We start from the raw sequence: 55,185 nt of genomic DNA, 5'->3' as shown, positions 1-55,185 counted from the left end.
GGTCAGGCCGTGCTCGCCGAGCATGATGCGCACCAGGTCGAGGTGGAACGTTTCGCCAGAGTGGCTCGCCGCCGCCAGCGCCAGTCGTTCCCCCGCGAGGTCCAGGCCGGCCCGCAGCATCGCGGACGCCTGCATCGGCTTGTTCGAGGACCGCGGGAAGACGGGTGCGGCCGGATCTCCCCAGGCCCGCTCCACCGAGCCGTCGGCCGCCAGCACCACCAGCGAACCCCGGTGGACCCCCTCGACGAATCCCGAGCGGACGACCTCGGCGAGGACCGGCGACCGGCCCGAGGACAGATCCCCGGACGGAGCCGTGGACAGGGCGATGGACATGACGGTCGGCCTTCCGGGGCGGGCGACCCGCCCCGGAGGGATCGCCTCAGATCAGCAGGTCGTCTACTTGCGCTTCCCCTTCACGGTACCTGCGGGCGATCTCCGCGCTGCAGTCGTCGGCGGTCCGCTGCAGCTGCTGACGCCGCCGGGAGACCTGCTGCTCGTAGCCCGCGAGCCGCCCCATGGCCGTGTGCAGTTCCTCGTCCGTACGGGCCGCCAGGTCCGACAGCTCGACCTCCGAGAGCATCTCGGCCGCCAGCCGCCGGTACTCCTCGCTGCGCGGCGTCGACAGCGTCACGTGCCGGGCCGAGGTCCGCAGCCGCGAGGGCGCGTCCGCGAGGATCTCCGAGAGCCGGTCGAGGACCGGCGTCTCGGGATCCGCACGCCGGGCCAGTTCGGCCCGCAGGATGTCGATCCGGCCCTGCAGCATCCTGCGGACGTAGCTGAGGTCGGCCTCGTCGCCCTGCGCGTCGCGGCGCAGCGCGCGCAACTCGGTCAGCCGCAGGGCGGTGATGTCGGGTGTGGGCCGTTCCGGCAGGGCGGTCTCGGCCGTCCGCTGCACAGGTGGTCGTACGGCCGCGCCGATCCGGGTCAGCCGTACGGGACCGGACGGCGTCTGCCCGGCGCCAGATGCACTCATGTGATTCCCCTCGACCGGTGCGCATCGCACCGCCTGAAAGGCATCGTGCCACTCTGCACGTGCACGTGCAGGCGCTCTGCACCCGTTCGGCCCCAGACGAGTCGGTCGGTAGGTTGGTCCGTATGCGTGCAGTGGTACAGAGGGTCGACGGCGCGAAGGTCGTCGTCGCAGGGGAAACGGTCGGCGAGATCGTCGGCGAGGGTCTGTGTGTGCTGGTGGGGGTCACCCACGACGACACCCCGGAGAAGGCCGCCCAGCTGGCCCGGAAACTGTGGTCCGTCCGGATCCTGGAGGCGGAGAGATCCTGTTCGGACGTGAATGCCCCCTTGTTGGTGATTTCTCAGTTCACCCTCTACGGGGACGCCCGCAAGGGCCGCCGTCCGACCTGGAACGCGGCCGCGCCCGGCCCCGTCGCCGAACCCCTCGTCGACGAGGTGGTGGCGCAGCTGCGCGGCCTCGGCGCCCGAGTGGAGACGGGCCGGTTCGGAGCGGACATGCGGGTCTCGCTCACGAACCACGGCCCGTTCACGGTGATCGTGGAGGTCTGACGCCGGGGGCCTGTCGTGGCCGCCCCCGTGCGCCGTCCTGCCGTACGGGGCGCCTTACGGCTCGACGACCGTCTCCTGCGCCGCCGCCGTGTCCCCGGCGAGCAGCTTCGCGTCCACGGGAACGTTGCGCTTCACCATCGCCAGCGCGATCGGACCCAGTTCGTGGTGGCGGGCCGAGGTCGTGATGAAGCCCAGCTGACGGCCGTCCGCCCCGTCGGAGGCGAGCCGGAGCGGCGTGCCGTGACCGGGCAGGTGGACCTCGCTGCCGTCCAGGTGCAGGAAGACGAGCCGGCGCGGCGGCTTCCCCAGGTTCTGGACCCGGGCCACGGTCTCCTGACCGCGGTAGCAGCCCTTCTGGAGGTGCACGGCGCTGCCGATCCAGCCCAGCTCGTGCGGGATGGTCCGGTGGTCGGTCTCGAAGCCGAGCCGCGGCCGGTGCTCCTCGATCCGCAGCGCCTCGTACGCGAGGATGCCGGCGGCCGGCCCGTGCGCGGCGGCGAAGGACTCCAGGTCGCCGCGGGGCAGGAACACCTCGCGGCCGTGCGCGGTCTCCCGTACGACCGGGCCCTGCGGGACCTCGGCGATCGAGCCGGCCGGCAGGTGGACGACGGCGAAGTCGTCCGTGCGGTCGGCGACCTCGACCCGGTAGAAGAACTTCATCGACTCCAGGTAGGCGAGGAGGTCCTCCCTCGTGCCCGGCTCGACGTGCGCCCAGACCGTCTCGCCGTCGTCGACGAGGTAGAGCGCGTGCTCGATGTGGCCGTTGGCGGAGAGGATCAGCGCCTCGGTGGCCTGGCCGGCCGGGAGGGAGCTCACGTGCTGGGTGAGCAGCAGGTGCAGCCAGCTCAGCCGGTCGTCGCCGGAGACGGTGATCACACCGTGGTGGGAGAGGTCGACGAGGCCCTTGCCGTCGGCGAGCGCGCGCTGCTCGCGGAACAGGTCGCCGTAGTGCGCCGCGACGCCTTCGTCCCGGCCCTCGGCAGGGACGGCGCCGGGCAGGGACAGCAGGGGGCTGGGTGGAGTAGGTCGCTGCATGGCGTCCAGCCTACGACTCGGCCGCGGCCGCCTTGCGGGTGCAGCTCTCGCACCGGCCGAAGATCGCGAAGTGCTTCATGTCGGTCTCGAAGCCGAAGGTCTCGCGGAGCTTGCCGGTGAAGTCGGCCGCGATCTCCACGTCGGCCTCGATCACCTCGGTGCAGTCCCGGCAGACCAGGTGCAGATGGTGGTGGCGGTCGGCGAGGTGGTACGTCGGCGCGCCGTGACCCAGGTGGGCGTGGCTGACCAGGCCCAGCTCCTCCAGGAGCTCCAGCGTCCGGTAGACGGTGGAGATGTTCACACCGGAGGCGGTCTTGCGGACCTCCCCCAGGATGTCGTCCGGCGTCGCGTGCTCCAGCGCGTCCACCGCCTCCAGGACAAGCTGGCGCTGGGGCGTCAGCCGGTAGCCGCGCTGCCGCAGGTCGCTCTTCCAGTCGGTGCTCACCACGCCCCCCAGTGTAGGAGGGCGCGGCGCGGTACCGGGGGCTCCGTGGCCTACTTGAAGAAGGCGATGCCGTCGTCGGGCAGGTCACCGAGGCCGCGGGCCATCTCGGCGACCTCCTCGGGGCTGACGACCTTCTTCAGGTGGGCGGACATGTACGGCCGCAGCGGGACCTCGGGGGTGGCCTTCTCGCCCACCCACATCAGGTCGCCCTTGACGTAGCCGTAGAGCCGCTTGCCACCGCTGTACGGGCCGGACGCGGCCGTACGGGCCACGGCGTCCGTCACGAGGTCGATCTGCGGCTTCTGGTCGGCGAGCTCGCCGTACCAGATCTCCACGATGCCCTGGTCACGGACCATGACGACCTCGACCTTGCGGTCCTTGTCGATCCGCCAGTAGCCGCTCTCGCTCTCCAGCGGACGGACCTGCTTGCCGTCGTTGTCGAGGACCCAGGAGTGCGAGACGTACTCGATGAAGTCACGGCCGTCGTGGCTGAAGGTCACGGACTGGCCGAAGTTGCACTTCTCGGCACCGGGGAAGTCGGAGACACCCGCTCCTTCCCACGTGCCGAGGAGGAACGCGAGGGGGAGGAGGTCCGGGTTGAGGTCGGACGGAATCTCGATCATGAGCAGCTCAGGCGATCTCTTGAGGGGGTTAGCGCTGGCCCTGGTACAGCTTCTTCACGGCCAGACCGGTGAAGGCGAGCACACCGACGCAGACCAGGACCAGAAGGGTTTCGAAGAAGAAGATCACAGGTGCTCCTCGAATGAGCGTGAAGGCAGGACGGGCCGGACACCAGCTTAGTGGGCTGGTGTCCGGCGCCGCGTGTGAGGTGGGTCCGGTTGCGGTGACGCCGTCCGTCAGCCCAGCAGCTGGTTCTGGAGGGCGACCGTCTGCTGGAACGGCACGGTGAGCGCCCCGCCCTTGCGGGACTGGGTGATCAGGGCGAGGGTGTCGCCGGCCTGGATGTGCACCCACCGGGTCTGCTCGGGACCGTACGGCTTCGTCTCCTCGAAGCCGTACAGCACGTTGAACGGCACGCGGATGTCGAGGGTCGAGTCGTCGATCACCGCGGCCCCGACACCGTTCGGGTGGTGGCCGTCCGACGAACCCGCGTCCAGCGCGTTGTCCTTGAAGTCCTCCGCGAAGGCCACCGACGTGAACCGCACCAGGTGGATGCGGGTCGTCGTGCCGTCGGGCGTGGTCCAGCCCCGGGCGGCGATGTGCCGCAGGGCGGATTCGTCGAGGGCCTGCTTCAGGGCGACGCCGGCGTCCTTGTCGTACTGCGACAGGTACTCGTCCACGCTCACCCAGCCGCCGTTCAGCTTCGGGTCGACCGTGGCGCCCGCCGGGGCCGGGAGGAGGAGCTTGCGCAGGTCCGCGTAGTGGACCTCGCCCTCGTTGCCGTCGGTGTACGGACGGGGGACGTCCTGCGGCAGAGCCGGGAGGCTGAGCTTCGGGTACGCCCACCGGCCGTCGTTCTCGGTCGCCAGACCGGGCACGTCGGTGCGCTCCATCGAGGTGATCCCGAGCGCCGTGCCCGCCCCGAGCCCGCCGCACACGACGACGGCGGCCGTCCAGCGGGCCACGGCCCACAGCACCCGCTTCGAGGGCCGGCGGGCGGCGGGTGCCGCGGGGGCCTCCGTGGCCTCGGGGGTGGCAGCGGTCTCGGGAGCCCTCTCCGTCTCCGCAGCCGCCGGAGCCTCGGGAGTCGCAGCGGTCTCCGGGGCCTCAGCGGTCTCCGACACCACCGCCTCCTCGGCCTGGGCCGGGATCTTCGTGTCCGTCTGCTCGGTCATACGTACTCCCCCGGGGACTCGATGTGGTCCAGCTGCTTCTTCACCAGCGCGGCCACCGCGGACTTGTCGAACGGCTTGGCGCCCTCGGCGGTGACGGTGACGTAGACATCGGAGTCGTAGGCGGCGCAGAGCATCCCGTCCAGCTGGTCGGCCTGCTCCTTCTTGCTCAGCCCCTTCTCCTGCGGGAAGAGGTGGCACATGGACGTCGCCTGCGCGTCGATCTTCGGGCCCTTCGGGAACTTCAGCAGCCCGGCGATCTCCTTGCGGAGCTCGAACATGTCCCGGATACGGCTCTTGTCCTTCATCCGCGTGAGGTGCACGTACACCACGAGGTCCTCGTCGGACGAGACATAGGTGCGCACCGCGACGCCCTGGACGCCGAGGCGGTCGACCCGCTTCTCGTAGTCGCGACGCTTCTTGCCCGAGAGCCCCTTGCCCTCCTGCTTCATGAGGGCGGTGGCCTCCCTCGCGCCCAGCTCGCCGTCGTTCCCGTACGTCTCGACGTCGGGGCCGAGTTCGTAGCCGGACGGCACCGGCAGCAGGAGCTTGCTCAGCGGCGTCGACGCCCTGCCCCGCTCGAACCCCGCGGCCGGGTCCTTGTCCGCCGCCGAGGACTCCGTCTTCTCCCACACCACCGTCTCCGCCGCGCGGTCCGCGCCGGAGACGGTCACACCCGTGTAGGTGAGGCCGCCGCCGATGGCGCCGAGGACGAGGACGGCGGGCAGTGCCACGGTCAGCAGCGCGCGAGCGCGCCCCTTCTTCCCCGGCGCATCAGCGGCGGGCGCCTCGGGCACGGTGGCGGTGGCGGGCACCGCGCGGTCCGCCGCGTCGGCCCCGTCGGTCACATCGGTCACGTCGTTCCGGTCCTCGTTCACAGGCGCCCCAGCTGTCGTTCGGCCACCGAGGCGATGTCCTTCTTGGAGATCTTCTTGGTGTCGATCATGAAGATCTCCACGGCGACGTCCCCGCGGTGCAGGTAGGCCCTGGCCTCGTAGAGGTCCAGGTAGCCCGCCTCCTTGTGCACGGGGAAGACGTAGAAGCGGCCGTTCGCGGAGCTCTTGAGGGCGTCGCCCTCGTTGCCGGCGAATTCGTCGTCGCCCATGTACGACATCTGGTCCTCTGAGTGATCCTTCGCACCGAGGAAGTCGCTGGGCCGGAACTGCACCAGCCGGATCTCGGTCACCCGGAACTCGCCCGTCTGCCACGACGTGGTCGCGACACGGCGGATCCCGTTCCCCAGCTCGTGACCGAGTGCCGGACCGGGCCTGTCGAACTCCCTGGCGTACTCGGGCACCGTCAGCCAGCCGTCGTCGTCCGCGAAGTCCGTCTTCTTCGCTCCCGCCGGCCTGGGCAGCAGCAGCTTGCGCAGATCGCCTTCCGTCTTGGCCCCGCGGTCCTCGGAGACCGGCAGCGGCTCGATCGTGCTGCCCTTCGGCAGCGGCTTCGGGTAGGCGAGGTCCGCCTGGTTCAGCGCGGGAAGCGGGGTCGGCTCCCGCTCGGCCTGGACGCCGTAGCCCACCGCCGTGCCGCCGACGATGCCGAGGACGGCGGCGACGGCGATCAGCGCGACGGTGCGCCCGGCCCGGCGGCCACGCGACGGCAGGACGGCGGTCTCGGCCTCCGGCACGGCGGCCTCCGGCGCGACCGGTGCGGCAGCCTCCGGCGTGTGCGGCGCGGCCTGCTGCCCTGGTGCGGAACGCTCCGGCGCGGCGGCGCTCTCGGCGTGTTCCGGTGTTTCTGTGGCTTCCAAAGGGGTCCCCCCACGAGACCTGAATCGCAGATTCCGTAACCTGCGCATCCCCCTGACTCGCGAGTGACGCATGAGGTTGCAGGGGACCGCATTACAGTTCGGTATATGGCGAAGAAGCTCGTGATCAAGGTGACCGCCGGGGCCGACGCCCCCGAACGCTGCTCGCAGGCCTTCACGGTGGCCGCGGTGGCCGTCGCCAGCGGGGTCGAGGTCTCGCTGTGGCTGACGGGCGAGGCGTCGTGGTTCGCGCTCCCCGGCCGCGCGGCCGAGTTCGAACTGCCGCACGCGGCGCCGCTGCCGGACCTCATCGACTCGATCCTGGCGGCCGGGCGCCTGACGCTCTGCACGCAGTGCGCGGCGCGGCGCGAGATCACGGAGGGGGACGTCCTGAAGGGCGTCCGCATCGCCGGCGCGCAGGTCTTCGTCCAGGAGGCCATGGCCGACGGCACGCAGGCGCTCGTCTACTGATCCCGGGGTCGGCCGCGTCCCCCGACCGATCGGCCCGGGTCGGGGCCCGGCCGGGTCCGGGCCGCGACCTGGCGCGTCAGGTCTCGCGGCGCTTCTTGCCGTCGAGCTCGTCCCACCACTCGTCCGACTTCGGGTCGCCGGAGGGGTCGTCCCACCAGCGGTCCTCGGGTCCCCGCCGGTTCGCGATCATCGCGGCGAGCGGCGGGATCACCATGGCGACCACGCACATCCCGATGGCGACCGGCATGGAGAACAGGCGCACGACGGCCCAGGCGCCCACGAAAAGCACCAGGCAGGCACCCATCATCCAGAAGTAGACGTGCCGACGGCGTGCGTACACACCTTCAGGGTACGACCGCGGGCATGCCTGAGGGCCGTGCCTCTCGTCCTGGTTCAGGCGTCCAACCCCCCAGGAGGCACGGCCCTCAGGCCGTTCGGGCAACGCGGATCAGACCGCGATGGCGACCTCCGCGAGGCCACCCTGCTGCGCCACGACCTGACGGTCGGCGGTGCCGCCGGGGACCAGGGCACGGACGGTCCAGGTGCCCTCGGCCGCGTAGAAACGGAACTGGCCGGTGGCGGAGGTCGGGACCTCGGCCGTGAACTCGCCGGTCGAGTCCAGGAGGCGGACGTAACCGGTGACGGGCTCGCCGTCCTTGGTCACGAAGCCCTGGATGGTGGTCTCACCGGGCTTGATCGTCGAGGCGTCGGGGCCGCCGGGCTGCGCTCCACACATGATGTTCTGTCCTTACGGTCGAGGGGTCCGGAGAAGGGGGTCCGGGGCCTTACTTGTTGGCGCCGAGCTCGATCGGCACGCCGACGAGGGAGCCGTACTCGGTCCACGAGCCGTCGTAGTTCTTGACGTTCTCGACGCCCAGGAGCTCGTGCAGCACGAACCAGGTCAGCGCGGAGCGCTCACCGATGCGGCAGTAGGCGATGGTGTCCTTCGCCAGGTCGACCTGCTCGTCCTCGTAGAGGGCCTTGAGCTCGTCGTCCGACTTGAAGGTGCCGTCGTCGTTGGCGTTCTTCGACCACGGGATGTTGCGGGCGCTCGGCACGTGGCCGGGGCGCTGCGACTGCTCCTGCGGGAGGTGCGCCGGGGCGAGCAGCTTGCCGGAGAACTCGTCGGGCGAGCGGACGTCGACGAGGTTCTGGCTGCCGATCGCGGCCACGACGTCGTCGCGGAACGCGCGGATCGCGGTGTTCTGGGCCTTGGCCTTGTACTCGGTGGCCGGGCGGGCCGGCACCTCGGCGACCAGGTCGCGGGAGTCGAGCTCCCACTTCTTGCGGCCGCCGTCGAGGAGCTTCACGTTCTCGTGGCCGTAGAGCTTGAAGTACCAGTACGCGTAGGAGGCGAACCAGTTGTTGTTGCCCCCGTAGAGGACCACGAGCGTGTCGTTCGCGATGCCCTTGGCCGACAGGAGCTTCTCGAAGCCCTCCTGGTCGACGAAGTCGCGGCGGACCGGGTCCTGGAGGTCCTTGGTCCAGTCGATCCGGATGGCGTTCTTGATGTGGTTCTTCTCGTACGCCGAGGTGTCCTCGTCGACCTCGACGATGGCGACCTTCGGGTCGTCGAGGTTGGCCTCGACCCAGTCGGCGTCTACCAGGACGTCGCTGCGGCTCATGCTGTTCTCCTCCGGGGCAGTCTTCGGCGGTGTGGTGCGGTGTGGCGCAGGATGGTGCGGGTACGCGTCATCACGTGCGTACGGGCTACACGGGTGACCCCGACGGTGCGTCAAAGGGTCTGAGGAATACGGGATTCGGACGTCCCGCTCAGACGGAGCGACAGAGCATGGCGGCGACGCGGCACAGGTCTACTGCCCGCCGCTTCGTGAGATCCGCCTGTCGCTTCATGCCCTCGATCGTAGGGACGGACAGGCGGCTGTGTCACCGGTGTGTCGTATTTTGAGACGCGATCGTCCGAGGAATGGGACACGTGTCCCCGGAAAGCAGCGACGGACGCCCCGCGAGCGGGGCGTCCGTCCAGTGTTTCTACGGTTCGGACGGGGGCGTCTCACCATGTGGCACGCCGCCGTCTGCGGGCCGTCTCAGCCGGCGAGGACCACGTCCTTGCCGGTGACGGCGATGGCCACGCCGTCCTCGCGCGCCTCGACGCTCTCCAGCTTCATGCCCGCGGGCAGGCCGCCGATCTCCCGGTCGAAGTCGGTGCGCTGCCGGATCGCGTCCTCGATGCCGGGGATGCCTTCGAGCGGCACCTTGTCGGCCCGCACCCGGATCGTGTCCCCGTCGACCAGCGTCACCGTCGACACGACGCTGCGGGTGACCGTGCGGCCCAGGATCCGGACGCCCCCGGTGACCTTCAGCTTGCCGTTGCCGCCGTAGGCCACGACGACGTCGCGGTCGGCCGCGGCGGCCAGGTCCGCGTAGGAGATCAGCGCGGTGCCGGTGGCGGAGCCCGCCCGGGCGCTGGTGTAGTCGCCGTTCAGCGTCACGTCGCGGAGCGCGGCGGTCATCCGGCCGATCCGGATCTTCTTGCCGCCGGCCGTGGCCTCGACGCCGGTGAGCGTGACGTCGACCTCGTCGAAGCGCTTGTCCATGATCTGCGTCAGGAAGGGGAAGCCCTTGATGTCGACCTCCGTCGAGCCGGCCCGGGCGGGGCCGAGCCGGACGCGGTCGGCGGCCTCCGACTCCGCGTAGGACACGGCGAGGCGGTCCACACCGACGAGGATCCCGCCCAGTACGACGGCCATGATCAGCAATACGCGCAGTGCTCGCATGGCCTGTACGTCCCCCTCGAAGCTTCGCAAACGGATCCGGCCCCCCGACACGAAGATCGACGTGTCGGGGGGCCGGTTGGTTCCCTGGGGGCTCAGAACAGGGCGCGGCCGAGCAGGTGGACGGCCGGTGCGGCCAGCGCCAGCGGCAGTGCGACGCCCGCCGTCATGTGCACGAAGCGGGACGGGTAGTCGTAGCTGGCGACCCGCAGGCCGGCCAGCGCGCACACGCCGGCGCCGAGGCCCAGCAGGGCGCCGGAGACGGCGTCCGGGCCGACGGCCCCGCCGGCGGCGATCCCGGCGCCCGCCGCTGCGAGGAGCGCCGCCACGACGGAGGCCGGGCCCGGCAGGGGCAGCGCACGGGCGAGGACGGCTGCGGCGACCGCGAGCCCGCCGACGACCACGGCGTCCGGGGCGGAACCGAGGTGTCCGGTGGCCACGATCGTCAGGGCGGCCGAGGTGACGGTGGCCATCAGGCCGTACATCCGCTCGTCCGGGTCGGCGTGGCTGCGCAGCTGGAGGACGAGGGTGAGCAGCACCCAGACGCCGAGAGTGCCGAGGATCGCGGCGGGCGCGTGCTCCCGGCCGGCGGCCAGCAGGACGACGTCGGCGACCAGCCCGCCGGCGAAGGCGAGGGCGATGCCCTGCCGGGCCGGCCACATGCCGTTGAGCCGGAACCAGCCGGCGGCGGTGACCGCCTGGAGCAGCACCACCGGCACGAGGAGCGCGTAGGACCCGACGGCCGCGCCGGCGGCGAGCAGGCCGCCCAGGACCGCGGTGAGGGCGGCCGGCTGCATCCCCGGCGCGAGGATCGGGGAACGCCCCTCGGCGCGGGCGCGCTGGGCATCGGTGATCCGGGCGTTGCCGGTGGTGGTGGGCGCGGAGTAGGCGGGCCCGCCGGCAGCCGCGAGCGGGGCGTCGGGCGCCGCCGGCGTCTCGGCCGGGAGTGGCACGGCCTGGGTGCCGTAGGCGGTCGCGGCGGGCCCGTACGGGTCGGCGGGCGGCTGGGGCGCCCCGTGCTGCGGCGCGAAGCGGGCCGTCCGGTCCGACGGGTAAGCCGGGTGGACCGGCTGCTGGGCCTGGGCCTCGTGCGGCGCCGGGTGGGCCGGCTGCTGCGGCGCCGGGTACGGCCGGACCACGGGCTGGTACTGCGTGTCCCAGGTCTGGCCCTCCCACGTCTGCGTGACGTCGGGGTCCTGGTACCCGTACCGCGGCTCCTGGTGCTGCTGTCCCGTGGCGTACGGATCGTACGGATGCTGCTGATCGCTGCTCATGCTGTGCGGTTCACCCTCCTGCGAACGGCGGGAGCACCTCGACCGTGCCGCCCTCGGCAAGGCGTACGGTCTCATGGCCGCGGGTCCCGACGGGGTCACCGTCGACGAGGAACGAACACCGCTGGAGTACCCGGACGAGCTCGCCCGGGTGCCTCTCGCGGGCCGCCTCCAGCGCCTGCGCCAGGTTCTCGGCGGTGTACGGCTCCTCGGCGACACCGGCGGCGGCCTTGGCCGCGGCCCAGTAGCGGATGGTCCCCGCTGCCATAGCGGCGCTCCCTTCGTTCGTGTGCGCGCCGCTCCCCATGATGGGCTATCCGTCCACGAGCCAGCCGCCGAGGCGGCCCAGCAGCTCGTCGTCCGCCGCGTTCTCCGCGTGGCCCATCCCCCGTTCCAGCCAGAGCTCGGCCTCACCCGCCGCCGCCAGCATGCGCGGATGGTCGACGGGGAAGTACGGGTCCCGGTCGCCGTGCACGATCAGCAGCGGGGTGGGGGCGATCAGCGGGACGGCCTCGACGGGCGACAGCGGCACCGGGTCCCACGGGCGGCGGTCGATCCGCGTGCCGAGCCCGTAGCGGCCGACGAGCCGGCCCACCGGCCGGGTGATCACCCAGTGGACCCGCCGCATCGACGGCGTCCCCCGGTAGTACCAACGGGCGGGGGCGCTCACGGCCGCGACCGCATCGGTGTGCGCTCCCGTGAGCCCCCGTTCGAGCGCCGCGTGCCTCAGCACCACCGAACCGCCCATCGAGAAGCCCAGCGTCACGACGCGCGCGTGCCCCAGCTCCCGGGCCCAGCGCACCGCCGCCGAGAGATCGAGGACCTCGCGGTCGCCGACCGTGGAGACCCCGGCCGACCTGCCGTGGCCCCGAAAGGAGAAGGTCACGACCGCCGCCCGCCCGGCGAGGGCCCGCGCGGCCCGGCGCACGGAGGGCCGATCGGCCGAGCCCGTGAACCCGTGCGCGACGACGACGGCCGTATCGGTGACACTCGTCGTACACGGTTCGTAAACCGCCTCGATACGGACACCGTCATCAGTGAGCAACATTGCACGTCGAGGACCGGAAGTGATCGAGGAAACATCCACCATGTGAAATCGACCCTCTGCCTCGGAACTCATGTGAGCTATTCTGCTTGCCAGAGGATCCGGGCAACGCAGCCCCCGGGTCCTTTTGTGTTTCCCGACCGTTGTTACGGCCAGATGAACAAAGGCTCTCAGGGCGCGAGAGCCGCAGCAGTACCAGCCGTGATCAAGTGCCGCAGACGCCCCTCACGCCCGGCGTGGGGGGATCCCCTCTCGCAGGGACGAGGAGGACCCGACGTTATGGGCGAGCGAACGAAGCACGACCGACCGACGACGACCCAGGCAGGTGGGGCGCGATGAGTTCACTTCTGCTCCTGACGAACGCGCTGCAGCCCTCGACCGAGGTGCTCCCCGCACTCGGCCTCCTGCTGCACAACGTGCGCGTGGCCCCGGCCGAGGGGCCCGCACTGGTGGACACCCCCGGTGCCGACGTCATCCTCATCGACGGCCGCCGCGACCTCCCGCAGGTCCGCAGCCTCTGTCAGCTGCTCCGCTCCACCGGCCCCGGCTGCCCCCTGATCCTCGTCGTCACGGAGGGCGGCCTCGCGGCCGTCACCGCCGACTGGGGCATCGACGACGTGCTGCTCGACACCGCGGGCCCGGCCGAGGTCGAGGCCCGGCTGCGGCTGGCGATGGGCCGCCAGCAGATCGTCTCCGACGACTCCCCGATGGAGATCCGCAACGGGGACCTGTCGGTGGACGAGGCGACCTACAGCGCCAAGCTCAAGGGCCGGGTCCTGGACCTGACCTTCAAGGAGTTCGAGCTCCTGAAGTACCTCGCCCAGCACCCCGGCCGGGTCTTCACCCGCGCGCAGCTCCTCCAGGAGGTCTGGGGCTACGACTACTTCGGCGGCACCCGAACGGTCGACGTCCACGTACGGAGGCTGCGGGCCAAGCTCGGACCCGAGCACGAGTCCCTGATCGGCACCGTCCGCAACGTCGGCTACCGCTTCGTCACCCCCGAGAAGGTGGAGCGCGCCGCGGAGGAGGCCCGGGCCAAGGAAGAGGCCCGCGTCAAGGAGCCCACGCGGGACGTCACTCCGACGGAGGACAGGGTCGACGTGGTGGAAGCCACAGTGCGACCTGCCGGTAGGTAGGTCACCCCGCGTAGACTGCCGCGCGTGGCCAAGGTGACGCGGGATGACGTAGCGAGACTTGCGGGTACTTCGACCGCCGTCGTGAGTTACGTCATCAACAACGGACCCCGGCCGGTCGCCCCGGCCACGCGCGAGCGTGTCCTCGCCGCCATCAAGGAGCTGGGCTACCGCCCGGACCGGGTGGCCCAGGCGATGGCCTCGCGGCGCACCGACCTCATAGGCATGATCGTCCCGGACGCGCGGCAGCCGTTCTTCGCCGAGATGGCGCACGCGGTCGAACAGGCCGCCGCCGAGCGCGGGAAGATGGTCCTCGTCGGGAACTCGGACTACCGCGACGAACGCGAGATCCACTACCTCCGCGCCTTCCTCGGGATGCGGGTCTCCGGGCTGATCCTCGTCAGCCAGGGCATGAGCGAGCGCGCCGCGAGCGAGATCGAGGCATGGGACGCCCGCGTGGTGCTGCTGCACGAGCGGCCCGAGGCGCTCGACGACGTCGCCGTCGTCACCGACGACATCGGCGGCGCGCAGCTCGCCACCCGGCACCTCCTGGAGCACGGCCACCCGTACGTGGCCTGTCTCGGCGGCGTCCCCAACACCCCGGCCGTCGGCGACCCGGTCGCCGACCACGTCGAGGGCTGGCGGCGCGCGATGGTGGAGTCCGGGCGCTCGGTCGAGGGCCGGCTCTTCGAGGCCCCGTACAACCGCTACGACGCCTACCGGATCGCGCTGGACATCCTCTCCGGCCCGAACCGGCCGCCGGCCATCTTCTGCTCCACCGACGACCAGGCCTTCGGCGTGCTGCGGGCCGCCCGCGAGCTGCGGATCGACGTGCCGGGCGAACTGGCCGTGGCCGGCTTCGACGACGTGAAGGAAGCGGCGCTGACGGACCCGCCGCTGACGACCATCTCGTCCGACCGCCCGGCGATGGCCCGGGCGGCGGTCGATCTGGTCCTGGACGACTCGCTGCGGGTGGCGGGATCGCGGCGCGAGCGGGTCAAGCAGTTCCCCTCGGCCCTGATCCTCCGCCGCAGCTGCGGCTGCGCGTAGGCCCCGTCCGGGCGATGCCCCTCCGCTGCCGCGGAGGGGGCGATCACGGCGGGCCCCGTCCCGCCGCAGGTCTTTATTTCGGGCATACAGGGTTCTGCCGGGCTTCTCAGGGCCTCCTCAGGAAGCTCTCATGAACGGCCCGCAGAGTCATTGCCATGACGGACTACCCTCACCAGCCGCAGCAGCAGCCGTACTACCCGCCGCAGCCCCCGAGGCACCCGTACGACCCGGCGGAGCCCCTCAGCACCGAGCCGGGCACGACGATCTGGCCCGCCGGCGGGTACGTCCCGCCGCCGGCCGCCCCCACCGCCCCCGGCCCCGCGCACGCCGCTCCCGAGCCGCGCCGCCGCGCCAAGCGGGGTGTCGGACTGCTCGTGGCCGTGGCGATCGCCGCGGCCGCTGTCGGTGGCGGCACCGCCACCCTGGTCCAGCAGCTCACCGCCGACGGCACCGCGAACGCGTCCGGCGGCGTCAACGGCACGAACGTCTCCGCGAGCAGCCGGGGCACCGTCGCCGGGGTCGCCGCGGCCGTCTCGCCCTCCATCGTGGAGATCTCCGCGAGTTCGACATCCGGCAAGTCCACCGGATCCGGCGTGATCATCACCGGCGACGGCGAGATCGTCACCAACAACCACGTCATCTCCGGCGCCGACTCGATCAAGGTCCAGCTGTCGGACGGCACCTCCTACGACGCCGCGGTCGTCGGCACCGACCCCGACAAGGACCTGGCGCTGATCAAGCTCCGGGGCGCGTCCGGACTCAAGGCGGCCACCCTCGGCGACTCCGGCAAGGTGAAGGTCGGCGACGAGGTCGTGGCGATCGGCTCCCCCGAGGGCCTGACCGGCACCGTCACCAGCGGCATCGTCTCCGCCCTCGACCGCGACGTCACCGTCGCCAAGGACGACGGCCAGGACCGGCAGCAGCCGCAGTACGACCCCCGGCAGGGCTGGCCCTTCGAGTTCGGCGGCCAGGAGTTCAACGGCGACACCGGCTCGTCGAAGACCACCTACAAGGCGCTCCAGACCGACGCCTCGCTCAACCCGGGGAATTCCGGCGGCGCGCTGATCAATTTGAACGGGGAGATCATCGGAATCAATTCGGCGATGTATTCGCCGAGCTCCTCGAACGGTTCTTCGGCCGGCAGCATCGGCCTCGGATTCGCCATCCCCGTCGACACCGTCAAGGCCGATCTGGAACAGCTGCGCTCGGGCGGCGCCAACTGAACGGCGACCCGCACGACCCCACCGGGCGGAGCGATCCGTACGGCCCGAGCGACCCGTGGGACGCTGGGGCCATGACTGAAGGCGAGCGCATCCTCATCGTCGACGACGAGCCCGCGGTCCGGGAGGCGCTGCGCCGCAGCCTGGCGTTCGAGGGCTACGGGACCGAGGTCGCCGTCGACGGCCTGGACGCCCTCGCCACGCTGGAGTCGTACGCCCCGGACCTCGTCGTCCTCGATGTGCAGATGCCCCGGATGGACGGCCTGACCGCGGCCCGCCGCATCCGGTCGTCCGGCTCGACCGTGCCGATCCTGATGCTGACCGCCCGCGACACCGTCGGCGACCGGGTGACCGGCCTCGACGCGGGCGCGGACGACTACCTGGTGAAACCCTTCGAGCTGGACGAGCTGTTCGCCCGGATCAGGGCCCTGCTGCGCCGCAGCTCGTACGCGGCGGCGACCGGCGAGACGCCCGCGGGCGACGTGCTGGCCTTCGGCGACCTGCGGATGGACCTGGCGACCCGCGAGGTGACCCGGGCCGGGCGCCCCGTCGAGCTGACGCGGACGGAGTTCACCCTCCTGGAGATGTTCCTGGCCCACCCTCGGCAGGTCCTGACGCGGGAGCAGATCCTGAAGGCGGTCTGGGGCTTCGACTTCGAACCCAGCTCGAACTCGCTGGACGTCTACGTGATGTACCTGCGCCGCAAGACCGAGGCGGGCGGCGAGCCGCGCCTGGTGCACACGGTGCGGGGCGTGGGGTACGTGCTGCGCGGCGGAGGCCCGGAATGAGGAGTCCGCTCGCCTGGTTCCGGTCGAGACCCCTGCGGTCGAGGCTGGCGCTGCTGACGGCGACGGCGGTGGCCGTGGCCGTGGCGGCGGTCTCCCTGGCGTGCTGGCTCGTGACGCGGGCGCAGCTGGAGGGAGAACTGGACGCGGCGCTGCGCCGCACGCAGTTCACCGACCAGCAGGCCCGTGAACTGCTCAACTCCTGCGGCCCGAAGGCGGGGAAGCCGCCGGGGTACCCGCCGTACGGCTCGGACACGCGGCAGATCGTGTCCGCAGACGGCGTGGTGTGCTCGCTCGGCACCTCCAAGATCCCGGCGACCCCCGAGGACATCGCGGTGGTGGAGCGGCAGGAGCCCTACGCGCTGCACACGACGACGGCCGAGGACGGCTCGCAGATGCGGGTGTACACCTACCCCGTGAGCGACCGGACGGTGGCCGTCTCGGTCGCCCGTCCGCTCTCCGAGATCGACAACTCGATGTCCACGCTCGGCTGGGTCCTGCTGCTGGTCTCCGGCATCGGCGTCGTCGGCGCGGGCGCGGCCGGCCTGTGGGTCGCGCGGGCCGGGCTGAAGCCGGTGGACCGGCTGACCGGGGCCGTCGAGCACGTGGCGGCCACCGAGGACCTGACCGTGCGCATCCCGGTCGAGGGCGAGGACGAGATCGCCCGGCTGTCCCGCTCCTTCAACGCGATGACGGCGGCGCTGGCGTCCTCGCGGGACCGCCAGGCGCAGCTGATCGCGGACGCGGGCCACGAGCTTCGCACCCCGCTGACCTCGCTGCGCACCAACATCGAGCTCCTGGCGCGCAGCGAGCAGACGGGCCGCGCGCTGCCGCCCGACGACCGTCGTGCCCTGATGGCCTCGGTGAAGGCGCAGATGACGGAGCTGGCCGCGCTGATCGGCGACCTCCAGGAGCTGGCCCGCCCGGACGCGGCGGCGCCCGGGCCGCTGGAGGTGGTGCCGCTGCACGGCATCCTGCGCTCGGCCCTGACCCGGGCGCGGCTGCGGGGGCCGGAGCTCACGTTCGTCGTCGACCTCGCGCCCTGGTACGTCCGGGCCGAGCCGGCCGCGCTGGAGCGGGCCCTGGTGAACGTCCTGGACAACGCGGTGAAGTTCTCGCCGCCACGGGGCACGGTCGAGGTGACCCTGATGCGCGGCGAACTGACGGTCCGCGACCACGGGCCGGGAGTCCCCCCGGAGGAGCTCCCGCACGTCTTCGACCGCTTCTGGCGCTCCCCCTCGGCCCGCAGCCTGCCGGGTTCGGGCCTGGGTCTGTCGATCGTGGCCCGCACGGTCCAGCAGGCGGGCGGTTCGGCGGAGCTCAGGGCGGCCGAGGGCGGCGGCACGGTCGCGGTGCTCCGGCTGCCCGGCGCACCGACCCCGCCGCCGGAGGGCCGGTCCTTCGCGGAGGACTGAGCCGGTACGGCGGTGCGGCCGGTACGGCCCCGCGGCCGTACCGGCTGCGCCGTGCCGGGTCGGTGGTGCCGGGTCGGTGGTGCCGGGTCAGTTGTGCCGGATGAGGGACTCCACCAGCCCCGGGCGGGTGTTCGGGAAGTCCATCGGGACGATGCCGAGCCCCTTCCAGCCGGCGCCCTCCGCGCCGTCGACGAAGCCGTGGACCTGCGGGTTGAGACGGTCGGAGTTCCAGCGGGGCGGGAGCAGGGCGGCCGTGGAGACGTAGTTGACGTACAGCTTGCCGGGCTGTGCGGCCGCCTTGCGGAAGTGGGCCTGGATCTTGGGGTACTTGGCGAACGGCTCGGCCATGTAGTCGTCCTGGATGTCGAAGAGCGCGCCGTCGCCGTACCGGACGCCGGGCAGCCCGCCGTTGTCGGCGAGCAGGACGACCCGGCCGCGGGACTCGCCCAGGGTGGGCAGGCCGGCCCCGATCCGGAACAGGGAGCGCCAGCCGCGGTTGTCCAGGTAGTCGTCGAAGACGGCGCGGAAGGTGGCGTCGGAGTCCTCGGAGTACTCCTGCTTGACCCGCATGAGGACGGTCTCGGAGGGGTGGGCGGCGAGGAAGTCGCGGCAGGCGATCAGGACGTCGCCGAACATCAGGTTCTGGTAGTACGCGGCGTGGTGGATGGCGAACGAGCCGCCGGTGACCCGGCAGCGGACGTCCAGGAAGCGGATGCCGCTGTTCAGCTGGTCGGCGATGGAGGTGTTCTGGCAGGCGACCCACGGCCCGCCGTATCGGGCCCCGGAGTCGTGGGTGCCGGGGATGGTGAGCTTCTGGAGCGGGGTGGGGTCGCCGTGGCCGGCCATCCAGTCCTGCGTCGTGAGCACCCGGGTGCGCGCGTGCGCGGGCGGGGCTCCGATGAGAACGGTGGCGGTGGTCGCCGCGGCTCCCGCGAGAAAGCTTCGTCGGTCCATGGCACGGGATTATGTCGGGGACGCGTCAAGAATCCCAGAGTGTGGGACGCGCGGATGGGCCGGCCGCCGCCGGGCCCGGACACGCGGGAGGGGGCGGTGCCCGCCGCAGCGGGCACCGCCCCCTCCCGGAGGGCCCGAAGGCTTACTGCACGACCGTGATCCGGTCCGACGCCGGCACCGCCAGCGGGGACGTCGGCGAGGAGTGGGCCGCCAGGTAGGCGTTGAACAGGTCCAGGTCGGACGCGCCGACCAGCTTGTTCGTGCCCGCCGCGAGGGCCGGGAAGCCGTCGCCGCCGCCCGCCAGGAACTCGTTCATGGCGACGCGGTAGGTCTTCGCCGGGTCGATCGCCTCACCGTTCAGCTTGACCGAGCCGTCGACGACGCGGTCCGCGCCCGTCTTGGTCATGTCCAGCGTGTAGGTGAGCCCCTTCGAGACCTGAAGGATCTTGATCGAGGTCGCGTTGGAACCGCTGACCTGCTGCTTCAGCGCGGCCAGCAGGTTCGCGCCGGACAGGTCGACGACGTTCATCATGTTGGTGAACGGCTGCACGGTGAACGACTCGCCGTAGGTCACGACGCCGTCGCCCTCGGCGCCGGAGGCCTTGTGGACCAGGTCCGAGCGGATGCCGCCCGGGTTCATCAAGGCCAGCTGCGCGCCGCCCTTGTCCGCCGGGGCCAGGCCCTCCAGCTGCGCGTCGGCGATCACGTCGCCGAGCGGCTTCTCGTAGGCCGTCGAGCCGCGGCCGTTGATGTCGGCGGCGATGTAGCCCTGCGGCCGGTTCGCGATCGGGGCGGCCAGCGTGCGCCAGTCCTCGATCAGCTTCGTCATGTCGGCGGCCTTCGGGACGTCACGCGTCACGACGTGGTTGGCCGAGTCGACCGACGCGCGGACGATGTCCCGGGTGCGGCGGTCGTAGGTGAGCGTGGTGTCCGTGTACAGCTTGCCGTACGAGGACGCCGAGGTGACCAGACGCGGCTTGCCGGCCGGGTCCGGGATGGTGCACACGTACGCCTGGTGCGTGTGGCCCGTGACCAGCGCGTCGACCTGCGGGTTCACGTTCTTGGCGATCTCGGTGATCGGGCCGGAGACGCCGTCGCCCGGGCCGGGGCTGTCGCAGTCGTAGTTGTACGAGGAGGAGGCCGGGGCCCCGCCCTCGTGGACCAGGGCGACGATGGACTTGACGCCCTGCCGCTCCAGGACCTTCGTGTACTTGTTGATCGTCTCGACCTCGTCACCGAACTTCAGGCCCTTGACGCCCTCGGCGGTGACGATGTTCGGGGTGCCCTCCAGGGTCACGCCGATGAAGCCGATCCGGACGCCGTTCTTCTCCCAGATGAAGTACGGGTCGAGCAGCGGCTTGCCCGTCTTCTCCTTCGTCACGTTCGCGGCGAGGTACGGGAAGTCGGCGCCCTTGAACTTCTCGCCCGGCACGAAGCAGCCGGCCGTCGGGTGACAGCCGCCGTCCTGCATGCGGGCGAGCTCCTTGGCGCCCTCGTCGAACTCGTGGTTGCCGACCGAGGTGACGTCGAGGTCCAGCTTGTTCAGCGCGTTGATCGTCGGCTCGTCGTGGAAGAGCCCGGAGAGCAGCGGGGAGGCACCGATCAGGTCACCGGCCGCGGCCGTGACGGAGTAACGGTTCCCCTCGCGCGCCTGGCGCAGGTGGGTGGCCAGGTACTCGACGCCGCCCGCGTCGATCTTCTCGGTGGTGCCGTCCTCCTTGACCCGCGTGACCTGGCCGGAGGAACCGGCCGGCGCCTCCAGGTTGCCGTGCAGGTCGTTGAAGGAGAGGAGCTGGACGTCGACCGTCCGGCCCCAGCCGTGCCCGCCGTGGCCCTGCGCCGACTGCTGCGCCGCACCGGCCGGCATCGCGGCGACGAGCGCGCCGACGGTGGCAAGTCCCGCACCGGCGACGAGGATCCGCCGCCCCGCCCTGTTCTTCCTCGGTGTCGCTGACATCTTTCCCCTTGTCCCCATACGACTACCTGCTCTGCCCGCGCAGCCTAGAGTCAACGCGCGTAGCGCAACAGGGGGTAACGGGTTACAAGAGGGTTGCCGTCGCCTTTCCCGCGGCTCGGCGCACCGCCGCCGTAGGCTCGTACCCATGACTTCTGACGCGGCCCCGGCCCTCGAACCCGGACGCCAGATCCACACCCTCGACGAGCTCTCCCCCGAGCAGGTCCAGGACGTCCTCGACCTGCTGGCGTCCGCCGACCGCGCCGACGGCATGCACGCCGTGTCCGAGCAGGGCCGGCTGTACCTGCGCCACGGACGGCGCGAGGGCATCCGCCACTTCCTCCTCACCGTCGGCCACCAGCTCTACGGATACGCCCAGCTGGAGGACACCGACCCGGTGGAGGCGCCGGCCGCCGAGCTGGTCGTGCACCCCTCGCACCGCGGCCGCGGGCACGGGCGGGCGCTCGGCTCGGCCCTGCTCGCCGCCTCGGGCAAGCGGCTGCGGGTGTGGGCGCACGGCGGGAAGTCGGCGGCCCGGCATCTCGCGCAGGTCCTCGGCCTCACCCTGTTCCGGGAACTGCGTCAGCTGCGGCGGCCGTTGGCCCCGCTCGACATCCCGGAGCCGGTGCTGCCCGAGGGCGTCACCGTCCGCACCTTCGTCCCCGGGCAGGACGACGCCGCCTGGCTCGCCGTCAACGCGGCGGCCTTCGCCCACCACCCCGAGCAGGGCTCGCTGACCCAGCGCGATCTGGACGACCGCATGGCCGAGCCGTGGTTCGACCCGAAGGGCTTCTTCCTCGCGGAGAAGGAGGGGCGCCTGATCGGCTTCCACTGGACGAAGGTGCACGCCGAGGAGCAGCTCGGCGAGGTCTACGTGGTCGGCATCCTGCCGGACGCCCAGGGCGGCGGCCTCGGCAAGGCGCTCACCGCGATCGGGCTGCGGCACCTGGCGGCGCAGACGCTGCCGACGGCGATGCTGTACGTGGACGCGGACAACACCGCGGCCGTGACGGTGTACGAGCGGCTGGGGTTCACCACGCACGAGGTGGACCTGATGTACCGCACGGAGTCCTGACACCCCGGCCGCGGACCCGCGCGCGAAGTCCTTCCGAGCAGGGGGCGGTTGACACCGCCCCCTCTCTTCCACCACCCTTTCACTACTTGATTAGTGAAAGGGTGGTGGAAGGAAGTGCTCGAGTACCGGATCGACCGGCGCAGCGGAGTCGCCACCTACCTCCAGATCGTCCAGCAGACGAAACAGGCCCTGCGCATGGGCCTGCTGGAACCCGGCGACAGGCTGCCCACCGCACGCGAGGTCGTCGAGGCGACGGCCATCAACCCGAACACGGTCCTCAAGGCCTACCGCGAACTCGAACGCGAAGGTCTCGTCGAAGCCCGCCGCGGACTGGGCACCTTCGTCCGCACCACGCTCGGGGCCACCCCGGCGGACTCGCCCCTGCGCGGCGAACTCGCCGACTGGGCGCGCCGGGCCCGCGCCGAAGGCGTCGACCGGGACGACGTGGCCGCGCTGTTCACATCCGTACTGAACGAATTCTTCGAGGGGGACGCATGACAGAGGACACCGCGCTGAGGGCGGAGGGCCTCGGCATACGGTACGGAGGGAGGGCCCGCCGCTGGGCCCTGCGGAAGTGCGACTTCGCCCTCCCCACGGGCCGGATCTGCGCCCTGGTCGGCCCCAACGGCGCCGGCAAGTCCACCCTCCTGGCCCTCGCCGCCGGCCTCCTCCGCCCCACCGAGGGCACGCTCCACGGACCGGCCCGCGAACGGCTGGCGTACGTCGCCCAGGACAAGCCGCTCCACCCCCGCCTCACCGTCGCCGACACCCTGCGGATGGGCCGCGAGCTCAACCCCGGCCGCTGGGACGACGCCGCGGCCCGGCGGGTCGTCGCGGACGAACTCGACCCCCGCGCCGTCGTGAACGACCTCTCCGGCGGTCAGCGCACCCGCGTCGCCCTCGCGCTCGCCCTCGGCAAGCGCCCCGAGCTGCTCCTGCTCGACGAGCCGATGGCCGACCTCGACCCGCTCGCCCGGCACCAGCTGATGGGCCTCCTCATGGCCGACGCGGCCGAGCACGGCACCACCGTCGTCATGTCCTCGCACATCCTCACCGAGCTCGAGGGCTCCTGCGACCACCTCCTGCTGCTCGCCGACGGCCGGATCCGCCTCGACGGCGACGTCGACGACCTGCTCGCGGGGCACACCCTGCTCACCGGCCCCGTCGGCGACCTCGCACCCCACACGGTGATCGACACCCGCACGACGGGCCGTCAGCTCACCGCCCTGATCCGCCACGAGGGCCCCGTCGAAGGCCCCTGGGAGGTCGCCCGGCCCTCCCTGGAGGACCTGCTCCTCGCCCATCTCCGCTCCACCGGGCCCCAGGCCCCGCAGCAGGAAGGCATCCTCGCGTGAGCACGCTCGCCCTCAAGGGCTCCTACTGGGTGACGGTCCGCCAGTACCGGCGCACCCTGTGGACCGCCGGCGCCCTCGTCGCCCTCTCCCTCGCCGTGATCGGCGGGCTGCGGATCTGGTCCGGGCGGATACCCGACCGGCGGCTCCCGGACGGCACCTGGGTCCCGGCCGACGAGAGCCGCGGCTACGAGATGCTGCGCCTGGCCATGGAGTACGCGGGCACCGGCCTGATCCTCCTGCCGCTCCTCGCCGGCGCCTTCGTGGCCGGCCCCCTCGTCGCCCGCGAGTTCGAGTCCGGCACGTACCGCCTCGGCCTCACCCAGTCGGTCACCCCGACGGCCTGGCTGCGCGCCAAGGTCCTCACCGCCGGCGGCGCCGCCCTCGCGATCACCGTCGTCCTCATGGGCGTCTACCGGATCGGCTGGACCCGGGTCTCCGGCAGCTACCAGCTCTCCTGGGGCGACCGCGGACCGTACGAGGCCACCGGCATCGTGCTCGTCGCCTACGTCCTCGCCGCCGTCGCCGTCGGCGCCCTCGTCGGCCAGCTGATCCGGCGCACCGTCCTCGCGATGGCCGCCACCGGTCTCGTCATGGGCCTCGTCCTGTTCGTCCTCGGCAGCCTGCGCTGGGGCTTCGTCGCCGTCGAGACGGTGACGGGGCCGGTCAGGCGGGGCGGGGCCCCGCTCGACGTCCCCGACAACGGGATCATGACGGACCTGGGCATGCTCACCCGCGACGGGGAACGCGTCGAGGGATGGAGCTGCGTCGACGGGGCGTCCCCCGAGACGTGCGGAGCACCGACGGACGTCGTCGGCCAGTACGTCGACTACCACCCCGAGTCCCACTTCTGGCCCACCCAGCTGATCGAGGCCGGCATCCTCCTCGCCCTCGCCGCCCTCGCCCTCCTCGCCGCCTTCCGCCTCCTGCGCGCCCGGCTTCCGTAGAGGGTGCCCCGGCGGACGACCCCGGGGCCCGCCACCGGAACCGAGGGGCCCCGGCACGGGGGTGCGGGGCCCCTGCGACCGGGGGCGGGGCCCCTCGGCGGCCCCGCCCTCGATCGGCCCCCGATTCCCGCACGACACGTCCTCGTTACCGGGCATTCAGACGCGCTTGCGACGCTCACGCAATGAAGCCCGCCGTGCCCGCGCCCCGCAAGGCCCTCCCCAAAGGGAGGCTTCCCTCCGCCACGGCCCGCTCCGACGCGCCCGACCACCCCTTCGCGCGGAAGAATGGGGCCATGAGCCAGCAGCCCGCCGAGGTACCGGTCCAGTCCTCCGCCACGTCGCCCGCCTCGCCCTCCGCGCAGAACGGCCGAACGTCCCCGCAGCCGTCCATCGGTTCCATAGCCGCGCACCGCCCCCACACGGTCAACGCGGGCCCCGTGTCGGACCTCGAACCCGACCTGGACTCCGACCTCGACGCGTACGAGGGCGACGACTCCGCCGGCGAGCTTCCCCAGGGACGTTTCCTCGACCGCGAACGCAGTTGGCTCGCGTTCAACGAACGCGTTCTCGAACTCGCCGAGGACCCCACCACGCCGCTGCTCGAACGAGCGAACTTCCTGGCGATCTTCGCGTCGAACCTCGACGAGTTCTTCATGGTCCGCGTCGCCGGCCTCAAGCGCCGCATCGCCACCGGCGTCGCCACCCGCTCCGCCTCCGGCCTGCAGCCCCGCGAGGTGCTCGACCTGATCTGGACCCGCTCGCGCGAGCTCATGGCCCGGCACGCCGCCTGCTACCAGCAGGACGTCGCCCCGGCGCTCGCCGACGAGGGCATCCACCTCATCCGCTGGCCCGAGCTCACCGAGAAGGAACAGGCGCGCCTCTTCACCCTCTTCCGCCAGCAGATCTTCCCGGTCCTCACCCCGCTGGCCGTCGACCCCGCGCACCCGTTCCCGTACATCTCCGGGCTCTCGCTCAACCTCGCCGTCGTCGTCCGCAACCCGGTCAGCGGCCACCGCCACTTCGCCCGCGTCAAGGTGCCGCCGCTGCTCACCCGCTTCCTGGAGGCCTCCCCGGAGCGCTACGTCCCGCTGGAGGACGTCATCGCCGCCCACCTGGAGGAGCTCTTCCCGGGCATGGAGGTGCTGGCCCACCACATGTTCCGGGTCACCCGGAACGAGGACCTGGAGGTCGAGGAGGACGACGCCGAGAACCTGCTCCAGGCCCTGGAGAAGGAACTCCTGCGCCGCCGCTTCGGCCCGCCGGTCCGCCTGGAGGTCGAGGAGTCCATCGACCCGTACGTGCTCGACCTCCTCGTCCGCGAGCTGAAGATCTCCGACGCCGAGGTCTATCCGCTGCCCGGCCCGCTCGACCTCACCGGACTCTTCGGGATCGCGGGCCTGGACCGGCCCGAGCTGAAGTACCCGAAGTTCATCGCCGGCACCCACCGGGACCTCGCCGAGGTCGAGTCGGCGTCCGCGCCCGACATCTTCATGGCGCTGCGCGAGCGGGACGTGCTGCTGCACCACCCGTACGACTCCTTCTCCACCTCCGTCCAGGCCTTCCTGGAGCAGGCCGCCGCCGACCCGGACGTCCTCGCCATCAAGCAGACGCTCTACCGGACCTCCGGCAAGTCCCCGATCGTCGACGCGCTCATCGACGCCGCCGAGGCGGGCAAGCAGGTCCTCGTCCTCGTCGAGATCAAGGCCCGCTTCGACGAGCAGGCCAACATCAAGTGGGCCCGCAAGCTGGAGGAGGCCGGCTGCCACGTCGTCTACGGCCTCGTCGGGCTCAAGACGCACTGCAAGCTCTCCCTCGTCGTCCGCCAGGAGGGCGAGCTCCTGCGCCGCTACTCCCACGTCGGCACCGGCAACTACCACCCCAAGACCGCCCGGCTCTACGAGGACCTCGGCCTGCTCACCGCCGACCCGCAGGTCGGCGCCGACCTCTCCGACCTCTTCAACCGGCTCTCCGGCTACTCCCGGCGCGAGACCTACCGCCGTCTCCTCACCGCCCCCAAGTCCCTGAGGGACGGCCTGGTCGCCCGGATCAACAAGGAGGTCGCCCACCACCGCGCCGGGCGCCCCGCCTACGTCCGGATCAAGGTCAACTCGATGGTCGACGAGGCCGTCATCGACGCCTGCTACCGCGCGGCGCAGGCCGGCGTCCCGGTCGACATCTGGGTCCGCGGCATCTGCGCCGTACGGCCCGGGGTCGCCGGCCTCTCCGAGAACATCCGGGTCCGCTCCGTCCTCGGCCGCTTCCTGGAGCACTCCCGGGTCTTCGCCTTCGGCAACGGCGGCGAGCCCGAGGTCTGGTTCGGCAGCGCCGACATGATGCACCGCAACCTGGACCGGCGGATCGAGGCCCTCGTCCGGGTCTCCGACCCGGCCCACCGGGCGGCCCTGACCCGGCTCCTGGAGACCGGGATGTCCGACACCACCTCCTCCTGGCACCTGGGCCCGGACGGGAACTGGACGCGTCACGCGACCGACCCGGAGGGCCAGCCGCTGCGGCACGTCCAGGAGATGCTCATCGACGCGCGGAGGCGCCGGCGTGCACAACCCTGACCACGACGTCCCCGCCGGAGCGACGGCGGGCGACGTCCTCACCCCCTACCTCCAGGCCCGGGCCGGCGACTTCCTGCGCGGCCTGCGCCTGCACGCCGGGAGCGGCGCCGACACGGCCGGCTCCGAGGAGGCGGCCCGGGCCCTGCGAGGCGCCGCGCGCCGCATCGGCGGGACCCTGCACACCTTCCGGCCGCTGCTCGACACCGCCTGGGCGGACCAGCTCCGCACCGAGCTGACCTGGCTCTCCGGGACGCTCGCCCTGGAGCACGCCTGCACCTCCCGGCTGGTCCGGCTGGTGGACGCACTGTCCCGCCTGTCGAACGGCGGCGGGCCGGTGCCCGCCGCCCGGGGCACCGACCGGGCCGGCCTCACCGTGGGCGCGGCCCGGGCGGGCGCCCTCCTGGAGCGCCAGCTGACCCTGGCCCGCGCCCGCGCCCACTCGGCCGCGCTCCAGTCCCTCGGCTCCTCCCGCTTCCACGCCCTCGCGGACACGGTCGCCCTGCTCGCCTCCGAGGTGCCGCTGGGCCCCGCCGGTTCCGCCCCCGCCGTCGAGGTCCTCGAGACGCCCGCCGAGACCGTCGAGCGCCGGCTCCTGGACTCCGTGGCCGGCCTCCCGCTGGCCCGCGCGGCGCACCCGTACAACGCCGACGCGCTCGCCCTGGCGGCCGGCGAGGCCCAGGACGCCCCCTGGCACCAGACCCGGGTGCTGCTCCGGCTGCACCGCTACGCCTCCGAGGTCCTCCACCGCGGCACCGCGCCCGACCCCACCCTCTACGAGGCCGGGCGCGCCCTGGACCGGCACCGCGACGCCTCCGAGGCGGCGTCCGCGGCGGCCACCGCGGCCCGCACCCCGCGGATCGCCCCGGCGACCGCGTACGCCCTGGGTGTCCTGCACGCCGACCAGCGCCACGAGGTCGAGGCGGCCCGCTTCGCCTTCCAGCGCGCCTGGCAGAGGGCGACGGCGGCGGTCCCGTGATCCTCGCGGCCGGCTGCGTCCTGTGGCGCCGGGCCCCGGAGGACCGGGGCCCGGGCATCGAGATCGCCCTGGTCCACCGGCCGAAGTACGACGACTGGTCGCTGCCCAAGGGCAAGCTGAAGCACGACGAGACCCTGCGCGCGTGCGCGGTGCGCGAGGTCAGGGAGGAGACGGGCCAGGAGTGCGTCCTGGGCGCCCGCCTCCCGACGAGCCGCTACCTGGCGAACGGCCGGCCGAAGGAGGTCTCCTACTGGTCGGCCGAGGCCGTCGGCGGCACCTTCGTCCCCGGCGACGAGGTCGACCGGCTGCTGTGGCTCGCCCCGGCACAGGCGCGCGGCCGCCTCACCCAGCCGCGGGACCGCGAACTGCTCGACGCCCTCCTGGACACCACGTCCCTGCCCTGACGGCCCCGGCGCCGGCACCCCGCACCTCTCCCCCCACCTCCCGCCGGGACACCCCGCGCCCACCCCGCGCCCTGCCGCCGGGGCGCCCCAGCCTCCCGCGCCCCTCCCGCCCGCAGCACGCGCGCCCGGCTCGCGCCTCCCCCGCGCCCCGGGCTGCGCGGCCTCCGCGCCGCCCTCTGGCCGCGCCCCCGCCGCACGCCCCGCCGTGTCGCACCCGGCCTTCCGGCACGGTTCACTTTCCGTTCACTCTCCCCCGTCGGCCGCTTCACCTGATCTGCCTAATTTCGGCCGTACAAGGTGCACAGGCACGGCAACGCACCACAACCCCGACACGCGCCGCCGTACAACGTTCAGGACATCAAGGTCCGCGGCAGGCGGCTTCTGGAAGGAACACCCGAAAGTGAAGCTTTCGCGCAAGAACGGGCTTCGCGCCACCGCGATCGGTGCCCTCGCCGTCTCCGGCGCCCTGGTCCTCACGGCGTGTGGTTCGGACAACAACAGCGGCACCACCCCGAACGGCGACAAGACCTCCGCCGCCGCCTCGAACATCAAGTGCGACGGTGCCAAGGGTCAGCTGCTCGCCGCCGGTTCCAGCGCGCAGAAGAACGCCATGGACCTGTGGGTCAAGAACTTCCAGGCGGCCTGCTCCGGCGTCGAGGTCAACTACCAGGCCATCGGCTCCGGCGGCGGCATCACCAAGTTCAACCAGGGCCAGGTCGCCCTCGCCGGCTCCGACTCCGCCCTGAAGGACGAAGAGGTCACCGAGTCGCAGAAGATCTGCAAGGGCGGCAAGGGCGTCAACCTGCCCATGGTCGGCGGCCCCATCGCCATCGGCTACAAGCTGAACGGCGTGGACGACCTCGTCCTCGACGCCTCCACGATCGCCAAGATCTTCGACACGAAGATCACGAAGTGGAACGACGAGGCGATCGCCAAGCTCAACCCGGGCGTCAAGCTGCCCGACACCACCATCCAGGCCTTCCACCGCTCCGACGAGTCGGGCACCACCCAGAACCTGGGCAAGTACCTCTCGACCGCCGCCGCGGCCGACTGGAAGCACGACCCGAAGTCGAAGTCGTGGCCGGCCCCCGGTGGCCAGGCCGCCAACGGCTCCTCCGGTGTCGCCACCGCGGTCAAGGACGCCGAGGGCTCCATCGGCTACTTCGAGCTCTCCTACGCCACCGCCAACAAGATCTCCACGGTCAAGGTGAACACCGGTGCCGCCGCCCCGGTCGAGGCCACCACGGAGAACGCCTCCAAGGCCATCGCCGCCGCCAAGGTCAAGGGCACCGGCAGCGACCTGGCCCTGTCCCTGGACTACGCCACCAAGGCCGACGGCGCCTACCCGCTGATCCTCGTCACCTACGAGATCGCCTGCGACAAGGGCAACAAGGCCGAGACCCTGGCCACCCTGAAGGCCTTCCTCAACTACACCGCCAGCGAGGAGGGCCAGAAGGTCCTCTCCGACGCCGGCTACGCCCCGCTCCCGGCCGAGATCGCGGCCAAGGTCCGCACGATCGTCCCCACCCTGTCCTGATCCCCGGCCGGGTCCGGCCCGTCACGCTCCACCGACGGGCCGGACCCGGCATCCGGTGCACCGCCGCCAGGTGCCGGTACGTCCGTACCGGCCCCGCAGACCGGAGAGACCGATGGTTACGACGACCACACCACCCATACGAAAGAGCCGGCGCGCCAGGAGCGCGACCCGCCCCGGAGACCGGATCTTCCTCGGTCTCTCCCGCGGATCCGGCATCACCCTGCTGGTGATCATGGCCGCGATCGCGGTCTTCCTCACCTACCGCGCCGTCCTCGCGATCTCCGAGGACTCCACGAACTTCCTCACCACCTCCGAGTGGAACCCGGCCGGCCAGCCGCCCGTCTTCGGCATCGCCGTCCTCGCCTTCGGCACGGTCGTCTCGTCGGTCATCGCGATGCTCATCGCCGTGCCGGTCGCGATCGGCATCGCGCTGTTCATCTCGCACTACGCGCCGCGCAGGCTGGCCAAGCCGCTCGCGTACGTGGTCGACCTGCTCGCCGCCGTGCCCAGCATCATCTACGGCCTGTGGGGCGCGATCTTCCTCGTCCCCTACCTCGGCGGCCTGAACCAGTGGCTCGACGACTACCTGGGCTGGACGTACATCTTCGACAAGTCCAGCGACGGCGTCGCCCGCAACCTCTTCACCGTGGGCATCCTGCTGGCGATCATGATCCTGCCGATCATCACCAACGTGACCCGTGAGGTCTTCCTCCAGGTCCCGAAGATGCACGAAGAGGCCGCCCTCGCCCTCGGCGCCACCCGCTGGGAGGTCATCCGCATGTCGGTCCTCCCCTTCGGCCGCTCGGGCATCATCTCCGCCTCGATGCTGGGCCTGGGCCGCGCGCTCGGCGAGACCATGGCCGTCGCCGTCGTGCTCTCCCCCAGCTTCGTCATCTCCGGCCACCTGCTCGACCCGGGTGGCGGCACCTTCGCCCAGAACATCGCGGCGAAGTTCAACGAGGCCAACGAGTTCGGCCGGGACGCCCTGATCGCCTCCGGCCTGGTCCTCTTCGCCATCACCCTGCTGGTCAACGGCGCCGCCCGGTGGATCATCGCGCGCCGCAAGGAGTACTCGGGGGCAGCCGCATGAGCCAGCACGCCATACAGGACCGTCCCCCGGTGACCACCACCACCGTGCGGCACGACCCGCTCAAGCACGCCCGCGTCCCGCGCTGGACACCCGCCGCGATCGCCGTCGGCTCGATCGCCGCCGCCGTCGGCATCGGACTCGCCGCCGGCTGGCACAGCCGCGTCCAGTGGGGCCTCGTCGCCGCCCTGCTCTTCGTCCTCGCCACCTACGCGATCACCGCACGGGTCGAGGGCAGCCGCCAGGCCAAGGACCGCGTCGCGACCAGCCTCGTCTGGGTCTGCTTCGTCCTCGCCGTCATCCCGCTGCTCTCCCTGGCCTGGGTCACCCTCAGCAAGGGCCTGGAAGTCCTCGACGGCTACTTCCTCTCCCACTCGATGAACGGCGTCCTCGACGCCGAGGCCGGCGGCGGCGTCTACCACGCACTCCTCGGCACCATCGAGCAGGTCGGCATCGCCACCCTGATCGCCGCGCCGATCGGCCTGCTCACCGCGGTCTACCTCGTCGAGTACGGCGGCGGGAAGCTCGCCCAGGCCGTCACCTTCTTCGTCGACGTGATGACCGGCATCCCCTCGATCGTCGCGGGCCTGTTCATCCTCGCCACCTGGAATCTGATGCTGGGCTTCGGGCCCTCCGGATTCGCCGGCGCGATGGCCCTCGCCATCCTGATGATGCCGGTCGTGGTCCGCTCCACCGAGGAGATGCTCAAGCTCGTCCCCAACGAGCTCCGCGAGGCCTCCCTCGCCCTCGGCATCCCGAAGTGGCGCACGATCCTGAAGGTGGTCCTGCCCACCGCGATCGGCGGCATCACCACGGGCGTCATGCTCGCGGTCGCCCGCATCACCGGTGAGACGGCCCCCGTGCTGCTCCTCGTGTTCGGTACGAAGCTCATCAACCCGAACCCCTTCGAAGGCGCCCAGTCCTCCCTGCCGCTCTACGTGTACGAGCAGTACGCGGTCGGCACCGACGCCGCCGTGGCCCGCGCCTGGGCCGCCGCGCTCGTCCTGATCGCCTTCGTCATGATCCTCAACCTGGTGGCCCGCGGCATCGCCCGCTGGAAGGCCCCGAAGACCGGCCGCTGACCGCGGTCACCTCTGGAAGTGAATTGATATGGCCAAGCGAATCGACGTCAGCGGCCTCTCCGCCTACTACGGCGCCCACAAGGCGATCGACGACATCTCCATGACCGTCGAGCCCCGCTCGGTGACGGCCTTCATCGGCCCCTCCGGCTGCGGCAAGTCCACCTTCCTGCGCACCCTGAACCGCATGCACGAGGTCACCCCCGGCGGCCGCGTCGAGGGCAAGGTGATGCTGGACGACGAGAACCTGTACGGCTCCCACGTCGACCCCGTCGCCGTGCGCCGCACGGTCGGCATGGTCTTCCAGCGCCCCAACCCCTTCCCCACCATGTCGATCTTCGACAACGTGGCGGCGGGCCTGCGGCTCAACGGCAAGTACCGGAAGTCCCAGCTCGGCGACATCGTCGAGCGCTCCCTCAAGGGCGCCAACCTCTGGAACGAGGTCAAGGACCGGCTGAACAAGCCCGGCTCGGGCCTCTCCGGCGGCCAGCAGCAGCGTCTGTGCATCGCCCGCGCCATCGCGGTCGAGCCCGACGTCCTGCTGATGGACGAGCCCTGCTCCGCCCTCGACCCGATCTCCACCCTCGCCATCGAGGACCTGATCGGCGAGCTCAAGGAGCGCTTCACGATCGTCATCGTGACGCACAACATGCAGCAGGCGGCACGCGTCTCCGACCGTACGGCCTTCTTCAACCTGGCGGCCGTGGGCCAGCCGGGCAAGCTCATCGAGCTGGACGACACCGAGCGCATCTTCTCCAACCCGAGCGTCCAGGCCACCGAGGACTACATCTCGGGCCGCTTCGGATAGGCCGCTCCCCCAGGACCGTCCTGCGGTGCTGCATGGCGGTGCCACCGCACGACGAAGGGCCCGGCTCCCCCACAGGGGAGCCGGGCCCGTTTGCGTCGTACCGCGACCGCGGTGTCTAGCCGAAGATCAGCGCCACCACGTAGTAGCTCGCCGCCGCGACCAGCGCGGCGGCCGGCATCGTGATGAACCAGCCGAGGACGATGTTCTTCGCGACACCCCAGCGCACCGCGTTCACGCGCTTCGTCGCACCGACACCCATGATCGCCGAGGTGATGACGTGCGTCGTCGAGATCGGCGCGTGGAAGAGGAACGCCGAGCCGAACATGATCGACGCACCCGTCGTCTCCGCCGCGAAACCCTGCGGCGGGTCCAGCTCGATGATCTTCCGGCCGAGCGTCCGCATGATCCGCCAGCCACCCGCGTACGTTCCCAGCGAGAGCATCACGGCACACGCGATCTTGACCCACACCGGGATGTCGTCGCCCGACTGCTGCACGTCGGCGATGACCAGGGCCATCACCACGATGCCCATCGTCTTCTGCGCGTCCTGCAGACCGTGACCGAGCGCCATGCCGGCCGCCGACACGGTCTGGGCGATACGGAAGCCGCGCTTCGCCTTGTGCGGGTTCGCCTTGCGGAACATCCACATGATCGCGCACATGACCAGGTAGCCGACCACGAGGCCGACCACCGGCGAGACGAACATCGGGATCACGACCTTGTCGAGCACACCCGACCAGATCACCTCCGTGCCACCCGCCAGCGCCGCGCCCACCATGCCGCCGAACAGGGCGTGGGAGGACGAGGACGGCAGACCGAAGTACCAGGTGACCAGGTTCCAGATGATCGCGCCCACGAGAGCGGCGAAGAGGATGCCCATCCCCTTGTCGCCGGTGGGCGTCTCGATCAGACCCTCACTGACCGTCTTGGCGACCCCGCTGCCCATGAAGGCACCGGCGAGGTTCATCACCGCCGCCATCGCCAGCGCCGCCCGCGGGGTCAGCGCCCGCGTGGAGACCGAGGTCGCGATGGCGTTGGCCGAGTCGTGGAAGCCGTTCGTATACGTGAAGCCGAGCGCGACACCGATGGTCACGATCAGCGCAAAGGTGTCCACGAAGCCTCAGGACTCCTTGACCGCGATGGTCTCCACCGTGTTCGCCACGTGCTCGAAGGCGTCGGCCGCCTCCTCCAGCACATCCACGATCTGCTTGAGCTTCAGCACCTCGATGGCGTCGTACTTGCCGTTGAAGAGGTGGGCGAGCAGCTTGCGGTGGATCTGGTCGGCCTGGTTCTCGAGCCGGTTGACCTCGATCCAGTACTCCGTGAGGTTGGCCATCGTCCGCAGGTTCGGCATCGCCTCGGCGGTCAGCTCCGCGGCGCGGGCCAGCACCTCGATCTGCTGCTCGACGCCCTTCGGCAGCTCCTCCACGTTGTAGAGGACGACCAGGTCGACGGCCTCCTCCATGAAGTCCATGATGTCGTCGAGGGACGACGCGAGGTTGTAGATGTCCTCGCGGTCGAACGGCGTGATGAAGGAGGAGTTCAGCTGGTGGAAGATGGCGTGGGTCGCGTCATCACCGGCGTGTTCCGCTGCCCGCATCCGCTCCGCGATCTCGGCCCGGGCGGAAGTGTCCGCTCCGAGCAGTTCCATCAGGAGCTTCGAGCCCGTGACGATGTTGTCCGCGGACGCGGCGAACATGTCGTAGAAGCTCGTCTCCCTGGGGGTCAGACGAAATCGCACGTGGGGTCCTCGGGGTGCTGGGTTTCGGTCAGGCTGATGCTAGGCGCATCATCCGGCCACGGCTAACCGGCGTCCCTTCAGTGTCGCCCATCAGGCACAGTGATCTGCACGGGCCCCCGCCCGGACCGGCGGGGATCGGTACCATATACCCACGAGGGGTATACCTACCCTTTCTGGACAACGGGAGGACGCGATGACGACCACCGAGGCGGCCGAGGTCACCCCCGAGACCGCCGAGCCGGCGGACCACGACCACGGCGTGCACGGCTACCACAAGCAGAAGGACGAGCACCTCAAGCGGCTGCGCCGGATCGAGGGCCAGATCCGCGGCCTGCAGCGGATGGTCGACGAGGACGTCTACTGCATCGACATACTCACCCAGGTCTCCGCGTCCACCAAGGCCCTGCAGTCCTTCGCCCTCCAGCTCCTGGAGGAACACCTGCGCCACTGCGTGGCCGACGCGGCCCTCAAGGGCGGCGACGAGATCGAGGCGAAGGTCGAGGAGGCCACCAAGGCCATCGCCCGGATGCTCCGCACCTGACCCGCGGACCCCGGCGGAAGACCCGAAGGACCGGGACCGGAGGATCGCGCGCCTGGCCGGAACCGGACGCCGGACCGACCCGGCCCGGTCCGGTCAGCACTCCTCGTCGGCCCCGCCGGCCTGGCCGCCCGCGACCCTGAGCACCTCGTCGATCCGGTCCGGACTCAGGCGCTCCCCCTCGGCGGCCGACGCCGCGATGATCAGCTCGCCGCACAGCTCGATCTCGGCGAGGGCGATGCACTCCTGGTCAAGGGGCACGATCGCGGTACTGGGCGGGGCCACGCGCATTCACCTCTTCCTGCCGGCGTCGGTCTCCCAGCGTAGGGAGCACGCCACGTACCGCGCATGACACGTCCGGACCATTTGCCCGTGGCCCGGTGCCCCCTCCCTGCCGCCCGGCACCGCGCCGGGCCCCGCCCGGGGCCCGGCCCCTCGGCAGAACGGCGCCCCCGTGCCGACCGGACCTACGTCCGGATCTTCCCGGCGTAGATGTCCTTCCGCTCCGGGAGCTTCACGACCACCGGCGTACCGAAGCCGTACAGCAGCGTCGTCGAGGCGACGGCGACCGTACGCTCCTGGTTGGCGAAGCTGAACTGGTGCCGCACCTTCCGGAGCCGGCCCTCGGAGTCCAGGTACGCGTCGAAAGGCACGGTGTCCGTGGCGAACCCTTTCGCCGCCGCGGTCAGCGCACCCTTCATCTGCGGTGAGGCGACCCGGGCGGCCGCCGCGATGTCCGCGACCCCGCGGTAGTGGCCGACCTTCACCCCCGCCAGCTCCACCTCGCCGACGTACGTCACCCGCTGCGCGCCGCGCAGCAGCTCGGCGGCTGCGGCCGGATCGGTGGCCCCGCCCGTGACGAGGTTGCCGTCGTCGAGCGCGGTGGTGTCCACCCGGACCCACTTGTCCGCGGGGACCCCCGCACCGCGGTTCTTCATGTAGAGCGCGCCCGGGGCCAGCAGTTCGGTGATCGGCCGGTGCTCGCTGGCACCCGCGGCGTCCTTCGGCAGGACGACCTGGAGCCGGCCGGTCCGCTGCCGGAAGTCGTAGCCGCCCTCGCCCCGGATCGTCACCCGGGTCCCACCGGTCGCCATCTCCATCGACGTGCTCGTCCGGGAGGTCCCGGCCCGCGCCAGCACCTCGGCCGCCGCCCGCACCGTCGCCATCGGGTCCCCGGCCGGCTTCGCGTCCCCGGAAGCGGAACAGCCTCCGGTGGCCACGCCCGCGACCAGAGTCGCGGCGACGGCCCACGCGCCGCCTCCGCGTCCGTACAGCCGCCCGTACCGCTCCGCCATCGCCTGCCAACCCCCAACGCCGTGACGCCGATTGCCCGGGACGCGCCCTCCTCGAGCCCCGAGGGCCTGGTGAGAACCCATCCGGATAACGACGGCACCGGCCCCTCGTCACGCGCAGTACGGTGGACACGTGCATGAGCAGGCCCCCCACGAGACGACCACCACGGAACGCGGCTCGTTCGCGACAGCCAGGTGCAGCTGCGGATGGAGGGGCCCGGCACGCCGCTCGCGCGAGCGGGCCCGCACGGACGCGGCGGCCCACGCCACCGCGCCTGACGGCGTGCCGGCGGACGGCACCACCTGACGACGGAGCCCCTCACCCGCCGTGCGGGGAGGGGCTCCAAGGGATGTCTCGTCGATCACACCGGACCGGGCGAGCGGGACCTACGCCGCCAGGTCGTTCTCGCCGGAGCCGAGCCGGGGCTCGGGGATGTCCAGCGCCTCGGGCACCGGACCGCGCGCGGCGACGCGGCGCGACCTGACCAGCCGGGCGCCGGCCCCGGATCGGGCGATCGCGGACACGACCGGCGTCAGCAGGGCGTGCGCGAGCGGGGCGAGGAGCAGCGTCACCGCCGTACCGAGGGCGAGACCGCCGATCACGTCGGTCGGGTAGTGAACGCCCATGTAGACCCGGCAGAAGGCCTCGGTGAAGGCCAGCGCGATGGCGACCAGACCGAGCCTGCGGTGGGCGACGAAGAGACCGACGCCGATGGCCATCGCCATCGTGGCGTGGTCGCTCACGAAGGAGAAGTCGGTCTTCCCGTCGACGAGGACCTCGAGACCCTGGTGGTCGTTGAAGGGCCGGGGCCGTTCGACGAACCCGCGGATCGGGATGTTGACCAGCAGGGCCACACCGGCCGCGAGCGGCGCCCAGACCAGCGCGGCGACACCGGCGACGGCGTCGGTCAGGGCCGCACGCCGGCGGACGCTCCACCAGCACCAGAGCGCGACGAGGACGAGCCCGAGCATGATCCCGTACTCGCCGACGAATTCCATGACGCGGTCGAACCACGGCGGCGCGTCCTTCGCCAGCCCGTTGATGTCGTAGAGCAGGCCGACATCGGGGTTCGAACCGTCCGATGCGAGTCCAGCCATCTGCAGCGGCCCCTTGCCTTGTCACGTGAGTCGACCGTTCGACCATGGGCGGTCGGATCGGGAACGAACCGCCTGAGGCATGCGTTCCGCTCTTCCCTGACGATCACTCCGACGTTACCGAAGAGTGACACGTCGCCGCAGCTCAGGGCCTGTGTCTTCCGAAGAGTTCCAGCCAGGTGGGCCGACTTCGCGTCACACCTGGGGAAGGTGTGTCGGCAGTGCGGCCGCACCGTCCTTGGTGACCCGGGTCGCCCCGAAGTAGTCCGGCGTGTCGATCTTGTCGAACCGGATCACGGCCCCCGTACGCGGAGCGTCGATCATATAGCCGCCACCGACGTAGATGCCGACGTGCCTGATGGCACGGGAGTTGGTGAGATCGTCGGAGAAGAACACGAGATCGCCCGGCAGCAGCTCGTCGCGGGACGGATGCGGCCCGGCGTTGTACTGGTCGTTGGCCACCCGCGGCAGCTCGATCCCGACCGAGAGGTACGCGGCCTGCGTCAGCCCGGAGCAGTCGAATCGGCCATTCTGCGCCGCCGTTCCCGTACCACCCCAGAGATAGGGCGTGCCCAGCTTCTGCTGGGCGTAGTAGATGGCACTCGCGGCCTGACGCGAGGGCTCGACCCGGCCGACGGGCCGCGCGAAGCTCTTCTCCAGGGACCGGATGATCCGCACGTAGTTCTGCGTCTCGCTGATCCGCGGAACACCACCGGACTTTATGACGCGGTACGCGCCCGCGTTGTAGGCGGCCAGCATGTTGTTCGTCGCGTCACCGGGCACCTTCTTCACGTACCCCGCGAGCTCGCAGTCGTACGAGGCCGCCGACGGGATCGCGTCCTTCGGGTCCCAGACGTCACGGTCCCCGTCCCCGTCCCCGTCGATGCCGTGCCCGGCCCACGTGCCGGGGATGAACTGCGCGATGCCCATGGCGTTGGCGGGCGAGACGATCCGCGGGTTCCAGCCGCTCTCCTGGTAGAGCTGCGCGGCGAGCAGCGCCGGATTGATGGCGGGGCAGAGGTTCCCCCACTTCTGCACCAGCCCCTGGTACGCGGCCGGCACCGCCCCCTTGGCGAGCGCGACGGTCCCGTTGACCCCGCTGCCCGCCCCACCGAGGAGCCCGGCGGCGGCGGAGTACGTCCCGACGACGAGCAGGGCGACGAAACTGAGGCACACCCCGACGGCCCCACCGGCCACCAGCCACGCCTTGCGCGCCTTACGCACCGTCAACCACCCCTAGGGTTTCGGCAGTCCACCCGCGGACAAGTCTAGGCGGCGGGCCGCCGCCGGGGAGCAGGACGAAGAGGACGGAACGGAAGTGTCCCGGATCCGCGGAACACCCCTCCGGAGATCCACGCGTCGCGACGCCAGGGGGTGTCTTGTCGATCAGCGGCAGGACACACCCTGGGTCCGGTTCCCTGGGCCCCTAGTCACCGAACACGAGCAGGGCGGCGAGGCTCGCGACGACGACGGCCTGCGGGAGGAGCGCCAGGAGGGCCAGCCGCACGCGGGTACGGCGCCAGCGGCGACGCCAGGGAAGGACGAGCGAGGCGACGAGGGCGAGCGGCGTGACGACGTAGATGGCGTAGTAGGCGCCGTACATGACGGTCAGCGGGCCCACGACACCGGCCGCACAGTCGTCGGGTCCGCAACTGTCCGTGGCCATGGCGGAGAAGCCGACCACCAGGACCCAGAAGACGTGCGTCACGACGGCGACGGCGGCGGCAGCCGCGGCCGGCACACAGGCGTTCCCGTCCCGATCCCCCGGCTCCGGCGCCGGCACCCGCCACGCCCGTGGCGGAGCGGGGGCGGGGGTGGGGGCGGGGGTCCGGGTGGCAGTCGCGGGCTGAGGGGTGGTCATGTCCCCATGAGACAGCGGAGGTGGGGGCGGGGGCTTCGGGGTGGGTACTCAGCTGGGGAGGGTGGGGTACTCAGGTGGGCCGGTCTGGGGGGGTGCGGGTCCTGGGCGCTTGGTGTCGACCGGTCTTCGTTTGCTTCTGGTGGTTGGCCGCCCTCTCTCCGAGTGTGGCGGGTTACGGCGCCGCTTCAAGGGCGCTCCTCGTTCCTCGTCGCGTCGGCTTCGCCGATTTCGCTTCGCTCCACCCTTGACCCGTCGCCTTCACCCGCCTTTTCACACTCGGAGGGCGGCCCGGGGAGGGGGTCCAGGGCGGGGGCCGGTGCCTCTCGGGCGCCGTCGGCGGCCGTCTGTCTTGGGGTGGTTAAGCGCAGCCATTGAATGGGGCAGTCGGGCACGGCTTAGCGAGTGCCACTCGTCTCGCGGCGGGGATTCATGCCCCGCTGGTCATTCCCGGTGGTGGGTGAAGCCGGATCCGCAGCCGGCATCGCTAGGACGGGCCAGGGGCATGGGTCGCGCGGGGCGGCGGGCCGTGCAGGTCCCATCCGTCACACCCGCCCCATCGCCCGTCGGTATTCGACCGTGCAATGACGCTACGGCGTACATTAAGCCTCCCAAGAGTCCGATATGACCCGTGAAGTCCCATACCCCATCCGGTTACCGCGAGTAATGTACGCGCTAGCGTCACTTGGGATGACTCTCCCTGCCGGGATAGACCCGACCGGCTGGCGACCGGTCTCTGGGGCGTCGACTCTCCAAGGGCCCGCGGATTCGGCTTCACCCACCACCGGAGAATGACCAGCGGGGCATGAATCCCCGCCAGGACACGACGGATTGCCGCCAAGCGCTGCCGGGTCACCCCATTCAATGAGTGCGGGAAGCCACCCCCGGACCCGACGGCCGCCGACGGCGCCCGAGAGGCACCGGGCCCCGGAGCGGATGCCCCTTCCCCGGGCCGCCCTCCGAGTGTGAAAAGGCAGCCGGGACCGGGCGGTCAAGGGTGGGCGCAGCCCATCGCGCAGCGACGCGACGAGGAACGAGGAGCGCCCTTGAGGGCACGGACCCGGCTGCCACACTCGGAGAGAGGGCGGCCAACCACCAGAAGCCACCCAAGACCGGCCGGCCCCAAGAGCCAGACCCCCCCCAAGACCCCCTCCACCAGCGCCTACGCGCGTCGCAACCACCCCAAGAGTGCAACAACGACAATCATTGCCCGGAGTCACCCTCCGTGATACACAGAGTGACCATACGCTTCTTCGCATACAACCGGTCGCGCCGTCGCAGGTCAACGCGGTCGGTTCGGTCAAATGTGCGGGGATCGGGTAAAGAGAGCCGCCAAGCCGTCACACGCGGGCGGTTTCATCAGCGAAGATAGGGCGATGCCCCATGCCATCAGGCAGGGGCGACGAACTACCCAACAGGGGCGGTGAGTTACATGTACCTGGCGGCCGAGAAGGGCGACATCACCACCATCATCGGTGGAATCGCCCCTAACTGGGGGCCTTTCGGGAGCCTGGGCAATGAGGCCAAGGTGATGATCGAGGTCGTGATGGCCGTGGCCATCCTGCTCTGCCTCGGCATCGCCATCTGGGGTGCGGCCAAGCAGCGTATCGGCGCGACCGCCCTCCGGGACACGTTCAGTGCCGAGCAGGGCAAGGGCCTCATCGTGGCCGGCCTCACCGGGGTCTTCATCATCGGGTCACTGGGGACGCTCTTCACCATCGTGTACGGGATGGCCGTCTAACCACCGAGGACGCACTCCCTGATGTCCAGTCACCACACCGCGCCTGCGCGGAGACCAGCACGGCTTGTGTCGTACCCGCGAACGGTTGAGGGGGCGTACCCGTCATGAGTCTCGGCGACGAGAACGACGGCTTCGGCGGCGGTTCGGGCCAGACCCGTACCCGCCTGCCCGAGGGCGGCAGCGGCGACGTGTACGAGGGCGCCCGGCGCCCAGCGGCGCGCAGCTCGCGTTCGCTCATCACGGTGGTGGGTGTGGTGGTCCTGCTGGTCGCGGCGATCGCCTTCGCCAACCGCGGCGGCAGCGACGGCGCGGACTCCCCGGACACGTCCACCGGCAAGGGCCCGGGCTCCGGCGCGCCGACGTCGGCGACGGGCGTACGACCGGTGACGGGCAAGAACGGCCAGATCCCCGCGGGCTTCGCCCACGACCAGCAGGGGGCGCAGAGCGCGGCGGTGAACTACTCCGTTCCGCTTGGTTCCGCCGACATGTTCGACACATCGCGTCGCCACGCGATCGTGGACGCCGTGTACGCCCCGGACATCGCCGCGGCGCGGCGAAGCGATCTCGACAAGGTCCACTCCGACAAGGGCTTCCTGACTCGCATCGGGCTCGAAGCGGACGGCAAGGCCCCAAGCGGACTGACGTTCATTTCACGCGTCATTCCCGTCGGCTCGAAGGTCGAGGACTACAACGGCGACCAGGCGTCCGTCTCCGTCTGGTTCTCGTCGCTGTTCGGCTTGGCGGGCGAGGGGTCGCAGAACCCCGTGTCCGAGTCCTGGTACACGACGACGTATCAGCTCAGATGGGTCAACGGCGACTGGAAGGTGGCCGACTTCCAACAGAAGGACGGTCCCGTGCCGGTGGCCCGCGACCAGGCCGCATCCAGTGCGAGTGAAATGGCAGACGCCGTTGACCAGTTCGGAGGGTTCACCTATGCCCGCTAACCGATCTCGACGAGTCCTTTCGCTTTCCGCACTGACCGTGGGAGCGCAGGCGTTTGCCGTCCTCGTGTCCGCCCGGGCGTTCGCAGCTCCGACGCCCACACCGAGTCCCAGCGCGAGCAACGACCCCTGTGACCTGATTCGCGGCCCCGCCCGCGACTACTGCCAGAACGGTGAATCCGGCTCCCGCTCCCCCAACGCCCGCCTCGACGACCCCGCCACCGCCCTCGACCCCCTCGCCTCCCTCGCGCGGGGGTGTGCCGATGCCGCCGTGTCCATCGTCGACACGCTCTCCAAGGCGGTGAAGGAGACCGCCGACGTCGACTTCACCAACACCGAGTTCCTCGCCCGTTATGCCATCGTCTTCGCCGCCGCCACCGTCCTCACACTGCTCCTCTGGCTCCTCGCCGTGGCCAAGCGCGCCATTCGCGGGGTGCCGCTCACCACGGCGATCTCCGAGGCCATCGGGTTCCTGTGGCTGACCGTCCTGGCGTCCGCGTTCACGCCGCTCATCCTGTACACGGTCGTCAACGCCACCGACGCCGTCACCGAGGTGATCGCGTCCGGTACCGGGCAGCAGACCGACGTCTTCTTCGGGAGTTTCAAGCAGGCCCTGCAGAAGGGCGACAGCATCGGCGGCGGGCCGATCATGCTGATCATCGTGTCCCTGGTGACGGTGCTGGCCGCCGGCGTGCTGTACCTGGAGCTGTTCCTGCGGGCCGTCCTGCTCTACGTCGGCGCCCTCCTCGGCGTCGTCGTGTACGCGGGGCTCGTCGACAAGAACATGTGGGGGCACGTCCGCCGCTGGGCCGGGATCATGATCGCGGTCATCCTGGTGAAGCCGGTCATCGTGATCGTCCTCGGGCTCGCCGGCGCGCTGTCCTCCGGGACCGGACCCGACTCGTTCTCGGCGGTCGTGTCCGGGCTCGCGATCATCCTGCTGGCGATCTTCGCCTCCGCGATGATCTACCGCTTCGTGCCCGGCTTCGGTGACGAGATCGTCGCCTCGCGCAACAACCGGCTCCACCGCGCCGGTGAGAACGCGGCCGCCGCCGTCATCTCCTCCCCCGCCTCGCTCGTGTCGCAGGGCATCAAGACCCACAGCGCACGCGGCGACGGCGGTCAGGGCGGCGGTGGCGGGAACGCGGGCGCCGCCCGTCCCGCCAACCCCCTGGCAGGCGGCGTCGCCGCCCACAGCAGCCGCGGGGGCGGCGGCGGATCTGTCCCCTCCGCCGCACCCCCGCCGCGTAGCAGCACCAGTCCCACCGCAGGCACACCGCACAGCAACCGCAAGAACTCTGGAGGTGGAGGGCGTTGACGACCCAGTCCCAGCCGGTCACGCCCCGCCGCACGTATCTCATCGGCCGTGCCCGGCCGAACGCGATCGTCGGCAAGAACCGCGAGACCGGCGAGATCGCCCTGATCATCGCCGGGGCGTTCCTCGGCATGATGAGCGGACTCCTCGTCCCCGCCCTCACCCTGCGGATCGTGCTGCTCACCGGCTTCCCGATGCTGGCCCTCGCCGCCGTGTACGTGCCGTACAAGCACCGGACCTTCTACAAGTGGTTCGAGATCAACCGCAGTTACAAGCGGTCGCTCAAGCGCGGTACGGCCTACCGGTCCGCCGCCACCGAGGCCGGCACCCGGCTCGACGGGCGGGAGGTCGAGGTCGGGCCGCCGCCCGGCATCGGCCGGATCAACTGGCTGGCCGCGCCCTTCGGGCCCGACGAGATCGCCGTACTCCTCCACGCCGACCGCCGGACCGTCACCGCCGCCATCGAGATCGAGGGCCCGGGTGTCGGACTGCGCGACAGCGAGGACCAGGAAGCACTGGTGGACCGTTTCGGCACGCTGCTGAAGCACGTCGCCAACGGGGACGGCTTCGTCACCCGTCTCCAGATGCTCGCCCGCACCCTGCCCGCCGACCCCGACGCGCACGCCAAGGACGTCGGCCAGCGCGGTGACGCGCACGCGCCCGAGTGGCTCCGGGAGTCGTACGACCAGCTGCAGTCGATGGTCTCCACCTCCAGCGAGCAGCACCGCGCCTATCTCGTCGCCTGCATGCACTTCACCCGCGAGCTGGCCGCCGAGGCCAACGCCATGGCGCGGGCCGCCCGGCACGCGTCCGGCGCGCGCAAGCTGGACCGCGACGCCGGTCTCGCCGTCGTCATGGCCCGCGAGCTCACCGACATCTGCGCGCGGCTCGCCGAGGCGGACATCCGCGTACGCCAGCCCCTCGGGCAGTCCCGGCTGGCCTCGCTCGTGCACTCCATGTACGACCCGGACCACCCCATCGACCACATCCAGGCGATGACCAAGCGCAACGCCTGGCCGGCCGAGCTGGACGCGATGGAGCCGACGTACCTCCAGGCGAAGACCCGCGAGTCCTCCACCCGCGCGCCCTGGTGCCACGCCACGGCCTGGGTGAAGGAGTGGCCGATGACCCCGGTCGGCGTCAACTTCCTCGCCCCACTGCTGGTCCACACGCCCGACGTGATCCGCACGGTCGCGGTGACGATGGACCTGGAGCCCACCGAGGTCGCCATCGAGCGCATGCTCACGGAGAAGACCAACGACGAGGCGGAGGCCTCGCGCCAGGCCAAGATGAACCGCACCGTCGACCCGCGCGACATCGCCGCGCACGGCCGGCTCGACCAGCGGGGTGAAGATCTCGCCAGTGGCGCGGCGGGCGTCAACCTCGTCGGGTACATCACTGTGTCGGCGCGTTCGCCCGAGGCCCTCGCCAGGGACAAGCGCACGATCAGGGCCTCCGCCGGCAAGTCGTATCTGAAGCTGGAGTGGTGCGACCGCGAGCACCACCGGGCCTTTGTGAACACGTTGCCGTTCGCGACCGGCATCCGCCGCTAGCCGCTAAGGGGCCCGTGCACATGCGAGATCCGTTGACCGCCCTGACCGAAACGTTCACCTCCTTCCTCTTCGGGAAGGTGGAGACCACGCGGCTGCCCGTGCGCACCTCGACCGGACAGGCCCAGGCCGTCTACCTGCCCACCGCGGCCCCCGGCCTCGGCGACTCCGGCGTCATCATCGGCCGTGAGGTGTACAGCGGCAAGGGGTACATCTACGACCCCTTCCAGCTGTACGGGCAGCAGCTCCCGGCCCCCCACTGGCTGGTGCTCGGCGAGTCCGGCAACGGCAAGTCGGCGCTGGAGAAGACGTACGTCCTGCGCCAGCTGCGCTTCCGGGACCGTCAGGTGGTCGTCCTGGACGCCCAGGGCGAGGACGGTGTCGGCGAGTGGAACCTCATCGCGCAGGAGCTGGGGATAACCCCCATCCGCCTCGACCCGATGGTCGCCAACGACGCCGGCATCCGGCTCAACCCGCTCGACCCGTCGATCACCACGACGGGGCAGCTCGCCCTGCTCCGTACGATCATCGAGGTCGCGATGGGGCACGGCCTGGACGAGCGTTCCGGGTTCGCGCTCAAGGTCGCGCACGCCTTCGTCAACGAGCACATCACCGACCGCCAGCCGATCCTCACCGACATCGTCGAGCAACTGCGGCATCCGAAGGCGGAGTCGGCGGAGGCGATGAACGTCGACATAGACGACGTGCGGGCCTGGGGCCTGGACGTGGCGCTCGTCCTCGACCGGCTGGTCGACGGCGACCTGCGCGGCATGTTCGACGGTCCGACGACCGTCGGCATCGACCTCGACGCGCCGTTGATCGTCTTCGACCTGTCCCACATCGACCGCAACTCGATCGCCATGCCGATCCTCATGGCGATCGTCGGCGTCTGGCTGGAGCACACCTGGATCCGCCCCGACCGGAAGAAGCGCATCTTCCTGGTCGAGGAGGCCTGGCACATCATCAACAGCCCGTTCGTGGCACAGCTGTTCCAGCGGCTGCTGAAGTTCGGGCGACGCCTCGGCCTGTCCTTCGTGGCGGTGGTGCACCATCTCTCGGACGTCGTCGACGGAGCGGCGGCCCGGGAGGCGGCGGCGATCCTGAAGATGGCCTCGACCAGGACGATCTACGCCCAGAAGGCCGACGAGGCCAGATCGACGGGCCGGGTCCTCGGCCTGCCGCGCTGGGCGGTCGAGATCATCCCGACCCTGACGCCCGGCATCGCCGTCTGGGACGTCAACGGCAACGTGCAGGTGGTCAAGCACCTCATCACGGAGAAGGAACGGCCGCTCGTCTACACCGACCGCGCCATGACGGAGTCGGCGCCGCTCCACGACCTCCCGGAGGACGTCCAGGCCGCCGAATGGGAGGCGGAGCAACGGGCCGCCCTGATGGAACGGCAGCTGAACAACCCCTCCGAGTCCACGGTGGCGTGAGATGACCGGGGAGCGGCGGGAAGGCGGCGTGCCCGACGGGCTGTTGGTGGGGCTCCTGGGCTTCCTGCTCAGTCTGATCCTGCTGGTGTGGACGGCGACCGGCCTGGCCGCCCTGTTCTCGCAGGGCGCCTGGCCGGCCGGGGTCACCTTCGCCAGGACCCCGCTGGCCGTCCGCTCGCTGGTCGGCCGGCCGCAGGACCTGGCGGCCGCGTGGCCGGAGACGCCGCCGGCCGCGCTGTCGGGGTACGGCCTGTTCTGGGGGGTTCTCATCAGCGAGCTGATGGTGCTCGCGGTTCTCACGGTGTTCGTCGTGGGGACGCTGGCGCGCTGGCGGGCGGTACGGGAGGACAGGAGGAACCCGTACGGCGCCGGGCACCCCGCCTCGGCCTCGGCACGCCGCCGGGTCTCGTCGAAGGCCGCGCGCGGTGCGGAGGCCGACGCCGAGGTGACGCAGCGCGGCGAGGTGACGCAGGGCGGCGAGGTCACACGGGTCGCCGATGAGGCGCCGCCCGGCTTCGAGAGGCCGGTCACCGTCGAGGAATCCCCCGCCGGGCCCCCTCCGCCGCCCGTCACCGGGCACGTCGCCGATGGCATCGCCGGGCCGGTCGAGGCCGCCGTTCCGGGGGGCGGGGCCCTCGGGACCGTCACCCCCGCTCCGGCCCGGGTGCCCGGAGCCCCGGTGACCGCCCCCGGGCCCGACCCGCTCGGGGCGACGGCACAGGCCGGGCCCCTCCTGCCCGGGCTTCCCTCGCCCCGCGCCCCGCGTCTGCTCTACGGAACCCCCGCGACCCGCCGCCCCGCGGTCCTCCAAGCCGTCCAGGACGCCGAGGGGCCCGCGCTCGTCGTCACCTCCGACCCCACCGTGTGGGCCGACACCAAGGACGCCCGCGCCAAGCTCGGCCCCGTCCTCGTCTACGACCCCGGACACCTGTGCGACACCCCGGCCCGGCTCCACTGGTCCCCCACCGACCGCTGCGAGGACCCCGACACGGCCCGGGAACGCGCGGTCGCGCTGCTCGCCCCCGTCCGCCCGCCGTCCCGGCTCGACGCCGCGGTCGCCGACACCGCGGAAACGCTCCTGCGCTGCTGGCTGCACGCCGCCGCGATCGACGGCCGCCCGTTCAAGCAGGTCCACCGCTGGGCCCAGGGCGCGGGCGCGCACGAACCCGTACGCGTCCTCAGGACGCACGCCAAGGCCGGCTCCGGTCACGCCGGACTCCTGGAGTCCGCGCTCACCGCACATCCCGAACGCCGCGAGATGGCACAGCAGCTGACGGCCCGTGCGCTGTCCTCGCTGTCGTCGATCCACATCCGGGACGCCTGCACCCCCCATCGAACGGATTCCCTGACCTTGGAATCATTCGTCGACGAAGGGGGCACCCTCTATGTGGTGGGCGAACCGATCGAGGACCCGCGCACCCGACCCGGCGCGATGCCCCTGCTGACCGCTTTCACCGCGAGCGTGGTCGAGCACGGCCGCCGCATGGCCGCACGGTCATCCGACGGTCGGCTCGACCCACCAATGACGCTCGTCCTCGACGACGTGGCCGCGGTGGCCCCCCTTCCCCGGCTTCCGGAGCTGCTGGCGCACGGCCAGGACAAGGGGATGCCCGCCCTGGTCCTGCTCCGTTCCCGGGAACAGGCGCGGGCGCGCTGGCCGGAGGAGACCCTCAGCTCCTGAACTCCCGGTCGGGCGCGTAGACGGCCCCGGCCTCCCGGCCGAGTGCGGTGTGCAGCGGACGGAGCGCCGACCGCGCGGCCGCCGCGTCGGCGAAGCCGAGCGGGACGCGTACCGCGCCGCTGCCCGAGCGCCCCCGGAAGGCCTGGGGCAGTGAGGTCGCCGCCCTGCCCCGCACGACACCCAGCAGGAGCCATTCGTCGCGGGCGGCTCCCCGCGGCACCACGGTCACGGCGTCCACGACGGACCAGCCCGCACGCCACCGGAAAGCGCCCCGGGTGACCGAGAGTCCGCTCGCGTCCACGCGCACGACGGTCTCGTCCGCCCCGAGCCGGGACCCGAAGCCGGCCATCGCGAGGGCCACGAGGAAGGCCGTGACCACCAGCAGGAACGAGCCCTGGAAGAGCCCGAGCAGCAGTCCGGCGACGAAGACCGCGGGCGCGCCGTACAGCAGCGCCCGGTTGCCCGGGCTCCGGACGGGCTTCCCGCAGTGCACGGCGACCACCCCGGCGGCGGGCCCGGCCACGGGCGGACGGTCGGCGGCCCGCCCGACGACGGAAGCGGCGGGGCGTCGTCGGCCGGCGGCGCGCCCGGCGGAGGCCGGGGTGACGGGCCTGCCCCCCGCCACGGCCCGGGCGGGCGTCGTCGACCGGGGCTCCGAAGCGGCCTTCGCGGCGGGCTCGCCGGCCGGCGGCGCGGAAGCCCGCCCGGCACCGGGCGCGGAGGCGGGTCTCGACACGTTCTTCCTCGCGGCGGGCAGGTGCACCACCCTCGGGTCCGGCGTTCCCGACGAGGGCCGTACGGGCGGGGCCGCGTCCTCGGGCACCTCGTCCGCGGGCTCCGGCACCCCGCCCACGGCCTCCGGCCCGGGCCGCGCCGCCACGCGCCGCGTGCCGCCCGCCGGGCGGGCCATCGCCCCGCCCGCGCTGAGCAGTTCGAGCAGCTCCGCCGCCGTGGGCCGGCCTTCCGGTTCCTTCGCCAGGCAGAGCGTGACCAACCCCCGGAGCGTCTCCGGCACCCCGTCGAGGCGCGGCGCGTCGTGGACCACCCGGTACAGCAGCGCCGGCACGCTCCCCGCGCCGAACGGGCCCGCGCCCGTCGCCGCGAACGCCAGTACCGCGCCCAGCGAGAAGAGGTCGCTCGCGGCCCCGACCTTCGCCCCCGTCGCCTGCTCCGGCGACATGAACCCGGGCGTGCCGACCACCAGCCCCGTCCCGGTCAGCGCCGTGGCGCCCTCCAGGGCCTTGGAGATGCCGAAGTCGATGACCCGTGGCCCGTCCCCGGTGACCAGCACGTTCGACGGCTTGAGGTCGCGGTGGACGAGACCGGCGCGGTGGACCGCCTCCAGCGCCTCGGCCAGGCCGGCGGCCAGGCGCCGTAACTCCCCCTCGGGCAGCGGCCCCTCGTCCACGACCAGCTGTCCGAGGTCCGGCGCCTCGATGTAGGCGCTCGCGACCCAGGGCATCGCCGCCTCCGGGTCCGCGTCGACGACCGGCGCCGTCCAGAAGCCGCCGACCGTGCGGGCGGCCTCGATCTCCCGCCGGAATCGGTGCCGGAAGCCGGGGTCGGTGGCCAGGTGGGGCCGCACCACCTTCACCGCGACCCGCCGGCCGCTGACCGACTCCCCCAGGAACACCTGCCCCATCCCGCCCTCACCGAGCCGGGCGGTCAGCCGGTACGGTCCGATCGCGGCCGGATCCTCCGGCGTCAAATCCTGCACGCTTCCCCCGAGTTCGCACGGTGTCGCTCGCACCCAAGCCTGGCAGGTCGCGGCCTTTCCAGCGGGGTTTTCGCCACCACGACCGCGGGAGGGACCTGCCCGGGCCGGGGGGCCGGACACGCGTCAGGGCCGGCGCAGCTCGTACTCCAGCTCCTGCGCGGACTCGTCCCCCGGGACGGCCACCCGCTCGCCGGTCGCGACGAAGCCGAACCGCCGGTAGAAGGCCGCGGCCCGGGCGTTGTCCTCGTGGACGTACAGCCGTACCCGCTCGACCCTCGGTTCCGGCAGAGACCAGGACCACTCGACGCCCGCCCGGAAGAGTTCCTCGGTCAGCCCCGTCCCGCGCGCCTCCGGCCGTACGTACACCCCCACGATGTGCGTCTGGTCGACGGTCGCCGCCTCACCGAAGCGCACCTCGTCCGAAGGCCGCTCGACCAGGACCGAGATCGTGCCCGCCCAGCTTCCGTCCGGTGCCTCGGCCACGAACTGGCGCACGCCCGTCCCGCTCTCGGAGGCCCCCTCGGCCCGCTCCTGCCAGAAGGAGTCGGGGCGCTCGGACGCGGCCTCGTGGGTGTCGAGGAAGGCGATGTGCGCCACCGGGTCCCGCAGGGCGGCCAGCCGGATCTCGCGGGTCTTCTCCCACTCGTCGGCGCGGATCGTGCGTATCGAATAGTCCATGCGTCCATCCTCGCGACGGCCGCACCGCGCTGACAAGCGCATATACGCGCCGGCGGGCCCTCCCTCGTACCGCGGTACTACGCGGCCGGCCACCGGCCCGACCACGGGCGGACGTTCCGGCGGGGCGCGGTGCCTAGCGTCGTGGACATGATCCGAGCTGAAGAACTCACCAAGCGGTACGGCGACCGGACCGTCGTCCGCGACCTCGGCTTCACCGTCCACCCTGGCACCGTCACCGGCTTCCTGGGCCCCAACGGCGCCGGCAAGTCCACGACCCTGCGGATGATCCTCGGCCTCGACGCCCCGACCCGCGGCCGGGCCACCGTCGGCGGCCGGGCCTACGCGGACCATCCCGCGCCGCTCACCGAGGTCGGGGCCCTGCTGGAAGCCCGCTCCCTCCATCCGGGGCGCTCCGCCTTCCACCATCTGACGGCGCTCGCCCTCACCCACGGGATCCCCCGCTCCCGTGTGGAGCACGTCCTCGGCCTCACCGGGCTGAGCGAGGTCGCCGGCACCCGCGTCAAGGGCTTCTCGCTCGGCATGGGCCAGCGGCTCGGCATCGCCGCGGCCCTGCTCGGGGACCCCGCCACGATCATCCTGGACGAGCCGGTCAACGGCCTTGACCCGGAGGGCGTGCGGTGGATCCGTACGCTCCTCAGGTCGCTGGCCGCCGAGGGCCGTACGGTGCTCGTCTCCTCCCACCTGATGAGCGAGATGGCACTGACCGCCGACCATCTGATCGTCATCGGCAAGGGCCGCCTCCTCGCCGACACGAGCGTCGCCGCGCTCGTGCGGGAGTCGGGCGGCGCCTCGGTCCGGGTCGTCACCCCGGAGGCGGAGCGGCTGCGCGGGCTCCTGCCGGGCGCGCGGATCGTGACGGAGGCGCCCGACACCCTCCGCGTCAGCGACGTCGACGCCTCCCACATCGGCCGCACCGCCGCCGCCCACGGGGTGCCGCTGTACGAGCTGACACCGCAGACCGCCTCCCTCGAGCAGGCGTTCATGGACCTCACCCACGACTCCGTCGAATACCAGGGAGCCACGGCATGACCGCCTCCGTGTACGGCATCACCCCGTCCCGCGTCCTGCGCGCGGAATGGCACAAGCTCCGGACCCTGCGCTCCACATGGACCACACTCACCCTCGGCGTCGTACTGCTGCTCGGCGTCGGCGTCCTCATGGGCGCCACCTACACCTCCGGCGGCGGCGACTCCGACGTGGACACCGTGGTCCTCGCGCTCTACGGCTCCCAGCTCAGCGGGATCTGCCTCGCGGTCCTCGGGATCCTGGTCACGGCCGGCGAGTACGCGACGGGCCTGATCCGTGCCTCGCTGACCGCGGTGCCCCGCCGGCTGCCGGTGCTGTGGGCGAAGGCCGCGGTGTTCACGGGGGTCGCCTTCACCGTGTCCCTGGTGACGGCCCTGGTCACGTTCGAGGTCGCCCAGGTCTTCCTGTCCGACACCGACCAGGCCGCCTCCCTGACGGACGACGGTGTCCTGGGCGCCGTCGCGGGCAACGCCGCGGGCGTCACGCTGCTCGCACTGATCGCCCTCGGCCTCGGGGCCGCCCTGCGCTCGGTGCCCGGCGCACTGGGCGCCTTCATCGGCGGGGTGATGGTGCTGCCCGAGGTCCTCGGCATCCTGCCCTACGAGGCCGTGGAAACGGCGGTGAAGTACTTCCCCACCCAGGCCGCCGGAGCCCTCGGCTCGGCCGCCCCGATGCCCGGCGCGGCGGCTCCCGGCGCCGCGCTGACAGCCCTGTGCCTGTGGGCCGCGGCGGCGCTCGCCGTCCCCGCGGTGCTGCTGCGCCGCCGGGACGTCTGAGGGCACGGGCGACGATCGAGGGTGTCGCCGAGGAGGGCGGACGTATGAGGATGACCGAGTGACCATGGAGCCGGGACGTACCCCAGGAGGCAGCTCGGGCACGCATGGCGGTACGGACCCGGGGGACGGCACGGACGCCCCACCGCTCAGCCGCTACCTCCAGAACCAGGCGGCCCGGGCACGGGTCTTCGACGCGCGCCGCCCCCGGGTCTGGGACCTCGCCCTCACGGGTTTCTGGACGATCGCCGTACTCACGGACGCGGCGGGCGGCTGGCGGAACATCGCCCGCGACCCGTCCGTTCCGGTCTGGCTGGTGGTGGCGATGAGCCTGGGCTTCGCCGTACCGCTGCTGTGGCGGCGGACCCGTCCGATGCCCGTACTGCTGCTGATGGCGTGTGTGTCGCTGGTCGACTCCTGGTCCGGCGCCGCCCTCCAGGCCGCGTACCTCCAGCTGATCGCGGTCTTCCACATCGCGCTGCGGCTGCCGTTGCGCTCGCTGGCCCTGACTCCCGCCCTGGTCGTCCCCCCACTGGTGGTCCTCGCGATCCGCCACCCGCAGGGCAGCTGGGACCAGCATGTCGTCCCGACCCTGACGACGTACGCGATGGTCGTACTGCTCGGCATCGCGGTCCGTTCGCGGAAGGACTACACGGAGGGGCTGGTCGAACGGGCCCGTCGGCTGGAGGTGGAACGCGACCAGCAGGCCCGGCTGGCCGCGGCGGCCGAACGCACCCGGATCGCGCGGGAGATGCACGACATCATCGGCCACAACCTGTCCGTCATCACCGGCCTCGCGGACGGCGGCCGGTACGCGGCGGCGAGAAGCCCCGAGCGAGCCGCCCAGGCCCTGGACGCGATCGGGACGACGAGCCGGGAGGCCCTCGCCGAACTCCGTCGCCTGCTGGGGGTACTGCGCGAGGACCCGGCGACCGGCACGGACGCCGTCCGCGATCCGCAGCCTTCGCTGGCCGACCTCGACACCCTGCTCGCCGGAGTGAGGGACGCGGGGCTTCCGGTACGGGTCGTCATCGCCGACGCCCCCGGTCGGGGGACCCTGCCCCTGTCGGCCGGCGCCCAGCTGACCGTCTACCGCTGTGTCCAGGAGGCGTTGACCAACACCCTCCGCCACGCGGGCGCGGGGGCGACGGCATCGGTGCTCCTGACGTACGGGGAAGAGGAACTGACGGTGGAGGTGACGGATTCGGGGACGGGCGGGCCCGCCGTCCCGGGAGCCGGGCAGGGCCTGACGGGAATGCGTGAGCGGGCGGCCCTCTACGACGGCACACTCGAAGCCGGCCCCCTGCCGGCCGGCGGCTGGCGCATCCTGCTCCGACTCCCCCTGGAGGGCTCCCCCTCGTGACCACCGTGCTCATCGCGGACGACCAGGCGATGCAACGCTTCGGATTCCGCATGCTGTTGGAGAGCCAGGACGACATGACGGTCGTGGGGGAGGCGGCGAACGGCACCGAGGCGATCCGGCTGGTGGACCGCTTCCACCCGGACGTGGTGCTGATGGACATCCGGATGCCGGGTCTCGACGGCATCGAGGCGACCCGCCGCATCATCGCCACGGGTGCCCGCACCCGGGTCCTGATCGTCACCACCTTCGACCTGGACGAGTACGCCTACGACGGCCTGCGCGCCGGCGCCAGCGGATTCCTCGTCAAGGACGCCCAGCCGGAGGAGCTCCTGGCGGGCGTCCGCGCGGTCGCGAGCGGCGACGCGGTGGTGGCCCCGAGCCTCACCCGTCGGCTGCTGGACGCCTACGTCCAGCACCTGCCCGCTGCCCCGGGCTCCCGGTCGACGCCTCCGGCGCCGGATCCGCGGCTGGCCTCCCTGACGGAACGGGAACGGGAGATCCTCACCGTCATCGGGCAGGGCTGGACGAACACCGAGATCGCCGGCCGTCTCCATCTCGCGGAGTCCACGGTGAAGACCCATGTGAGCCGCATCCTGGCGAAGACCGGCGCCCGCGACCGCGTCCAGGCGGTGATCCTCGCGTACGACACCCAGCTGGTGTCACCCGCGTAGGGATGCCCGGGGCCTGGGGTGCCGGCTTGGTGCTCCAGCACTGTCGGCCGGCATGCCGCCTGGCAGCGGCAAGCGGTCCGGACCTGCCCTCGGACCGGACCGCTCACCGCGTGCTACCCCCTAGGCCGCTTGGCCCGCCGGGTGGAAGTTGATGCGTTCACGGATGACGGGGAAGCCGGCCTTGGCGAAGTTCCTGGCCATGGGGAAGTTGGACTGGTCCGTCGCTCCGCTGACGAACTCCGCGCCCTGCTCGACGAGGAGGTGGGTGCACTCCGCGAGGAGGTCGTAGGCGTAGCCGCGACCGCGCTGTTCCGGGACGACTCCGATGAAGCCGATCGTCGGGCCGGAGGGGTTGTGGGCCGGGATGTGGATGCCGGCCAGGTCGCCCTCCGGCGTGTGTGCGACCTGCCACCATTCCCGTGGGGAGGGGCACCAGTGGAAGAAGTCGAGTTCCTCCTGGGCGGCCTGGTCGAGGCCGCCCTCCTCGATGGCCCTGAGCGCGTGGGCGTCCAGGGTCGCGGAGTGGATGCGGCGCAACGCGTCGAAGAACACGGTGTCGTCGGGTTCGGCGCTGAAGCGCAGGCGTCCGGGCCGCTCGGGCAGACCTCGCTCGGGGGTCCAGCGGTACAGGAAGCGTTCCACCAGGAGTTCGTACCCTGCGGCTCGTGCGGCGGCGAAGCGCGCCTCGGCTCCGGCGCGCAGGTGGGTCTCTTCCCGCCAGCCGCCGGGCAGGTTGATCTCGAGTTCGACCTGCCAGGGAGCGGAGCGCAGGAGTTCGGCCCCGGCCTCCTCCTCGCCCTCGGCCACGTCGAACCAGTTGATGTTGACGGGCTCCGAGTCGTCGGGGCCGCCCCACCACGCACCGCGTGCGACGACCTCGCCGTCGCGCAGGGCGACGCGCTTCCAGTCGGGGCGGAACCGGGTACGCCGGTGGCCTTCACCGGCGCCGAGGGGGTCGGGGTGTGCGTCGAAAAGATGTGCGTCGCTCGCGGAGAGCGCGCGGATGACCGGATCGGTCATGGATTCCTCCGGGATACAGGCTGCTTGGAGCGCTCCCGGTCAGAACGGACGAACTACGCCGGGACAGCAGAAGGGGGAGCGCTGGAAAGGTGTGAACTGCACGGCACTCGCCTCCTTCCATCCATCTCAGGGCGTGAAGCCACACAGTACGTGATCTTCCGCGGGTCCGTCCACGGATTTCCGCGCCCCTCGGCCTGCCGCGGGCCGTCGAGCCGGCCGCATCCGGTCCGGAACGCAGAAAAGCCCCGCACCATAAGGTGCGGGGCTTTCCCACAATGATTGTTCGGCGGCGTCCTACTCTCCCACAGGGTCCCCCCTG

58 protein-coding genes (1 of these 58 only partly in view) are annotated in these 55,185 nt (G+C 71.7%); 30 read left to right on the top strand and 28 right to left on the bottom strand.

Annotated elements, in window-relative coordinates:
- Nucleotides 1–333: the start of an asparaginase gene (locus ACGFZF_RS34000; protein WP_393560629.1), read on the bottom strand. 654 nt of this gene lie to the left of the window's left edge; the window shows 333 of its 987 coding nt (coding positions 1–333); the start codon lies at nt 331–333; its stop codon lies off the left edge, out of view.
- A 46-nt stretch (nt 334–379) separates the two neighbouring features.
- Nucleotides 380–973: an ABC transporter substrate-binding protein gene (locus ACGFZF_RS33995; protein ID WP_393560627.1), complete on the bottom strand. Its 594-nt coding sequence runs from the start codon at nt 971–973 to the stop codon at nt 380–382.
- 122 nt (nt 974–1,095) lie between these two features.
- Between ACGFZF_RS33995 and dtd the strand changes: the two genes are divergently transcribed.
- The gene (dtd, locus tag ACGFZF_RS33990; protein WP_393560625.1) at nt 1,096–1,521 is read left to right on the top strand and encodes a D-aminoacyl-tRNA deacylase; all 426 of its coding nucleotides are present in this window, start codon (nt 1,096–1,098) and stop codon (nt 1,519–1,521) included.
- A 54-nt stretch (nt 1,522–1,575) separates the two neighbouring features.
- On the opposite strand, the gene ACGFZF_RS33985 is transcribed toward dtd, so the two are convergent.
- The 6 genes from ACGFZF_RS33985 to ACGFZF_RS33960 all read right to left on the bottom strand — a co-directional run bounded on the left by ACGFZF_RS33985 (nt 1,576) and on the right by ACGFZF_RS33960 (nt 6,547).
- On the bottom strand, nt 1,576–2,556 hold the full coding sequence (locus tag ACGFZF_RS33985; RefSeq protein WP_393560623.1) for a YgfZ/GcvT domain-containing protein: 981 nt from the start codon (nt 2,554–2,556) through the stop codon (nt 1,576–1,578).
- Nucleotides 2,557–2,566: 10 nt separating this feature from the next.
- Nucleotides 2,567–3,004 (bottom strand): Fur family transcriptional regulator, encoded by a 438-nt coding sequence (locus tag ACGFZF_RS33980; RefSeq protein ID WP_393560621.1) that lies wholly within the window; start codon nt 3,002–3,004, stop codon nt 2,567–2,569.
- 47 nt (nt 3,005–3,051) lie between these two features.
- Nucleotides 3,052–3,624: an FABP family protein gene (locus tag ACGFZF_RS33975; RefSeq protein WP_356607202.1), complete on the bottom strand. Its 573-nt coding sequence runs from the start codon at nt 3,622–3,624 to the stop codon at nt 3,052–3,054.
- 234 nt (nt 3,625–3,858) lie between these two features.
- The gene (locus ACGFZF_RS33970) at nt 3,859–4,797 is read right to left on the bottom strand and encodes a hypothetical protein (RefSeq protein WP_393560619.1); all 939 of its coding nucleotides are present in this window, start codon (nt 4,795–4,797) and stop codon (nt 3,859–3,861) included.
- Entirely contained in the window at nt 4,794–5,651 is an 858-nt protein-coding gene (locus tag ACGFZF_RS33965; RefSeq protein ID WP_393560617.1) for a hypothetical protein, read from the bottom strand. Before ACGFZF_RS33965 ends, ACGFZF_RS33970 begins: the two co-directional genes overlap by 4 nt.
- A 17-nt stretch (nt 5,652–5,668) precedes the next feature.
- Nucleotides 5,669–6,547, bottom strand: a complete 879-nt coding sequence (locus tag ACGFZF_RS33960) for a hypothetical protein (RefSeq protein WP_393560615.1) — start codon at nt 6,545–6,547, stop codon at nt 5,669–5,671.
- A gap of 105 nt (nt 6,548–6,652) precedes the next feature.
- Between ACGFZF_RS33960 and ACGFZF_RS33955 the strand changes: the two genes are divergently transcribed.
- Nucleotides 6,653–7,015 carry a DsrE family protein gene (locus tag ACGFZF_RS33955; RefSeq protein WP_393560613.1) on the top strand — a complete coding sequence of 121 codons (363 nt, stop codon included), beginning with the start codon at nt 6,653–6,655 and terminating at the stop codon, nt 7,013–7,015.
- Between the two features lie 76 nt (nt 7,016–7,091).
- Here the strand turns inward: ACGFZF_RS33955 and ACGFZF_RS33950 are convergent, their stop codons facing one another.
- The 8 genes from ACGFZF_RS33950 to ACGFZF_RS33915 form a co-directional block, all read right to left on the bottom strand.
- Entirely contained in the window at nt 7,092–7,355 is a 264-nt protein-coding gene (locus ACGFZF_RS33950) for a DUF3099 domain-containing protein (protein WP_393560611.1), read from the bottom strand.
- Nucleotides 7,356–7,463: 108 nt separating this feature from the next.
- Nucleotides 7,464–7,751, bottom strand: coding sequence for a DUF1416 domain-containing protein (locus ACGFZF_RS33945; protein WP_356607213.1), 288 nt, complete (start codon nt 7,749–7,751; stop codon nt 7,464–7,466).
- Nucleotides 7,752–7,800: 49 nt separating this feature from the next.
- Nucleotides 7,801–8,640 carry a sulfurtransferase gene (locus ACGFZF_RS33940; protein WP_147978602.1) on the bottom strand — a complete coding sequence of 280 codons (840 nt, stop codon included), beginning with the start codon at nt 8,638–8,640 and terminating at the stop codon, nt 7,801–7,803.
- Between the two features lie 148 nt (nt 8,641–8,788).
- Nucleotides 8,789–8,869 (bottom strand): putative leader peptide, encoded by an 81-nt coding sequence (locus ACGFZF_RS33935; RefSeq protein ID WP_350497993.1) that lies wholly within the window; start codon nt 8,867–8,869, stop codon nt 8,789–8,791.
- A gap of 194 nt (nt 8,870–9,063) precedes the next feature.
- Nucleotides 9,064–9,753: a DUF2993 domain-containing protein gene (locus ACGFZF_RS33930; protein WP_393560609.1), complete on the bottom strand. Its 690-nt coding sequence runs from the start codon at nt 9,751–9,753 to the stop codon at nt 9,064–9,066.
- A 92-nt stretch (nt 9,754–9,845) separates the two neighbouring features.
- Nucleotides 9,846–11,123 carry a hypothetical protein gene (locus tag ACGFZF_RS33925; RefSeq protein ID WP_393560607.1) on the bottom strand — a complete coding sequence of 426 codons (1,278 nt, stop codon included), beginning with the start codon at nt 11,121–11,123 and terminating at the stop codon, nt 9,846–9,848.
- Nucleotides 11,035–11,289 (bottom strand): MoaD/ThiS family protein, encoded by a 255-nt coding sequence (locus ACGFZF_RS33920; protein WP_384870245.1) that lies wholly within the window; start codon nt 11,287–11,289, stop codon nt 11,035–11,037. The genes ACGFZF_RS33925 and ACGFZF_RS33920 overlap by 89 nt, the downstream gene beginning before the upstream one ends.
- 45 nt (nt 11,290–11,334) lie before the next feature.
- Nucleotides 11,335–12,141 (bottom strand): alpha/beta fold hydrolase, encoded by an 807-nt coding sequence (locus tag ACGFZF_RS33915; protein WP_356778614.1) that lies wholly within the window; start codon nt 12,139–12,141, stop codon nt 11,335–11,337.
- 260 nt (nt 12,142–12,401) lie between these two features.
- Here ACGFZF_RS33915 and ACGFZF_RS33910 point away from each other — a divergent pair, with 260 nt between their 5' ends.
- From ACGFZF_RS33910 to ACGFZF_RS33890, 5 genes are all read left to right on the top strand, one after another.
- Nucleotides 12,402–13,202: a response regulator transcription factor gene (locus ACGFZF_RS33910; protein ID WP_393560604.1), complete on the top strand. Its 801-nt coding sequence runs from the start codon at nt 12,402–12,404 to the stop codon at nt 13,200–13,202.
- A gap of 24 nt (nt 13,203–13,226) precedes the next feature.
- Nucleotides 13,227–14,249 carry a LacI family DNA-binding transcriptional regulator gene (locus tag ACGFZF_RS33905; protein WP_147978608.1) on the top strand — a complete coding sequence of 341 codons (1,023 nt, stop codon included), beginning with the start codon at nt 13,227–13,229 and terminating at the stop codon, nt 14,247–14,249.
- A 155-nt stretch (nt 14,250–14,404) separates the two neighbouring features.
- Nucleotides 14,405–15,472 carry a S1C family serine protease gene (locus ACGFZF_RS33900; protein ID WP_393560601.1) on the top strand — a complete coding sequence of 356 codons (1,068 nt, stop codon included), beginning with the start codon at nt 14,405–14,407 and terminating at the stop codon, nt 15,470–15,472.
- Between the two features lie 71 nt (nt 15,473–15,543).
- Nucleotides 15,544–16,257, top strand: a complete 714-nt coding sequence (locus tag ACGFZF_RS33895; RefSeq protein WP_393560599.1) for a response regulator transcription factor — start codon at nt 15,544–15,546, stop codon at nt 16,255–16,257.
- Nucleotides 16,254–17,669, top strand: coding sequence for a sensor histidine kinase (locus ACGFZF_RS33890; protein WP_393560597.1), 1,416 nt, complete (start codon nt 16,254–16,256; stop codon nt 17,667–17,669). The genes ACGFZF_RS33895 and ACGFZF_RS33890 overlap by 4 nt, the downstream gene beginning before the upstream one ends.
- A gap of 87 nt (nt 17,670–17,756) precedes the next feature.
- Here the strand turns inward: ACGFZF_RS33890 and ACGFZF_RS33885 are convergent, their stop codons facing one another.
- Complete coding sequence (locus tag ACGFZF_RS33885) at nt 17,757–18,623, bottom strand: phosphatidylinositol-specific phospholipase C (protein ID WP_393560595.1); 867 nt, start codon at nt 18,621–18,623, stop codon at nt 17,757–17,759.
- 142 nt (nt 18,624–18,765) lie between these two features.
- Nucleotides 18,766–20,580, bottom strand: a complete 1,815-nt coding sequence (locus ACGFZF_RS33880) for a bifunctional metallophosphatase/5'-nucleotidase (protein ID WP_393560593.1) — start codon at nt 20,578–20,580, stop codon at nt 18,766–18,768.
- Between the two features lie 145 nt (nt 20,581–20,725).
- Here ACGFZF_RS33880 and mshD point away from each other — a divergent pair, with 145 nt between their 5' ends.
- From mshD to pstB, 11 genes are all read left to right on the top strand, one after another.
- Nucleotides 20,726–21,652: a mycothiol synthase gene (mshD, locus tag ACGFZF_RS33875; RefSeq protein ID WP_356607239.1), complete on the top strand. Its 927-nt coding sequence runs from the start codon at nt 20,726–20,728 to the stop codon at nt 21,650–21,652.
- 114 nt (nt 21,653–21,766) lie between these two features.
- Nucleotides 21,767–22,150 (top strand): GntR family transcriptional regulator, encoded by a 384-nt coding sequence (locus tag ACGFZF_RS33870; protein WP_147978615.1) that lies wholly within the window; start codon nt 21,767–21,769, stop codon nt 22,148–22,150.
- Nucleotides 22,147–23,007, top strand: coding sequence for an ATP-binding cassette domain-containing protein (locus tag ACGFZF_RS33865; protein ID WP_393560590.1), 861 nt, complete (start codon nt 22,147–22,149; stop codon nt 23,005–23,007). The genes ACGFZF_RS33870 and ACGFZF_RS33865 overlap by 4 nt, the downstream gene beginning before the upstream one ends.
- Nucleotides 23,004–23,951, top strand: coding sequence for an ABC transporter permease (locus tag ACGFZF_RS33860; RefSeq protein WP_393560588.1), 948 nt, complete (start codon nt 23,004–23,006; stop codon nt 23,949–23,951). The genes ACGFZF_RS33865 and ACGFZF_RS33860 overlap by 4 nt, the downstream gene beginning before the upstream one ends.
- Nucleotides 23,952–24,244: 293 nt before the next feature.
- Nucleotides 24,245–26,518, top strand: a complete 2,274-nt coding sequence (locus ACGFZF_RS33855) for an RNA degradosome polyphosphate kinase (protein WP_393560586.1) — start codon at nt 24,245–24,247, stop codon at nt 26,516–26,518.
- Entirely contained in the window at nt 26,505–27,494 is a 990-nt protein-coding gene (locus ACGFZF_RS33850) for a CHAD domain-containing protein (protein ID WP_393560584.1), read from the top strand. The genes ACGFZF_RS33855 and ACGFZF_RS33850 overlap by 14 nt, the downstream gene beginning before the upstream one ends.
- Nucleotides 27,491–27,898, top strand: a complete 408-nt coding sequence (locus tag ACGFZF_RS33845; RefSeq protein ID WP_393560582.1) for an NUDIX hydrolase — start codon at nt 27,491–27,493, stop codon at nt 27,896–27,898. The genes ACGFZF_RS33850 and ACGFZF_RS33845 overlap by 4 nt, the downstream gene beginning before the upstream one ends.
- Before the next feature lie 400 nt (nt 27,899–28,298).
- The gene (gene pstS / locus ACGFZF_RS33840; RefSeq protein WP_393560580.1) at nt 28,299–29,435 is read left to right on the top strand and encodes a phosphate ABC transporter substrate-binding protein PstS; all 1,137 of its coding nucleotides are present in this window, start codon (nt 28,299–28,301) and stop codon (nt 29,433–29,435) included.
- A gap of 112 nt (nt 29,436–29,547) precedes the next feature.
- A complete protein-coding gene (gene pstC, locus ACGFZF_RS33835) occupies nt 29,548–30,525 on the top strand; it encodes a phosphate ABC transporter permease subunit PstC (protein WP_393560578.1) in 978 nt (325 codons plus the stop codon).
- The gene (gene pstA / locus ACGFZF_RS33830; protein WP_393560576.1) at nt 30,522–31,604 is read left to right on the top strand and encodes a phosphate ABC transporter permease PstA; all 1,083 of its coding nucleotides are present in this window, start codon (nt 30,522–30,524) and stop codon (nt 31,602–31,604) included. The genes pstC and pstA overlap by 4 nt, the downstream gene beginning before the upstream one ends.
- Before the next feature lie 28 nt (nt 31,605–31,632).
- Nucleotides 31,633–32,409 (top strand): phosphate ABC transporter ATP-binding protein PstB, encoded by a 777-nt coding sequence (gene pstB, locus ACGFZF_RS33825; RefSeq protein WP_393560574.1) that lies wholly within the window; start codon nt 31,633–31,635, stop codon nt 32,407–32,409.
- Nucleotides 32,410–32,524: 115 nt separating this feature from the next.
- Here the strand turns inward: pstB and ACGFZF_RS33820 are convergent, their stop codons facing one another.
- Entirely contained in the window at nt 32,525–33,523 is a 999-nt protein-coding gene (locus ACGFZF_RS33820; protein ID WP_356607261.1) for an inorganic phosphate transporter, read from the bottom strand.
- A 6-nt stretch (nt 33,524–33,529) separates the two neighbouring features.
- Entirely contained in the window at nt 33,530–34,150 is a 621-nt protein-coding gene (locus tag ACGFZF_RS33815; protein WP_147978626.1) for a DUF47 domain-containing protein, read from the bottom strand.
- A 193-nt stretch (nt 34,151–34,343) separates the two neighbouring features.
- Between ACGFZF_RS33815 and ACGFZF_RS33810 the strand changes: the two genes are divergently transcribed.
- Nucleotides 34,344–34,691, top strand: coding sequence for a metal-sensitive transcriptional regulator (locus ACGFZF_RS33810; protein ID WP_393560571.1), 348 nt, complete (start codon nt 34,344–34,346; stop codon nt 34,689–34,691).
- Nucleotides 34,692–34,784: 93 nt separating this feature from the next.
- On the opposite strand, the gene ACGFZF_RS33805 is transcribed toward ACGFZF_RS33810, so the two are convergent.
- Together ACGFZF_RS33805 and ACGFZF_RS33800 are read right to left on the bottom strand one after the other, a co-directional pair.
- Nucleotides 34,785–34,979 (bottom strand): hypothetical protein, encoded by a 195-nt coding sequence (locus tag ACGFZF_RS33805; protein ID WP_393560569.1) that lies wholly within the window; start codon nt 34,977–34,979, stop codon nt 34,785–34,787.
- A gap of 176 nt (nt 34,980–35,155) precedes the next feature.
- Nucleotides 35,156–35,983 (bottom strand): hypothetical protein, encoded by an 828-nt coding sequence (locus tag ACGFZF_RS33800; protein ID WP_393560567.1) that lies wholly within the window; start codon nt 35,981–35,983, stop codon nt 35,156–35,158.
- Between the two features lie 130 nt (nt 35,984–36,113).
- Between ACGFZF_RS33800 and ACGFZF_RS33795 the strand changes: the two genes are divergently transcribed.
- Nucleotides 36,114–36,287: a hypothetical protein gene (locus tag ACGFZF_RS33795; protein WP_393560565.1), complete on the top strand. Its 174-nt coding sequence runs from the start codon at nt 36,114–36,116 to the stop codon at nt 36,285–36,287.
- An 80-nt stretch (nt 36,288–36,367) separates the two neighbouring features.
- Here ACGFZF_RS33795 and ACGFZF_RS33790 read toward each other — a convergent pair whose 3' ends face one another.
- The 3 genes from ACGFZF_RS33790 to ACGFZF_RS33780 form a co-directional block, all read right to left on the bottom strand.
- On the bottom strand, nt 36,368–37,078 hold the full coding sequence (locus ACGFZF_RS33790) for a phosphatase PAP2 family protein (RefSeq protein ID WP_393560563.1): 711 nt from the start codon (nt 37,076–37,078) through the stop codon (nt 36,368–36,370).
- Between the two features lie 192 nt (nt 37,079–37,270).
- Nucleotides 37,271–38,299, bottom strand: coding sequence for an NlpC/P60 family protein (locus ACGFZF_RS33785; protein WP_393560817.1), 1,029 nt, complete (start codon nt 38,297–38,299; stop codon nt 37,271–37,273).
- Between the two features lie 202 nt (nt 38,300–38,501).
- Nucleotides 38,502–38,936, bottom strand: coding sequence for a hypothetical protein (locus ACGFZF_RS33780; RefSeq protein ID WP_393560561.1), 435 nt, complete (start codon nt 38,934–38,936; stop codon nt 38,502–38,504).
- Nucleotides 38,937–40,365: 1,429 nt separating this feature from the next.
- On the opposite strand from ACGFZF_RS33780, the gene ACGFZF_RS33775 reads away from it, so the two are divergent.
- The 6 genes from ACGFZF_RS33775 to ACGFZF_RS33750 all read left to right on the top strand — a co-directional run bounded on the left by ACGFZF_RS33775 (nt 40,366) and on the right by ACGFZF_RS33750 (nt 47,597).
- Nucleotides 40,366–40,674, top strand: coding sequence for a hypothetical protein (locus tag ACGFZF_RS33775; RefSeq protein WP_024757447.1), 309 nt, complete (start codon nt 40,366–40,368; stop codon nt 40,672–40,674).
- Nucleotides 40,675–40,778: 104 nt separating this feature from the next.
- Entirely contained in the window at nt 40,779–41,618 is an 840-nt protein-coding gene (locus ACGFZF_RS33770; protein WP_393560559.1) for a hypothetical protein, read from the top strand.
- A complete protein-coding gene (locus ACGFZF_RS33765; protein ID WP_393560557.1) occupies nt 41,608–42,933 on the top strand; it encodes a hypothetical protein in 1,326 nt (441 codons plus the stop codon). Before ACGFZF_RS33770 ends, ACGFZF_RS33765 begins: the two co-directional genes overlap by 11 nt.
- The gene (locus ACGFZF_RS33760; RefSeq protein ID WP_393560555.1) at nt 42,930–44,483 is read left to right on the top strand and encodes an SCO6880 family protein; all 1,554 of its coding nucleotides are present in this window, start codon (nt 42,930–42,932) and stop codon (nt 44,481–44,483) included. The genes ACGFZF_RS33765 and ACGFZF_RS33760 overlap by 4 nt, the downstream gene beginning before the upstream one ends.
- Nucleotides 44,484–44,503: 20 nt before the next feature.
- Nucleotides 44,504–45,916 carry an ATP-binding protein gene (locus ACGFZF_RS33755; RefSeq protein ID WP_393560553.1) on the top strand — a complete coding sequence of 471 codons (1,413 nt, stop codon included), beginning with the start codon at nt 44,504–44,506 and terminating at the stop codon, nt 45,914–45,916.
- Between the two features lies 1 nt (nt 45,917).
- Nucleotides 45,918–47,597, top strand: coding sequence for a type VI secretion protein (locus ACGFZF_RS33750; RefSeq protein ID WP_393560551.1), 1,680 nt, complete (start codon nt 45,918–45,920; stop codon nt 47,595–47,597).
- On the opposite strand, the gene ACGFZF_RS33745 is transcribed toward ACGFZF_RS33750, so the two are convergent.
- Complete coding sequence (locus tag ACGFZF_RS33745; RefSeq protein WP_393560549.1) at nt 47,587–49,314, bottom strand: protein kinase; 1,728 nt, start codon at nt 49,312–49,314, stop codon at nt 47,587–47,589. The two genes, ACGFZF_RS33750 and ACGFZF_RS33745, sit on opposite strands and share 11 nt — an antisense overlap.
- A gap of 123 nt (nt 49,315–49,437) precedes the next feature.
- Nucleotides 49,438–49,992 (bottom strand): GNAT family N-acetyltransferase, encoded by a 555-nt coding sequence (locus ACGFZF_RS33740; RefSeq protein ID WP_393560547.1) that lies wholly within the window; start codon nt 49,990–49,992, stop codon nt 49,438–49,440.
- 147 nt (nt 49,993–50,139) lie between these two features.
- On the opposite strand from ACGFZF_RS33740, the gene ACGFZF_RS33735 reads away from it, so the two are divergent.
- The 4 genes from ACGFZF_RS33735 to ACGFZF_RS33720 all read left to right on the top strand — a co-directional run bounded on the left by ACGFZF_RS33735 (nt 50,140) and on the right by ACGFZF_RS33720 (nt 53,846).
- Nucleotides 50,140–51,042, top strand: a complete 903-nt coding sequence (locus ACGFZF_RS33735) for an ATP-binding cassette domain-containing protein (RefSeq protein ID WP_393560545.1) — start codon at nt 50,140–50,142, stop codon at nt 51,040–51,042.
- Nucleotides 51,039–51,815: an ABC transporter permease gene (locus tag ACGFZF_RS33730; RefSeq protein ID WP_393560543.1), complete on the top strand. Its 777-nt coding sequence runs from the start codon at nt 51,039–51,041 to the stop codon at nt 51,813–51,815. The genes ACGFZF_RS33735 and ACGFZF_RS33730 overlap by 4 nt, the downstream gene beginning before the upstream one ends.
- Nucleotides 51,816–51,879: 64 nt before the next feature.
- Nucleotides 51,880–53,175, top strand: a complete 1,296-nt coding sequence (locus tag ACGFZF_RS33725; protein WP_393560815.1) for a sensor histidine kinase — start codon at nt 51,880–51,882, stop codon at nt 53,173–53,175.
- Nucleotides 53,172–53,846, top strand: coding sequence for a response regulator (locus tag ACGFZF_RS33720; RefSeq protein WP_393560541.1), 675 nt, complete (start codon nt 53,172–53,174; stop codon nt 53,844–53,846). The genes ACGFZF_RS33725 and ACGFZF_RS33720 overlap by 4 nt, the downstream gene beginning before the upstream one ends.
- A 120-nt stretch (nt 53,847–53,966) precedes the next feature.
- Here ACGFZF_RS33720 and ACGFZF_RS33715 read toward each other — a convergent pair whose 3' ends face one another.
- Nucleotides 53,967–54,866, bottom strand: a complete 900-nt coding sequence (locus ACGFZF_RS33715) for a GNAT family N-acetyltransferase (RefSeq protein ID WP_393560539.1) — start codon at nt 54,864–54,866, stop codon at nt 53,967–53,969.
- Nucleotides 54,867–55,185: the final 319 nt, after the last annotated feature.

It is taken from the genome of Streptomyces sp. NPDC048338 (assembly GCF_043201055.1).
Taxonomy (GTDB): domain Bacteria; phylum Actinomycetota; class Actinomycetes; order Streptomycetales; family Streptomycetaceae; genus Streptomyces.
Note: the sequence above shows the minus strand (reverse complement) of the source record. Positions and strands in the feature narration are given on the sequence as shown.

What these genes read in the sequence shown, in the direction of transcription:
- ACGFZF_RS33890 (WP_393560597.1), top strand. Translation starts at nt 16,254, where the DNA reads ATGAGGAGTCCGCTCGCCTGGTTCCGGTCGAGACCCCTGCGGTCGAGG.
- ACGFZF_RS33725 (WP_393560815.1), top strand. Translation starts at nt 51,880, where the DNA reads ATGGAGCCGGGACGTACCCCAGGAGGCAGCTCGGGCACGCATGGCGGT.
- ACGFZF_RS33930 (WP_393560609.1), bottom strand. Translation starts at nt 9,753, where the DNA reads ATGCGAGCACTGCGCGTATTGCTGATCATGGCCGTCGTACTGGGCGGG.
- ACGFZF_RS33985 (WP_393560623.1), bottom strand. Translation starts at nt 2,556, where the DNA reads ATGCAGCGACCTACTCCACCCAGCCCCCTGCTGTCCCTGCCCGGCGCC.
- pstC (WP_393560578.1), top strand. Translation starts at nt 29,548, where the DNA reads ATGGTTACGACGACCACACCACCCATACGAAAGAGCCGGCGCGCCAGG.
- pstB (WP_393560574.1), top strand. Translation starts at nt 31,633, where the DNA reads ATGGCCAAGCGAATCGACGTCAGCGGCCTCTCCGCCTACTACGGCGCC.
- ACGFZF_RS33900 (WP_393560601.1), top strand. Translation starts at nt 14,405, where the DNA reads ATGACGGACTACCCTCACCAGCCGCAGCAGCAGCCGTACTACCCGCCG.
- ACGFZF_RS33885 (WP_393560595.1), bottom strand. Translation starts at nt 18,623, where the DNA reads ATGGACCGACGAAGCTTTCTCGCGGGAGCCGCGGCGACCACCGCCACC.
- ACGFZF_RS33740 (WP_393560547.1), bottom strand. Translation starts at nt 49,992, where the DNA reads ATGGACTATTCGATACGCACGATCCGCGCCGACGAGTGGGAGAAGACC.
- ACGFZF_RS33765 (WP_393560557.1), top strand. Translation starts at nt 41,608, where the DNA reads ATGCCCGCTAACCGATCTCGACGAGTCCTTTCGCTTTCCGCACTGACC.
- ACGFZF_RS33755 (WP_393560553.1), top strand. Translation starts at nt 44,504, where the DNA reads ATGCGAGATCCGTTGACCGCCCTGACCGAAACGTTCACCTCCTTCCTC.
- ACGFZF_RS33940 (WP_147978602.1), bottom strand. Translation starts at nt 8,640, where the DNA reads ATGAGCCGCAGCGACGTCCTGGTAGACGCCGACTGGGTCGAGGCCAAC.
- ACGFZF_RS33750 (WP_393560551.1), top strand. Translation starts at nt 45,918, where the DNA reads ATGACCGGGGAGCGGCGGGAAGGCGGCGTGCCCGACGGGCTGTTGGTG.
- ACGFZF_RS33855 (WP_393560586.1), top strand. Translation starts at nt 24,245, where the DNA reads ATGAGCCAGCAGCCCGCCGAGGTACCGGTCCAGTCCTCCGCCACGTCG.
- ACGFZF_RS33770 (WP_393560559.1), top strand. Translation starts at nt 40,779, where the DNA reads ATGAGTCTCGGCGACGAGAACGACGGCTTCGGCGGCGGTTCGGGCCAG.
- ACGFZF_RS33970 (WP_393560619.1), bottom strand. Translation starts at nt 4,797, where the DNA reads ATGACCGAGCAGACGGACACGAAGATCCCGGCCCAGGCCGAGGAGGCG.
- ACGFZF_RS33945 (WP_356607213.1), bottom strand. Translation starts at nt 7,751, where the DNA reads ATGTGTGGAGCGCAGCCCGGCGGCCCCGACGCCTCGACGATCAAGCCC.
- mshD (WP_356607239.1), top strand. Translation starts at nt 20,726, where the DNA reads ATGACTTCTGACGCGGCCCCGGCCCTCGAACCCGGACGCCAGATCCAC.
- ACGFZF_RS33895 (WP_393560599.1), top strand. Translation starts at nt 15,544, where the DNA reads ATGACTGAAGGCGAGCGCATCCTCATCGTCGACGACGAGCCCGCGGTC.
- dtd (WP_393560625.1), top strand. Translation starts at nt 1,096, where the DNA reads ATGCGTGCAGTGGTACAGAGGGTCGACGGCGCGAAGGTCGTCGTCGCA.
- ACGFZF_RS33915 (WP_356778614.1), bottom strand. Translation starts at nt 12,141, where the DNA reads ATGAGTTCCGAGGCAGAGGGTCGATTTCACATGGTGGATGTTTCCTCG.
- pstA (WP_393560576.1), top strand. Translation starts at nt 30,522, where the DNA reads ATGAGCCAGCACGCCATACAGGACCGTCCCCCGGTGACCACCACCACC.
- ACGFZF_RS33810 (WP_393560571.1), top strand. Translation starts at nt 34,344, where the DNA reads ATGACGACCACCGAGGCGGCCGAGGTCACCCCCGAGACCGCCGAGCCG.
- ACGFZF_RS33790 (WP_393560563.1), bottom strand. Translation starts at nt 37,078, where the DNA reads ATGGCTGGACTCGCATCGGACGGTTCGAACCCCGATGTCGGCCTGCTC.
- ACGFZF_RS33955 (WP_393560613.1), top strand. Translation starts at nt 6,653, where the DNA reads ATGGCGAAGAAGCTCGTGATCAAGGTGACCGCCGGGGCCGACGCCCCC.
- ACGFZF_RS33780 (WP_393560561.1), bottom strand. Translation starts at nt 38,936, where the DNA reads ATGACCACCCCTCAGCCCGCGACTGCCACCCGGACCCCCGCCCCCACC.
- ACGFZF_RS33935 (WP_350497993.1), bottom strand. Translation starts at nt 8,869, where the DNA reads ATGAAGCGACAGGCGGATCTCACGAAGCGGCGGGCAGTAGACCTGTGC.
- ACGFZF_RS33775 (WP_024757447.1), top strand. Translation starts at nt 40,366, where the DNA reads ATGTACCTGGCGGCCGAGAAGGGCGACATCACCACCATCATCGGTGGA.
- ACGFZF_RS33910 (WP_393560604.1), top strand. Translation starts at nt 12,402, where the DNA reads ATGAGTTCACTTCTGCTCCTGACGAACGCGCTGCAGCCCTCGACCGAG.
- ACGFZF_RS33995 (WP_393560627.1), bottom strand. Translation starts at nt 973, where the DNA reads ATGAGTGCATCTGGCGCCGGGCAGACGCCGTCCGGTCCCGTACGGCTG.
- ACGFZF_RS33735 (WP_393560545.1), top strand. Translation starts at nt 50,140, where the DNA reads ATGATCCGAGCTGAAGAACTCACCAAGCGGTACGGCGACCGGACCGTC.
- ACGFZF_RS33865 (WP_393560590.1), top strand. Translation starts at nt 22,147, where the DNA reads ATGACAGAGGACACCGCGCTGAGGGCGGAGGGCCTCGGCATACGGTAC.
- ACGFZF_RS33975 (WP_356607202.1), bottom strand. Translation starts at nt 3,624, where the DNA reads ATGATCGAGATTCCGTCCGACCTCAACCCGGACCTCCTCCCCCTCGCG.
- ACGFZF_RS33805 (WP_393560569.1), bottom strand. Translation starts at nt 34,979, where the DNA reads ATGCGCGTGGCCCCGCCCAGTACCGCGATCGTGCCCCTTGACCAGGAG.
- ACGFZF_RS33730 (WP_393560543.1), top strand. Translation starts at nt 51,039, where the DNA reads ATGACCGCCTCCGTGTACGGCATCACCCCGTCCCGCGTCCTGCGCGCG.
- ACGFZF_RS33880 (WP_393560593.1), bottom strand. Translation starts at nt 20,580, where the DNA reads ATGTCAGCGACACCGAGGAAGAACAGGGCGGGGCGGCGGATCCTCGTC.
- ACGFZF_RS33920 (WP_384870245.1), bottom strand. Translation starts at nt 11,289, where the DNA reads ATGGCAGCGGGGACCATCCGCTACTGGGCCGCGGCCAAGGCCGCCGCC.
- ACGFZF_RS33800 (WP_393560567.1), bottom strand. Translation starts at nt 35,983, where the DNA reads ATGGCGGAGCGGTACGGGCGGCTGTACGGACGCGGAGGCGGCGCGTGG.
- ACGFZF_RS33715 (WP_393560539.1), bottom strand. Translation starts at nt 54,866, where the DNA reads ATGACCGATCCGGTCATCCGCGCGCTCTCCGCGAGCGACGCACATCTT.